51 protein-coding genes and 1 pseudogene (2 of these 52 only partly in view) are annotated in these 55,367 nt (G+C 72.7%); 28 read left to right on the top strand and 24 right to left on the bottom strand.

Features of this window, described 5'->3' with window-relative positions; translation table 11 throughout:
• Positions 1–401, bottom strand: the beginning of a protein-coding gene (locus RFN52_RS05315) for an NAD(P)/FAD-dependent oxidoreductase (RefSeq protein ID WP_184843038.1). The gene continues 541 nt to the left of window position 1, outside the view; 401 of the gene's 942 nt are visible here — the first part of the coding sequence; it begins with the start codon at positions 399–401; its stop codon lies beyond the left edge, outside the window.
• Positions 402–478: 77 nt separating this feature from the next.
• Between RFN52_RS05315 and RFN52_RS05310 the strand changes: the two genes are divergently transcribed.
• The 6 genes from RFN52_RS05310 (at position 479) to RFN52_RS05285 (ending at position 5,796) form a co-directional block, all read left to right on the top strand.
• On the top strand, positions 479–1,051 hold the full coding sequence (locus RFN52_RS05310; RefSeq protein ID WP_184843035.1) for a helix-turn-helix domain-containing protein: 573 nt from the start codon (positions 479–481) through the stop codon (positions 1,049–1,051).
• A gap of 150 nt (positions 1,052–1,201) precedes the next feature.
• Entirely contained in the window at positions 1,202–2,167 is a 966-nt protein-coding gene (locus tag RFN52_RS05305; RefSeq protein ID WP_184843032.1) for an NADPH:quinone oxidoreductase family protein, read from the top strand.
• Entirely contained in the window at positions 2,164–3,345 is a 1,182-nt protein-coding gene (locus RFN52_RS05300) for an acyl-CoA dehydrogenase family protein (RefSeq protein ID WP_184843029.1), read from the top strand. Before RFN52_RS05305 ends, RFN52_RS05300 begins: the two co-directional genes overlap by 4 nt.
• Entirely contained in the window at positions 3,342–4,415 is a 1,074-nt protein-coding gene (locus tag RFN52_RS05295; protein WP_184843026.1) for an acyl-CoA dehydrogenase family protein, read from the top strand. Before RFN52_RS05300 ends, RFN52_RS05295 begins: the two co-directional genes overlap by 4 nt.
• Before the next feature lie 199 nt (positions 4,416–4,614).
• Positions 4,615–5,478, top strand: coding sequence for a phosphatidylinositol-specific phospholipase C/glycerophosphodiester phosphodiesterase family protein (locus RFN52_RS05290; protein WP_184843023.1), 864 nt, complete (start codon positions 4,615–4,617; stop codon positions 5,476–5,478).
• 123 nt (positions 5,479–5,601) lie between these two features.
• Entirely contained in the window at positions 5,602–5,796 is a 195-nt protein-coding gene (locus RFN52_RS05285) for a hypothetical protein (RefSeq protein WP_184843020.1), read from the top strand.
• 2 nt (positions 5,797–5,798) lie between these two features.
• Here the strand turns inward: RFN52_RS05285 and RFN52_RS05280 are convergent, their stop codons facing one another.
• From RFN52_RS05280 to xylB, 6 genes are all read right to left on the bottom strand, one after another.
• Positions 5,799–7,034, bottom strand: a complete 1,236-nt coding sequence (locus tag RFN52_RS05280; protein ID WP_184843017.1) for a phosphodiester glycosidase family protein — start codon at positions 7,032–7,034, stop codon at positions 5,799–5,801.
• Between the two features lie 127 nt (positions 7,035–7,161).
• Entirely contained in the window at positions 7,162–8,334 is a 1,173-nt protein-coding gene (locus tag RFN52_RS05275; RefSeq protein ID WP_184843014.1) for a bifunctional class I SAM-dependent methyltransferase/NUDIX hydrolase, read from the bottom strand.
• Between the two features lie 3 nt (positions 8,335–8,337).
• The gene (locus RFN52_RS05270; RefSeq protein ID WP_184843012.1) at positions 8,338–8,736 is read right to left on the bottom strand and encodes a luciferase domain-containing protein; all 399 of its coding nucleotides are present in this window, start codon (positions 8,734–8,736) and stop codon (positions 8,338–8,340) included.
• Positions 8,737–8,830: 94 nt separating this feature from the next.
• Positions 8,831–9,430, bottom strand: a complete 600-nt coding sequence (locus RFN52_RS05265; RefSeq protein ID WP_184843009.1) for an N-acetylmuramoyl-L-alanine amidase — start codon at positions 9,428–9,430, stop codon at positions 8,831–8,833.
• 232 nt (positions 9,431–9,662) lie between these two features.
• Positions 9,663–10,871, bottom strand: coding sequence for an ROK family transcriptional regulator (locus RFN52_RS05260; RefSeq protein WP_184843006.1), 1,209 nt, complete (start codon positions 10,869–10,871; stop codon positions 9,663–9,665).
• A 15-nt stretch (positions 10,872–10,886) separates the two neighbouring features.
• Entirely contained in the window at positions 10,887–12,332 is a 1,446-nt protein-coding gene (gene xylB / locus RFN52_RS05255; RefSeq protein WP_184843003.1) for a xylulokinase, read from the bottom strand.
• 130 nt (positions 12,333–12,462) lie between these two features.
• On the opposite strand from xylB, the gene xylA reads away from it, so the two are divergent.
• Complete coding sequence (xylA, locus tag RFN52_RS05250; RefSeq protein ID WP_184843000.1) at positions 12,463–13,629, top strand: xylose isomerase; 1,167 nt, start codon at positions 12,463–12,465, stop codon at positions 13,627–13,629.
• Positions 13,630–13,820: 191 nt separating this feature from the next.
• On the top strand, positions 13,821–14,171 hold the full coding sequence (locus tag RFN52_RS05245; RefSeq protein ID WP_184842997.1) for a hypothetical protein: 351 nt from the start codon (positions 13,821–13,823) through the stop codon (positions 14,169–14,171).
• 91 nt (positions 14,172–14,262) lie between these two features.
• Here RFN52_RS05245 and RFN52_RS05240 read toward each other — a convergent pair whose 3' ends face one another.
• From RFN52_RS05240 to RFN52_RS05230, 3 genes are read right to left on the bottom strand one after another with little or no spacing between them, the layout of a single operon-like run.
• Positions 14,263–14,808 carry a GNAT family N-acetyltransferase gene (locus tag RFN52_RS05240; RefSeq protein ID WP_311240899.1) on the bottom strand — a complete coding sequence of 182 codons (546 nt, stop codon included), beginning with the start codon at positions 14,806–14,808 and terminating at the stop codon, positions 14,263–14,265.
• A complete protein-coding gene (locus RFN52_RS05235; protein ID WP_184842994.1) occupies positions 14,805–16,079 on the bottom strand; it encodes an SWIM zinc finger family protein in 1,275 nt (424 codons plus the stop codon). Before RFN52_RS05235 ends, RFN52_RS05240 begins: the two co-directional genes overlap by 4 nt.
• Positions 16,076–19,006: an SCO1167/SCO6262 family helicase gene (locus RFN52_RS05230; RefSeq protein WP_311240898.1), complete on the bottom strand. Its 2,931-nt coding sequence runs from the start codon at positions 19,004–19,006 to the stop codon at positions 16,076–16,078. The genes RFN52_RS05235 and RFN52_RS05230 overlap by 4 nt, the downstream gene beginning before the upstream one ends.
• Before the next feature lie 158 nt (positions 19,007–19,164).
• Between RFN52_RS05230 and RFN52_RS05225 the strand changes: the two genes are divergently transcribed.
• On the top strand, positions 19,165–19,347 hold the full coding sequence (locus RFN52_RS05225; RefSeq protein WP_010040978.1) for a tail-anchor membrane protein: 183 nt from the start codon (positions 19,165–19,167) through the stop codon (positions 19,345–19,347).
• A gap of 131 nt (positions 19,348–19,478) precedes the next feature.
• On the opposite strand, the gene RFN52_RS05220 is transcribed toward RFN52_RS05225, so the two are convergent.
• The gene (locus RFN52_RS05220) at positions 19,479–20,342 is read right to left on the bottom strand and encodes a hypothetical protein (protein ID WP_184842991.1); all 864 of its coding nucleotides are present in this window, start codon (positions 20,340–20,342) and stop codon (positions 19,479–19,481) included.
• A 135-nt stretch (positions 20,343–20,477) separates the two neighbouring features.
• Positions 20,478–20,774, bottom strand: a complete 297-nt coding sequence (locus RFN52_RS05215; protein ID WP_184853798.1) for a hypothetical protein — start codon at positions 20,772–20,774, stop codon at positions 20,478–20,480.
• 99 nt (positions 20,775–20,873) lie between these two features.
• Between RFN52_RS05215 and RFN52_RS05210 the strand changes: the two genes are divergently transcribed.
• Positions 20,874–21,773, top strand: a complete 900-nt coding sequence (locus RFN52_RS05210) for an oxygenase MpaB family protein (RefSeq protein WP_184842988.1) — start codon at positions 20,874–20,876, stop codon at positions 21,771–21,773.
• Between the two features lie 9 nt (positions 21,774–21,782).
• Here the strand turns inward: RFN52_RS05210 and RFN52_RS05205 are convergent, their stop codons facing one another.
• Positions 21,783–22,382: a class I SAM-dependent methyltransferase gene (locus tag RFN52_RS05205; protein ID WP_184842985.1), complete on the bottom strand. Its 600-nt coding sequence runs from the start codon at positions 22,380–22,382 to the stop codon at positions 21,783–21,785.
• A gap of 252 nt (positions 22,383–22,634) precedes the next feature.
• Between RFN52_RS05205 and RFN52_RS05200 the strand changes: the two genes are divergently transcribed.
• The 5 genes from RFN52_RS05200 to RFN52_RS05180 all read left to right on the top strand — a co-directional run bounded on the left by RFN52_RS05200 (position 22,635) and on the right by RFN52_RS05180 (position 27,998).
• Positions 22,635–23,408: an MHYT domain-containing protein gene (locus tag RFN52_RS05200; RefSeq protein WP_184842982.1), complete on the top strand. Its 774-nt coding sequence runs from the start codon at positions 22,635–22,637 to the stop codon at positions 23,406–23,408.
• 361 nt (positions 23,409–23,769) lie between these two features.
• On the top strand, positions 23,770–26,400 hold the full coding sequence (locus RFN52_RS05195) for a sensor histidine kinase (RefSeq protein ID WP_184842979.1): 2,631 nt from the start codon (positions 23,770–23,772) through the stop codon (positions 26,398–26,400).
• Entirely contained in the window at positions 26,397–26,834 is a 438-nt protein-coding gene (locus RFN52_RS05190) for a roadblock/LC7 domain-containing protein (protein ID WP_062925506.1), read from the top strand. The genes RFN52_RS05195 and RFN52_RS05190 overlap by 4 nt, the downstream gene beginning before the upstream one ends.
• Before the next feature lie 22 nt (positions 26,835–26,856).
• Positions 26,857–27,267, top strand: a complete 411-nt coding sequence (locus RFN52_RS05185; RefSeq protein ID WP_184842976.1) for a DUF742 domain-containing protein — start codon at positions 26,857–26,859, stop codon at positions 27,265–27,267.
• Positions 27,268–27,392: 125 nt separating this feature from the next.
• Complete coding sequence (locus tag RFN52_RS05180; protein ID WP_184842973.1) at positions 27,393–27,998, top strand: GTP-binding protein; 606 nt, start codon at positions 27,393–27,395, stop codon at positions 27,996–27,998.
• A gap of 25 nt (positions 27,999–28,023) precedes the next feature.
• Here the strand turns inward: RFN52_RS05180 and RFN52_RS05175 are convergent, their stop codons facing one another.
• On the bottom strand, positions 28,024–28,452 hold the full coding sequence (locus RFN52_RS05175) for a PPOX class F420-dependent oxidoreductase (protein WP_184842969.1): 429 nt from the start codon (positions 28,450–28,452) through the stop codon (positions 28,024–28,026).
• A gap of 104 nt (positions 28,453–28,556) precedes the next feature.
• Between RFN52_RS05175 and RFN52_RS05170 the strand changes: the two genes are divergently transcribed.
• The 4 genes from RFN52_RS05170 to RFN52_RS05155 all read left to right on the top strand — a co-directional run bounded on the left by RFN52_RS05170 (position 28,557) and on the right by RFN52_RS05155 (position 31,404).
• Positions 28,557–28,970 (top strand): roadblock/LC7 domain-containing protein, encoded by a 414-nt coding sequence (locus RFN52_RS05170; protein ID WP_031107031.1) that lies wholly within the window; start codon positions 28,557–28,559, stop codon positions 28,968–28,970.
• Positions 28,971–29,156: 186 nt separating this feature from the next.
• Positions 29,157–30,137, top strand: a complete 981-nt coding sequence (locus tag RFN52_RS05165; protein WP_184842966.1) for a DUF6397 family protein — start codon at positions 29,157–29,159, stop codon at positions 30,135–30,137.
• A gap of 99 nt (positions 30,138–30,236) precedes the next feature.
• A complete protein-coding gene (locus RFN52_RS05160; protein WP_184842963.1) occupies positions 30,237–30,608 on the top strand; it encodes a VOC family protein in 372 nt (123 codons plus the stop codon).
• Between the two features lie 10 nt (positions 30,609–30,618).
• Positions 30,619–31,404: an Fpg/Nei family DNA glycosylase gene (locus RFN52_RS05155; protein ID WP_184842960.1), complete on the top strand. Its 786-nt coding sequence runs from the start codon at positions 30,619–30,621 to the stop codon at positions 31,402–31,404.
• 278 nt (positions 31,405–31,682) lie between these two features.
• Here RFN52_RS05155 and RFN52_RS40045 read toward each other — a convergent pair.
• The 4 genes and pseudogenes from RFN52_RS40045 to RFN52_RS05135 form a co-directional block, all read right to left on the bottom strand.
• Positions 31,683–31,805 (bottom strand): annotated as a pseudogene (locus RFN52_RS40045) (SDR family NAD(P)-dependent oxidoreductase); the annotation flags it as partial.
• 16 nt (positions 31,806–31,821) lie between these two features.
• Entirely contained in the window at positions 31,822–32,718 is an 897-nt protein-coding gene (locus RFN52_RS05145; RefSeq protein ID WP_184853797.1) for a DMT family transporter, read from the bottom strand.
• 199 nt (positions 32,719–32,917) lie between these two features.
• Positions 32,918–33,790 (bottom strand): acyl-CoA thioesterase, encoded by an 873-nt coding sequence (locus RFN52_RS05140; protein ID WP_033307195.1) that lies wholly within the window; start codon positions 33,788–33,790, stop codon positions 32,918–32,920.
• A 37-nt stretch (positions 33,791–33,827) separates the two neighbouring features.
• Entirely contained in the window at positions 33,828–36,341 is a 2,514-nt protein-coding gene (locus RFN52_RS05135; RefSeq protein ID WP_184842957.1) for a DEAD/DEAH box helicase, read from the bottom strand.
• Positions 36,342–36,486: 145 nt separating this feature from the next.
• On the opposite strand from RFN52_RS05135, the gene RFN52_RS05130 reads away from it, so the two are divergent.
• Positions 36,487–37,281 carry a metal-dependent hydrolase gene (locus RFN52_RS05130; RefSeq protein ID WP_184842954.1) on the top strand — a complete coding sequence of 265 codons (795 nt, stop codon included), beginning with the start codon at positions 36,487–36,489 and terminating at the stop codon, positions 37,279–37,281.
• A gap of 24 nt (positions 37,282–37,305) precedes the next feature.
• Here RFN52_RS05130 and RFN52_RS05125 read toward each other — a convergent pair whose 3' ends face one another.
• From RFN52_RS05125 to RFN52_RS05110, 4 genes are all read right to left on the bottom strand, one after another.
• Positions 37,306–37,551 (bottom strand): type B 50S ribosomal protein L31, encoded by a 246-nt coding sequence (locus RFN52_RS05125; protein ID WP_062925494.1) that lies wholly within the window; start codon positions 37,549–37,551, stop codon positions 37,306–37,308.
• A 35-nt stretch (positions 37,552–37,586) separates the two neighbouring features.
• The gene (locus RFN52_RS05120) at positions 37,587–38,057 is read right to left on the bottom strand and encodes a DUF5709 domain-containing protein (protein WP_184842951.1); all 471 of its coding nucleotides are present in this window, start codon (positions 38,055–38,057) and stop codon (positions 37,587–37,589) included.
• A gap of 212 nt (positions 38,058–38,269) precedes the next feature.
• The gene (locus tag RFN52_RS05115) at positions 38,270–40,051 is read right to left on the bottom strand and encodes an ABC transporter ATP-binding protein (RefSeq protein ID WP_184842948.1); all 1,782 of its coding nucleotides are present in this window, start codon (positions 40,049–40,051) and stop codon (positions 38,270–38,272) included.
• Positions 40,048–41,853: an ABC transporter ATP-binding protein gene (locus tag RFN52_RS05110; protein ID WP_184842945.1), complete on the bottom strand. Its 1,806-nt coding sequence runs from the start codon at positions 41,851–41,853 to the stop codon at positions 40,048–40,050. Before RFN52_RS05110 ends, RFN52_RS05115 begins: the two co-directional genes overlap by 4 nt.
• Positions 41,854–42,064: 211 nt before the next feature.
• On the opposite strand from RFN52_RS05110, the gene RFN52_RS05105 reads away from it, so the two are divergent.
• From RFN52_RS05105 to RFN52_RS05095, 3 genes are all read left to right on the top strand, one after another.
• Positions 42,065–42,811 carry a L,D-transpeptidase family protein gene (locus tag RFN52_RS05105; protein WP_184842942.1) on the top strand — a complete coding sequence of 249 codons (747 nt, stop codon included), beginning with the start codon at positions 42,065–42,067 and terminating at the stop codon, positions 42,809–42,811.
• A 42-nt stretch (positions 42,812–42,853) separates the two neighbouring features.
• Positions 42,854–44,458 (top strand): peptide-N4-asparagine amidase, encoded by a 1,605-nt coding sequence (locus RFN52_RS05100; protein ID WP_184842939.1) that lies wholly within the window; start codon positions 42,854–42,856, stop codon positions 44,456–44,458.
• A gap of 175 nt (positions 44,459–44,633) precedes the next feature.
• Positions 44,634–46,100, top strand: a complete 1,467-nt coding sequence (locus RFN52_RS05095; RefSeq protein ID WP_184842937.1) for a cation:dicarboxylate symporter family transporter — start codon at positions 44,634–44,636, stop codon at positions 46,098–46,100.
• A gap of 76 nt (positions 46,101–46,176) precedes the next feature.
• Here RFN52_RS05095 and RFN52_RS05090 read toward each other — a convergent pair whose 3' ends face one another.
• Positions 46,177–46,626, bottom strand: a complete 450-nt coding sequence (locus RFN52_RS05090) for a MarR family winged helix-turn-helix transcriptional regulator (RefSeq protein ID WP_184842934.1) — start codon at positions 46,624–46,626, stop codon at positions 46,177–46,179.
• 86 nt (positions 46,627–46,712) lie between these two features.
• On the opposite strand from RFN52_RS05090, the gene RFN52_RS05085 reads away from it, so the two are divergent.
• Both RFN52_RS05085 and mltG read left to right on the top strand, forming a co-directional pair.
• Entirely contained in the window at positions 46,713–48,515 is a 1,803-nt protein-coding gene (locus RFN52_RS05085; protein WP_184842931.1) for an ABC transporter ATP-binding protein, read from the top strand.
• Positions 48,516–48,558: 43 nt separating this feature from the next.
• Entirely contained in the window at positions 48,559–49,404 is an 846-nt protein-coding gene (gene mltG, locus RFN52_RS05080; protein WP_184842928.1) for an endolytic transglycosylase MltG, read from the top strand.
• Between the two features lie 160 nt (positions 49,405–49,564).
• On the opposite strand, the gene RFN52_RS05075 is transcribed toward mltG, so the two are convergent.
• On the bottom strand, positions 49,565–50,641 hold the full coding sequence (locus tag RFN52_RS05075) for an NAD(P)-binding domain-containing protein (protein WP_184842924.1): 1,077 nt from the start codon (positions 50,639–50,641) through the stop codon (positions 49,565–49,567).
• 160 nt (positions 50,642–50,801) lie between these two features.
• On the opposite strand from RFN52_RS05075, the gene RFN52_RS05070 reads away from it, so the two are divergent.
• From RFN52_RS05070 to RFN52_RS05060, 3 genes are all read left to right on the top strand, one after another.
• Complete coding sequence (locus tag RFN52_RS05070; RefSeq protein WP_184842921.1) at positions 50,802–52,004, top strand: serine hydrolase domain-containing protein; 1,203 nt, start codon at positions 50,802–50,804, stop codon at positions 52,002–52,004.
• Positions 52,005–52,145: 141 nt separating this feature from the next.
• Positions 52,146–52,568 (top strand): YjbQ family protein, encoded by a 423-nt coding sequence (locus RFN52_RS05065; protein ID WP_062925484.1) that lies wholly within the window; start codon positions 52,146–52,148, stop codon positions 52,566–52,568.
• Between the two features lie 145 nt (positions 52,569–52,713).
• Positions 52,714–55,367, top strand: the 5' portion of a protein-coding gene (locus RFN52_RS05060; protein WP_184842918.1) for a SpoIIE family protein phosphatase. It continues 409 nt past the right edge of the window; only the first 2,654 of its 3,063 coding nucleotides appear in the window; it begins with the start codon at positions 52,714–52,716; its stop codon lies off the right edge, out of view.

Below are 55,367 nucleotides of genomic sequence, written 5' to 3'. Positions count from 1 at the left end.
CAGAAGGGGCAGTGCAGCACGTCCCGGCCGAACCGCTCGGCGACCCCGGGCACCGCGGGCAGCTCGTCCTTCAGCCCGGTGGCGACGACCAGCCGCCGGGCCCGCACACTCCGGCCGCCGGCCGACACCACGGTGAAGTCCTCGCCCTTCTCCACCCGCACCACCCGGTCCCGCACGAGCTCCACGCCGTAGCGCGCGATCTCCTCCCGGCCGACGGCCAGGAACTCCGCGGGCGGCATGCCGTCCCGCGACAGGTAGCCCTGCATGTGCGCGGCGGGCGCGTTGCGCGGCTCACCCGCGTCGATCACCAGCGTGCGGTGCCGGGCCCGCCCCAGCACCAGCGCGGCGGACAGACCCGCCGCGCCCCCGCCGACGACGACCACTGCGTACTTCTCGGTCATGTGACCACCTCCGCTGCCGAGCGTCGCCCCGGCCCTGCGGGATTGACAAACAACGTTGCCGAAACTGCAATACGGCCATGACGACGGACGAGGTACTCGCGGGCGTGGGCCCCCGGCTGCGGCAGATGCGCAAGGACCGGGAGGTGACCCTGGCGGCGCTCTCCGAGACCACCGGCATCTCCGTCAGCACCCTCTCGCGGCTGGAGTCCGGCCTGCGTAAACCCAGTCTGGAACTGCTGCTGCCGATCGCGCGCGCCCACCGGGTGGCGCTGGACGAGCTGGTCGGCGCCCCGCCGGCCGGTGATCCGCGCGTACGGTCCAAGCCGATCGTGATGGGCGGCCGCACCCACTGGCCGCTCACCCGCCAGCCCGGCGGCCTGCAGGCCTACAAGGTCCTCGAACCGAAGCGCAGGCAGGAGCCGGATCCCCGGACGCACGAGGGCTACGAGTGGCTGTACGTGCTGTCCGGGAAGCTGCGCCTGGTGCTGGGCGAGCACGACGTGGTGCTCACGGCGGGGGAGGCCGCCGAGTTCGACACCCGGGTACCGCACTGGTTCGGGTCGACGGGGGAGGGGCCGGTGGAGTTCCTCAGCCTGTTCGGGCCGCAGGGCGAGCGGATGCATGTGCGGGCGCGGCCGAAGGGCGCGTGACGCACGGGCAACCCTCCGGACGGAAGAAGAACACGTGGCCCGAGCACTCCGTGCGGGATTTGCCCGGCAACTGTTCCCTCATGGGCAAGCGACCGCTTAGTATGCGAACCGACCCCGGTCAGACACAGCAGTCCCCCGTGGAGGCCCCGCATGCAGGCATGGCAAGTGCACGAGAACGGCGAGCCGGGCGAGGTGATGCGGCTGCAGGACGTGGAACCGCCCACCCCCGGTGACGGCCAGGTCCTGCTGAAGGTGCGCGCGGCCAACATCAACTTCCCGGACGCCCTGCTCTGCCGCGGCCAGTACCAGGTCAGGCCGCCGCTGCCGTTCACCCCGGGCGTGGAGATCTGCGGCGAGACCGAGGACGGCCGCCGGGTGATCGCCAACCCGGCGCTGCCCCACGGCGGCTTCGCCCAATACGCCGTCGCGGACGCCGCCGCGCTCCTGCCCGCGCCGGACGCCCTCGACGACGCCGAGGCCGCGGCCCTGCACATCGGCTATCAGACCGGCTGGTTCGGTCTGCACCGCCGGGCCGGTCTGGAGGCCGGCGAGACCCTGCTCGTCCACGCTGCCGCTGGAGGGGTCGGCAGCGCGGCCGTGCAGCTCGGGAAGGCCGCCGGCGCCACCGTCATCGGTGTCGTCGGCGGCTCCGGGAAGGCGGCCGTCGCCCGCGAGCTGGGCTGTGACGTCGTGATCGACCGGCGCTCCGAGGACGTCGTCGCCGCCGTCAAGGAGGCCACCGGCGGCCGGGGCGCCGACGTGATCTACGACCCGGTCGGCGGCGAGGCCTACACCCAGTCCGCCAAGGCCGTCGCCTTCGAGGGGCGCATCGTGGTCGTCGGCTTCGCCAGCGGCACGATCCCCAGCCCCGGCCTGAACCACGCCCTGGTGAAGAACTACTCGGTCCTCGGCCTGCACTGGGGCCTGTACAACACCAAGAACCCCAAGCTGGTCCAGCACTGCCACGAGCAGCTCACGGAGCTGGCCGCCCGGGGCGCGATCAAGCCGCTGGTGAGCGAGCGCGTGCCGCTCGGCGGCGCGGCCGCCGCCGTGCAGAAGGTGGCGGACGGCCTGACCACCGGCCGCATCGCGGTCGTCATGGAGGAGGCGGCATGACCGACGCCGAAGAACTGCGCAACCGCACCCGGGAGTTGCTGGCCGCCCATCCGCCGGCCTCCACCGACCGCCTGGACTTCCTGCGGGCCCGCTTCGACGCCGGACTCGCCTGGGTGCACTACCCGCAGGGCCTCGGCGGACTCGGTGCCCCCCGCTCCCTCCAGGCCGTCGTGGACGCCGAGCTGGAGGCCGCCGGAGCGCCCGACAACGACCCGCGGCGCATCGGCATCGGCCTCGGCATGGCCGCGCCGACGATCCTCCAGTACGGCACCGAGGAGCAGAAGCGGCGCTTCCTCCGGCCGTTGTGGACGGGGGAGGAGGTCTGGTGCCAGCTGTTCAGCGAGCCTGGCGCCGGATCCGACCTCGCCGCCCTGGGCACCCGGGCCGTGCGCGAGGGCGAGGACTGGGTCGTCAACGGGCAGAAGGTGTGGACGTCCAGCGCCCATGTGGCCCGCTGGGCGATCCTCATCGCCCGCACCGACCCGGACGTGCCCAAGCACCGGGGCATCACGTACTTCGTGTGCGACATGACCGATCCGGGCGTCGAGGTGCGTCCGCTGCGGCAGGTCACCGGCGAGGCCGAGTTCAACGAGGTGTTCCTCACCGGCGTCCGCATCCCCGACGCGCGCCGCCTCGGCGAGATCGGCGACGGCTGGAAGGTCGCCCAGACTACGCTCAACAACGAGCGCGTGGCCATCGGCGGCATGCGGCTGCCCCGCGAGGGCGGCATGATCGGCCCGATCTCGAAGACCTGGCGCGAGCGGCCCGAGCTGCGCACCCACGACCTGCACCAGCGCCTGCTGAAGCTCTGGGTGGAGTCCGAGGTCTCCCGCCTCACCGCCGAGCGGCTGCGCCAGCAGCTCGTCGCGGGACAGCCCGGCCCCGAGGGTGCCGGCATGAAGCTGGCCTTCGCCCGCCTCAACCAGGAGATCAGCGGCCTGGAAGTGGAACTCCTCGGCGAGGAGGGCCTGCTGTACGACGACTGGACCATGCGGCGCCCGGAGCTGGTCGACTTCACCGGCCGCGAAGCGGGCTACCGCTACCTGCGCTCCAAGGGCAACAGCATCGAGGGCGGGACCAGCGAGGTCCTGCTGAACATCGTCGCCGAGCGCGTCCTGGGCCTGCCCCCCGAGCCGCGCACCGACAAGGACGTCGCCTGGAAGGACCTCGCCCGATGAGTGACCTGCTGTACTCGGAAGAGGAAGAGGCGCTGCGCTCCGCCGTCCGCGACCTGCTCACCGACCACTGCGACGCCCCCGGCGTCATCGCCCGCACCGAGTCGGGCACCCCGCACCACCTGGCCCTGTGGAAGGCGCTCACCGACGGCATGGGTCTCGCCGGCCTGCTCGTCCCCGAGGAACTCGACGGCCAGGGCGCCACGCACCGCGAAGTCGCCGTCGTGATGGAGGAACTGGGACGCGCGGTCGCGCCCGTGCCGTACCTGACGAGCGCGGTCGTCGCCACCGAGGCCCTGCTCGCCTGCGGCACCGACGACCTCCTGCGCGACCTCGCGACCGGCACGACGATCGGCGCGCTCGCGGTCGCCCTCAACGTCGCGCCGGGCGCCGCCTACCGGGTCGTCCGGCACGAGGACGGGCTGCTGCACGGCGAACTGACCGGCATCGCCGACGCCGCCGTCGCCGACGTGCTGCTCGTCCCCGCCGACGACGGCGGTCTGTACGCCGTCGACGCCACCACCGCGACCGTCACGCCCCAGACCTCCCTGGACCTGACCCGGCCGCTCGCGACCGTCACCCTCGCCGGGGTGCAGGGCCGGCTGCTGGGCGACGCCGAACCCGCCGTGCGCCGAGCACTGCGCGCCGGTGCCGGGCTGCTCGCCTCCGAGCAGTTCGGGCTCGCCGAGTGGACGCTGACGGAGACCGTCCGCTACCTGAGGGAACGCAAGCAGTTCAACCGGCCCGTGGGCGGCTTCCAGTCGATCAAGCACCGGCTGGCCCAGCTGTGGCTGGAGGTCGTCAACACCCGTGCGGCCGCCCGCAACGCCGCCGACGCCCTGGCGAACGGCGACGACGTGGACATGGCCGTCACCGTCGCCCAGGCCTACGCGGCACCCGTGGCCGTGCACGCCGCCGAGGAAGCCCTGCAACTGCACGGCGGCATCGGCATGACGTGGGAGCACCCCGTGCATCTGTACCTCAAGCGCGCCAAGGCCGACTCGATCGCCTACGGCACGCCGGGCGCCCACCGGGAGGCACTGGCCGCACTGGCCGACCTCCAGGCCCCCTGACGTCCATCGGTCGACGCCGTCGAACGGCCGGACTCACGGAAAGGCCCGTCCCACCAGGGGCGGGCCTTTCGCTGTGCCCGGTCCGGTGAAGTGAACGCGTGGCGGCGGTCCGGCCAACTCCGTTCCCAGGCCTGCTCCTTGAGCTGCCGGGACCCCATACTCGCAGGGTCCCCGTACGGCATCTCCAGGGAGGCAGAGCATGGCCCTCACCACCCGTCGCACGGCCCTCACCACCCTCGGCGCGGCCCTCGCGGGCTCGATCGCCCTCCCCGCCGCCCCCGCAGGGGCAGGCGAACGCACGTACCGGCCCCGCCCGCTGTGGCGCGCCCACGCCCACAACGACTACGAGCACCGGCGCCCCCTGTTCGACGCCCTCGACCACCGCTTCGGCAGCGTCGAGGCGGACATCCACCTCGTGGGTGACCAGCTCCTCGTCGCCCACGACCCGGAGGACCTCGACCCCTCCCGCACCCTGGAGTCCCTCTACCTCGACCCGCTCGCCGCCCGTGTCCGCGCCAACCGCGGCACGGTGTACCGGGGTCACCGCGGCTCGCTGCACCTGCTCATCGACATCAAGACCGAGGGCTCCTCGACATACCGCGAACTCGACCGCCATCTCCGGCGCCACCGGCACCTGTTCACCACGTACGCCCACGGCCGTGTCCACCGCGGCCCGGTCACCGCCGTGGTCTCCGGCGACCGCGCGGCCCGCGCGCCCATGGAGGCCCAGACCGTCCGGCGCGCCTTCTACGACGGCCGCCTCGCCGACCTCGGCGGCCCGGCACCGGCCTCCTTCATCCCTCTGATCAGCGACAACTGGACGCTCAACTTCACCTGGCGGGGAATCGGCGCCTTCCCGGACGCCGAGCGGCAGAAGCTGCGGGGCATCGTCAGGACCGCACACCAGCGGGGGCAGAAGGTGCGGTTCTGGGCGACCCCGGACCTGGCCGGCCCCGCCCGCGACGCACTCTGGGGCGAACTGCTCGCCGCCGGCGTCGACCACCTCAACACCGACGACCTCGCTGGACTGGAGGCGTTCCTCGACGCCCGGCGGGCGGTCTAGGAGCGGCGGCAGAACACCACACGTTCGGCGGACAGCTCAGCCGCCCGGACGAACCCTCTGCTACGCCACACTTGCGGCCGAACGCCGTGAACCGGACATGGCGGCGTGGCGGAGGAGTTGACGATGGCCATTTCCATCTCTGTGGTGCTGCTGCTCGCGATCCTTGCGGTGATCTTCCTGCGCAACGGCGGACTGAAGATCTCCCACGCGCTGGTCTGCCTGCTGCTCGGCTTCTCACTGGCCAGCACCAGCGTCGCCCCCACCATCCACAGCGGCCTCATCGCGACGGCCGAGATCGTCAGCGGCCTGCGGCCCTGACATCACCCCGAGAACACACCGATACCGTTCGGGACCGGGCGTTCGGCGCCGCCGCTGGGATGGTTGCGCACGGAGACCGTGCTCGCGCCGGGCTTGCGCGCGACCAGCGTCGACGACCCGCCACCGTCCAGGCTGAAGCCGTCCTCCGCGCCCAGCTTCCGCAGGGTGCCGGCGACTTCGGCGATCGTCAGGCCGCTGCGGTAGGCGGCCGCGCCGTCCAGCGCGAGCAGCAGCACGCGCCGCCCGCCCTTGGCGATCCCCACGGCGGTGCGGACGGCCGACGTCGTGTCGTCGAGCCCCGGCAGCGGCTGCCCGCCGGAGAGCACCGGGTAACCGCCGATAGCGAGCCGGTAGGCGATGCCGTCCCCGGCCGCCACGAGGCCGTGCTCGACCTCGACCGATTCACCGGTGGAGAACTTGCGCAGCTGCTGGGCGCCCGACTCCCGGCCGACCAGCACGGTGGTCCCCGCGGCGATGGGACCGGTGCCCGGGGTGTCGGCGGCCGAGACCACCCGGCCGTGGCGGACCGTCACCTCGTAGGTGTCCGTGCTGCACGGAGCGGCACGGTCGGTGTCCGTGCCACAGGTGGCGCGCACCCGGGAGACGCTGCCCCACTCGGAGGTGAACGCACCGACCGAACCCACCGGCAGCGCGTACTGGTTGAGTCCGCCGAGAGGCAGCTGCGCGTCGGCCGTACTCACCGACCCCTTCAGCGTCAGCCGGTCCAGCCGCGCCCGCCCGTCGGTGCCGACGCCGAACACGTCCTCGGTGGTCGTGCCGGGCGGCAGCGCCGGCCCGAACCGCTGGCCGTTCGGCACGGCCGCCTTGAGGGTCCGCCCGGCCGCGATCGCCGGACCCACACTCGCGCCGGTCGCCTCGACACCCGGATGCTGCGTCTCGGTGATGTTGAAGAAGTCGCCGTTGACACCGGCCACCGCGCCCTGGCTGTCCGCCATCGCCGAGACCCGCCCCCGTGCGGCCACCGCCCCCGGGTACAGCAGACCGACCCGTACCCGCGGATTGCCCAGGTCGACCCTCAGTACATGTGCGTGCGTCACCCCCTTGGCCGCCCTGATGTCGAACTCCTCGTACCTCACGCCCGGTGCGACCCATACGCCCTTCTGGACGGCGCCGGCCGGAGCTGCCCCCACCAGGGCCGCACCGGTCAGCGCGCCGAACGCCGTGAGGAACGCCAGTACCGCTCTGCCTGCACCCCGTCGCCTGCGACGACCTGCCATCGTGCCCCCTGATGCCTCGTCAACTGTCGGGACCCTCAGGGGCAGTGCACCAGACCACGGGGGCCGGCAGGGCGGCCGAGCGCCTGCTACGCGGGAACGGCTGAAAAAACACACCCCTCTGGGTGCTTCAGCTGTCGCCCGTTCCGGTGGCATACGGCGTGTAGTGCGCGGGCGTGTGGTCGATCGGCAGACCGGGGCGCCAGGCGGTGAGGGCCTGCGCGCTGCACACGAACAACTGCTCCGGCAGCCGGTCCAGGGCGAACCAGCGCCAGCGGCCCACGCTCTCCCCGGGCTGGTCCGACGGCTCCCCCCGCCAGCCGGTGACCAGGGCGGGCACGGTCACGCGGACGACACCGCCCGCGTCGTCCAGGAGCGTCCCGAGCAGCCGGACGTCCTCGGGCCGTGCCGCGAGGCCCGTCTCCTCGCCGAGCTCCCGCACGACCGTCTCCTGCAACGACTCGCCGGGCTCCACCGTCCCTCCCGGCAGCTCCCACGTCCCGCGCCGGTGCCGGCCCAGAAGCAGTCCGCGCGGACCGTACAGGACCGCCCCCACCCCGATGGCGGCGTGCGCCGGCGGCGCCTTGTCGACGCGCGGCCGGGAGGAGACCCTGACGGGCCGGGTCACCCGGAAGAGCCGGTAGGAGGCCCGGTTGCCCTCCTCCGGCGTGTCGAGGACGTCGATCCCCTCCACGCGGAGCCCGTACTCGGTGAGCAGCGCCGTCCAGAGCTCCGGCGTGAGCACCCACATCCGGACGGTGGCCTCGCCGCCACCCGCCAGCCGCAGCACCTCGGGCCGGGCGGCGACGCGGTCCGACGGCCCGTCACCCCGGCTGTTGCAGTGGAGCACCGTGAAACAGAGCCTGCCACCCGGCCTCAGCGCCCCGGCGAGTGCGGGCAGCAACCGGTGCGGATCGACGTACGGGACGGCGTTGACGGAGTAGACGACGTCGTACGGCTCCGCTGCACGCAGATGCTCCACGGCGTCGCCGAGGACCAGCCGCAGCCCGGGCAATGAGCCGTAGCGGCCCCGGGCCCGCTCGTACTGCCCGGCCGAGGCGTCGACCGCGTCCACCAGCGCGCCGTGGGCCCGGACCAGGTGGGCGGCGTGCCGGGCCGTACCGCACCCGAGGTCCAGCACCCGCCGGCCCGTCAGCTCCCCGAGCACCTCGCTCCCCGGCCCGCCGCCCTCGAACCCCCAGTCGATGTCCGCCACTTCGGGCAGGACAGTGCCCCGTCGCAGATGGTGCGCCCCGTACGCGTCCCAGGCCTCGGCGTTGACCGCCTCCGGTTCGTCCGCCAAGGTTCAGCCGCCCGCCACGGCGTCACGCGGAAGCACCGTGACCCGGCGGAAGTTGCACCCGCCGAGCCGCCGCCCGTCGTCATCGGCGGGGGGCGCCTGGTGCGCCTTGAGGGCGATGCTCACCAGGCTCAGCAGCAGGTCGACGTCCGCCTCGCAGTCGAGGTGGATCGTCACCCAGCCCGATCCGGGCAGCAGGTGGATCGCGCTCGAACCGGCGAGGTCGGAATGGATGCGCTGGATGGCCCGGCGAGTGAGGTGGAGGTCCACGTCCCGTGAGGAGTGGAAGTGAACGATCTCGTCACGGACGGAACGGAGCGCCTTTCCGGTACCGCAACTCGCCGGGCCCGCCATGAGGTCGGGCCAGGCCTGCAGGCGCTCCATGGCGCGCTGGGCCAGAGTCATGGCCCCATCGTCGCCTGCTTACCGGTCCGCAACCAGGGGTTGAGCGATTTGTAACCGGGACGTGAGGTGGAGCGCAGGGCTTCCCACCTGGTTCTCAGGCGGATGTGACGAGTCTGAGGTAGCGCTTCCAGTCCCAGTGCCGGCCCGGGTCGGTGTGGTCGCTGCCCGGTACCTCGTGATGGCCGATGATGTGCGCCCGGTTCTTCGGGATGTCGTACCTCTCGCAGATCGCCGCGGTGAGCCGGGCCGACCGCTCGTACATGACGTCGGTGAAGTACCCGGGCCGGTCCACCCAGCCTTCGTGCTCGATGCCGATGCTGCGGGTGTTGTAGTCCCAGTTCCCCGCGTGCCAGGCGATGTCGGAATCGCGCACGCACTGCGCGACACGCCCGTCGGAGGAGCGCACCACGTAGTGTGCGGACACCTTCGTCCTGGGGTTCCGGAAGACGGACAGGGTGCCGGAGTAGGTCGTCTGCGCCACGTGGATGATCACGTAACGCAGTGGGTGGGCGCGCGGGCGGTTCGACGGCGTGTAGTTCCTGCGGCTCGCGGGGTGCCACGCCGCTCCGGGGTGGTCGACGGCCCGGGGCCGGGCATCGGCCCGGGTGCCGGAGAGCAGGACGGCGGGGACAGCGGTGAGGGCGGCGCCCGCGAGGATGCCTCGCCTGCTGGGGAGGGACGTGGTCCGTTGCATGGGTGTGTGCCTTCCGGGCTCGACGGGAGGGGGACTCTTGCTCAACTGCGCGGAGCTGCGGCCGCTGCGGTCGCGGCCCGCCGTGATCAAGTTACGGCCCCTGCCGGTCGGTCGGGAGGATGCGGTGCGAATCGGTGGACGGGCCCTCGAATGTGGACAACTCCCTCACCCGGTCGGGTGATTGGAAGAGTTCGGACAGGTCGGCCGACGTGGGGGGCGGCGATGACCCGTCTCAGGCCTGCCCGGCGACCGCCGCCGGATCGTCCAGCACCGCCCGGACCACCGAGTGCGCGGCTCCCAGCAGCGGGCCTTCAGGTCCCAGCCCGGACACGGACACGGGGCAGACCGGACCTGCCGTACGCCGCGCCAGCTCGTCCCGCAGCGAGGGCAGCAGCCACGGCGCAAGACCGGACAGTTCCCCGCCCAGGACCACGCTCTCCGGGTCGAGCAGGTTGACCGCCCCGGTCAGAGCCACACCGAGCGCCGTGCCCGCGTCGCACAGGGCGCGGCGCACGTTCTCGTCGCCCTGCGCGGCACGCCCCGCGAGCAGTCCGACCCGGTCCTCGCCGGGTTCCAGGCCGGCCGCACGCAGCACGGCCTCCTCACCCGCGTACTGCTCCAGGCAGCCCCGGCCGCCGCAGGCGCACTCCGGCCCGTCCGGCCGGACCGGCACGTGACCCAACTCGCCCGCGAAACCGCGGGTTCCGCGCAGCAGCCCGCCGTCCACCACGACCGCCGCACCGATACCGATCTCCGCCGAGACGTGCAGGAAGTCGCGGGGCGTGTCCTCACCCAGCCAGAGTTCGGCGAGGGCACCGAAGTTGGCCTCGTTGTCCACGGTCAGCGGGATTCCGGCCGGCAGCAGTGTGCCGAGGTCCGTGTCGTGCCAGCCGAGGTTCGGGGCGCGCACGACCCTCCGGCCGTCGCGCGCCACCAGGCCCGGCACGGCCACGGCGAGTCCGGCCGGCCACAGACCCTCGCCCTCCGCCTCGGCGACGACCTGCCGGATCAGCTCGGTGAGTTCCGCGAGCACGGGCTCGGGGGAGCGGCCGCGGTTCGCCCCCTGCCGTATCGCCCGCGCCCGGGTCGTGCCGCGCAGGTCGACGGCGCAGACCGCGAGATGGTCGACACCGACCTCCGCGCCGATGCCTGCCGGGCCGCGTCCGCTGACGGCGAGCGCGGAACCGGGCCGTCCCACCCGGCCGGGCCGCTCCGGCCCCAGCTCTTCGAGAAGTCCCGACCGGATGAGCTCGTCGACGAGCGTCGAGACCGCCGCCCGGGTCAGTCCGATCCGTGAGGCGACGGCGGCCCGGGACAGCGGCCCCTCGGCGCGGAGAGTGTGCAGGACGCGGGCGAGGTTGCGGCGGCGCATGCCCTGCTGGGTGTCGGGCAGCGCGCGTCCCGGTCCGGAGGGACGGGCCTCGTGCAGCGGTGCGGTCATGCCTGACGCCAGTCCTCAGTGGGTGTCCGTGGGCCGCTCCAGCAGCGGAGCCGCGTCGGAGAGTACCCCGGCGATCCTGGCCAGCGTCTCCTCGTCCCGCTCGACGGCGTCGAGCACCGGCCCGGCCGCCGTGTCCCAGCGCCGAGCGACAGCCGCCGGATCCTCTCCGGTCAGCAGCCCGGCCGCCTGTGCCGCGGCGCCGAGCGCGACCAGTTCCCGGGCCTCGGGCACCTGCACGGGACGCCCCGACAGCCGCCGCACGGTCTGCTGCCAGGCGGTGCCCCGGGCGCCGCCGCCGATCAGCACCAGGGGTTCCGAACGGTCCGCGTCGTCGTCGAGTACCAGGTCGAGAGCGCCGAGCAAGGAGTGCACGGCACCGTCATAGGCGGCCTGGAGCACCTGGCCGGCGGTTGTGTCGTGGCGCAGGCCGTGCAGCAGGCCGGAGGCGTTGGGCAGGTTCGGGGTGCGTTCGCCGTCCAGGTAGGGCAGGAGCGTCACGGCCGTGCCGGGCTCCACGGCTTCGCGGTCAAGGCCCAGCAGCGCCGCGACACGGTCGACGGCGAGCGTGCAGTTCAGGGTGCAGGCCAGCGGCAGCCAGTCGCCGCGGGCGTCGGCGAAGCCCGCCACCGTCCCGGTCGGATCGGCGGGCCGGTGCCGCGACACGGCGTACACCGTGCCCGAGGTGCCGAGGCTCATCACCGGCACGCCCGGCCGCACTCCGAGGCCCAGCGCGGCGGCGGCGTTGTCGCCCGTGCCGGGCGCGACCAGGGTGCCCCGGGAGAACGGCAGGTCGTGGCCGTCACGCACGGTACCCGCCACCTCGCCGGGCCGGACCACCCGCGGCAGCAGGGCAGGGTCGAGCCCCACGTGCGCGAGGATCTCCTCGTCGTACGCCTCCGTCCCGGAGGCCCACCAGCCCGTCCCGGAGACGTCGCCGCGGTCGGTCGTGCCCTGCCCGGTGAGCCGCTCGGTGAGGTAGTCGTGGGGGAGGCGCACGGCCTTCGTGGCACGCACCGCCTCCGGCTCGTGCTCGGCCAGCCACGCCCATTTCGTGACCGTGAACGAGGCCGCGGGCACGCTTCCGGTGCGGTCGGCCCAGAACTTCGCGCCGCCCAGTTCCTCGGTCAGCCGGCGGGCCTGCGGCGCCGAACGCACGTCGTTCCACAGCAGGGCCGGCCGTACCGGCTCACCCCGCCCGTCCAGGGCGACCAGGCCGTGCTGCTGCCCGCCGACCGACACGGCGGCGGCCTCGTGCGCCGCGTCACCGCACTGGCGCAGCGCCTCGCACAGGGCGTCCCACCACTGGCGCGGATCGGTCTCGCGCCCCGCCCCCGAGGAGACCGTGTGCGGCGCCTGGCCGCTCGCCACCACCCGGCCGGTGGACGCGTCGACCACCAGGGCCTTGGTGGACTGGGTGGACGAGTCCACTCCGACGACGAGCGGACCCTCGGCTGCTGACATCGGGCTTCTCCCTACTGCGCGCGGCACGTGTCTCCGTTCGGAGGCACCTTGTCTCTTCCCAGAGAGGTGCCCGCATACTAATTTGTAAATCGGCATGACGAAATAGCCTCAGCGAGCAAGGAGCCGCGGCATGAGCTACCAGCCCACCCCCGAGGACAGGTTCACCTTCGGCCTGTGGACCGTCGGCTGGCAGGGACGGGACCCCTTCGGCGACGCCACGCGGCGTGCCCTCGACCCGGTCGAGACGGTGCAGCGGCTGGCTGAGCTGGGCGCCCACGGTGTGACCTTCCACGACGACGACCTGATTCCGTTCGGCTCCGGCGACACCGAGCGCGAGGCACACATCAAGCGCTTCCGTCAGGCGCTGGACGCCACGGGCATGAAGGTCCCGATGGCCACCACCAACCTCTTCACGCACCCGGTCTTCAAGGACGGCGCGTTCACCGCCAACGACCGCGACGTGCGCCGGTACGCGCTGCGCAAGACCATCCGCAACATCGACCTCGCCGCCGAGCTCGGCGCCCAGGTGTACGTGGCGTGGGGCGGCCGTGAGGGTGCCGAGTCCGGTGCCGCCAAGGACGTCCGCGCGGCCCTGGACCGGATGAAGGAGGCCTTCGACCTGCTCGGCGAGTACGTCACCTCCCAGGGCTACGACCTGCGCTTCGCGATCGAGCCCAAGCCGAACGAGCCGCGCGGCGACATCCTCCTGCCGACCGTCGGCCACGCCCTGGCGTTCATCGAGCGCCTGGAGCGGCCGGAACTGTACGGCGTCAACCCCGAGGTCGGGCACGAGCAGATGGCCGGGCTGAACTTCCCGCACGGCATCGCGCAGGCGCTGTGGGCGGGCAAGCTGTTCCACATCGACCTCAACGGCCAGTCCGGCATCAAGTACGACCAGGATCTGCGCTTCGGCGCCGGTGACCTGCGCGCCGCGTTCTGGCTGGTCGACCTGCTGGAGTCGGCCGGTTACAGCGGTCCGCGCCACTTCGACTTCAAGCCGCCGCGCACCGAGGACCTCGACGGCGTGTGGGCCTCGGCGGCCGGCTGCATGCGCAACTACCTCATCCTCAAGGAGCGCGCCGCCGCCTTCCGCGCCGACCCGGAGGTCCAGGAGGCCCTGCGCGCGGCCCGTCTCGACGAGCTGGCCCAGCCCACCGCCGCGGACGGCCTCCAGGCGCTGCTCGCCGACCGGTCGGCGTTCGAGGCGTTCGACGTGGAGGCGGCCGCCGCACGCGGCATGGCCTTCGAGCACCTGGACCAGCTGGCGATGGACCACCTGCTGGGGGCACGTGGCTGAGTCCGCGCGCGCGTGCGGGCCCGGCGTCCTGCCGGGCCCGCCGACCGGCCGGGCCCACGCTGGCCGGCCGGGTCGGGCCGGGTCGGCCACAGGGTCCGTCATGCCGCGGAATCATGCGATCCACGCCATGAGTCCGTATCAGCTTCCGTGCGCCCCTCCCGGCCGGAGCGGTGCGCGGCGACTCTGTCGGTATGGCCCTGCCGCCCGTACCGCCGCATCCGCCCCGGCCTCCCAGGCGCCGGAACCCGCTGCTGATCCTGCTCGCCGTGCTCGCGGCCGTCGCAGCCGTGTCCATCGTGGTGCTGATGGCCTCGGGCAGGGACGACTCGCCGGACGCTGATCCGTCCGGCGGGAGCACGAGCCGCTCTCCGGAACCGTCCTTCGGGATCCCCACGGAGTTGCCGAGCGGGTTGCCGAGCGGGCTGCCGACCCGGCTGCCGTCGGGCTTCCCGACTCGGCTCCCGAGCGATCTGCCCAGCGATCTGCCGAGCGGCTTCGAGTCGCTTCTGCCGTCCCTGGACGCGGGTGAGTTGGTGCCTTGACGCCTGGGTGCCGCCGAGCTGGTGTCCTGACGCTGGGTGCCGCCGAGCCGGTGCCCTGCGCCTGCCCTCCCCGCAATGGGAGGTGTCGCCGTCAGGTCGGCCCGGGGGCGACGAAGACCACCATGTCCGTCTCCTCACCCGGCAGGGGGTCGGGCTCCTGCCATCCGGCCCGGCGGTAGAAGGCCAGTGCGTCCGGGGCACCGTTCCAGGTCATCAACCAGGCCCGGCCATCGGGTGCGCCGGAGCTGAGAGCGGACAGGAGCCGCCGCCCCAGGCCCGTGCCGCGGGCCCGGGAGCACACGCCCAGTTCGTCGATCTCTAGGCGGCCCACGAGCAGCTCGTTCACCCGCTCGGCCCCGAGCCGCCGGGTCACCTTTCCGTAGGCGCGGTCGGTTCGGAAGGGCGCCTGGGTGGTCCATCCCGTGGCGAAACCGTCCACCCGGCCGTCCTCCGACAGCACCAGCACCGCCCGGAAACCCGGACGGCGCACGTCCGTCTCCAGCCGCTCACGGAACTCCACCCGGGTCTCCTCGGCATCCCGGGGCTCCCACGGCGGTGCCGTGAAGACCTCGGCGTACGCCTCGGTGAGCTCGTCGGCGACGGTGAGGATGTCCGGGCCGTACCAGGTGAGTGTCACAGGGAGTTCCCTTCTGCGGGGGTGAGTTCCGCCGACGGCGGGCCCGTCACGGAGGCCAGAGCCGTCGCCGGGTCCTGGGCGGGGCCTGCCGCGGGCAGCCAGCGGCCGCGCTCCTTGCGGTAGGGCCACCAGCGGCCGTCCCGGTCGAGGCGCAGCTGGACCGGCGCGCCGGCGACCGTCCACCGGTTGCCCCGTGGCCGCAGCTCCGGCCGTTCGGCGGCGTCCCAGGCCGACTCCAGGGCGGCACGCGCGCGTGCGAGCGTCTCGCCCTCCACACGCCACTCGTCGTCGAGGACGGAGAGTGCGGCCGTCCCGCCGTGACGCCAGGCGCGCACGGCCGTCGCCAGGCCCTCCCGTCCGCGTCCCGACCCGTCGGCGAGCCGGTCGCTCATCTCCCGGCCGGGGTCACCCGCGGCCAGCCGCACCGCGTCCTGCGCGACCGTCAACTCCTCGTGGGCGGTGCCCCGGAGCGCCTCCGCGAGCAGGCGGTGCGCCTCCACGGCCGTCCGCGCGGCCAGGAACGCCAGCGCCGCCGGGGCGATGCCGGGGGCGGGGGGTGTCTCGGTGTCCAGGGACGGCGGAAGACCGGGTTCCCCGGGGAGTCCGGGCACGTCCGGGAGCGGCGGCAGGATGTCACCGGCGGCGTACGCCTCGGCCGCGTCCACGCCTTCCGGCCCGGAGGAACTCGCCGCCGAAGCCCCGCTGCGCGCCTGCAGGTCCTCCAGCAGGGCGGTTTCGTCGCGTCCGCGCATCAGCATCAGTACGAAGGGGTCCTGGTCCAGCAGCCGTGCCACCTGGTAGCAGAGGGCCGCCGTGTGCCCGCAGTGGTCCCAGGCCTCACAGTCGCACTCCGGCTCCAGGTCGCCCAGACCCGGCAGCAGTTCGACGCCCGCGTCGGCCGCGTCCTCGACCAGGTGCGGCGGCATCTCCCGGTCCAGCAGCGCCGCCACATGACCGGCCCGCTCCGCCGTCATGTCCAGGAAGTGGTCCCACTGCCCGGGCGAGAGCTCCTCCAGGAGCACGTCGGCCCGGTGCGCCGAACCGTCGGGGTCCTGGACTACGGCTGTCAGCCGCCCCGGACGCACCGACACCGCCCCGACAGCGCCCGCGCGGGCAAGCCGGCGGCCCGTCTTGAGCTGCGTCGAGTCCAGCGCCGTGCCCTCCAGGGCCTTCAGCCAGGCCTGGCCCCACCAGGTCTCGGCGAAGCCCCGTCCGTGTGCGGGCGGCAGCGCGGCGAAGGTGCGTTCCATGTCGCCATCGTGCCGAGTCATCGCAGGTCCCCTCGCAGTTCGACCAGATCCGCCAGTTCCGCGTCCGTCAGCTCCGTGAGTGCCGCCTCGCCGGCGCCCAGGACCGCGTCCGCCAGTTCCCGCTTGCGCAGCAGCAGTTCGGCGATGCGGTCCTCGATCGTTCCCTCCGCGACGATCCGGTGCACCTGCACGGGCCGGGTCTGGCCGATGCGGTACGCGCGGTCGGTCGCCTGCGCCTCGACGGCCGGGTTCCACCAGCGGTCGTAGTGCACGACGTGCTCGGCCCGGGTGAGGTTCAGCCCGGTGCCCGCCGCCTTCAACGACAGCAGGAACACCGGCACTTCGCCGTCCTGGAAGCGCCGCACCATGGCCTCGCGCTCGGCGACGGGCGTCCCCCCGTGCAGGAACTGCGAGGGCGTGCCGCGGGCGGCGAGGTGCCGTTCGAGGAGACGGGCCATCTGCACGTACTGCGTGAACACCAGCACACCCGCCCGCTCGGCGAGGATCGTGCCGAGCAGCTCGTCCAGCAGCTCCAGTTTCCCGGAGCGCCCGGAGATCACGGGCCGCTCCTCCTTGAGGTACTGCGCCGGATGGTTGCAGATCTGCTTGAGACCGGTCAGCAGCTTCACGATCAGGCCCCGCCGGGCCATGCTGCCGGTGCCGGAGATCTCCGCGAGCGCCTCACGCACCACGGCCTCGTACAGCGCCGCCTGCTCCTGGGTGAGCGACACGGCGTGATCGGTCTCCGTCTTCGGAGGCAGCTCGGGCGCGATCCCAGGATCCGACTTGCGGCGGCGCAGCAGGAACGGCCGTACGAGCCGGGCCAGCCGGTCGGCCGCGGCCGGGTCCTGACCGCCCTCGACGGCTTCCGCGTACCGCCTGCGGAAGGTGCCGAGCCGGCCCAGCAGCCCCGGGGTCGTCCAGTCGAGGATCGCCCACAGCTCCGACAGGTTGTTCTCCACCGGGGTGCCGGTGAGTGCCACGCGCGCGCGTGCGCCGATGGAACGCAGCTCCCGCGCGGTCGAGGAGTACGGGTTCTTCACGTGCTGGGCCTCGTCCGCCACGAGCATGCCCCACGGCGCCCCGGCGAGCCGGGGCGCGTCCAGGCGCATCGTGCCGTACGTGGTGAGTACGAACTCCCCGTCCGCCAGGCCGTCCAGGCCGCGCCGCGCCCCGTGGAAGCGCCGCACGGGTGTGCCGGGCGCGAACCGTTCGATCTCCCGCTGCCAGTTGCCCATCAGGGACGTCGGGCAGACCACCAGGGTCGGTCCGGCGGACCCGGCGTCGGTCTGCCGGTGCAGGTGCAGGGCGATCAGGGTGATCGTCTTGCCGAGCCCCATGTCGTCGGCGAGACAGCAGCCCAGGCCGAGCGAGGTCATACCGGCGAGCCAGTTCAGACCCCGCCGCTGGTAGTCCCGCAGGGTGGCGGCGAGGGCGGGCGGCTGCTCCACGGGCTGCTGCGCCTCCGGATCGGCGAGCCGCTCCCGGAGGGCCGCCAGCCACCCGGTGGGCCGCACCTCGACCCGGCGGCCGTCGACCTCCGCCCAGCCCGTCAGGGCCGCGCCCAGGGCGTCCACCGGAGTCACCTTGCGGTCCTGCCGGGAGCGGGCCAGGCGCGCCTCCTGAGGGTCGATCAGGACCCACTGGTCGCGCAGTCGTACCACCGGGCGCTTCGCCTCGGCCAGGCGGTCCAGCTCTTCACGGTCCAGCCGCCTGCCACCCAGGGCGAACGACCACGTGAAGGCGAGCAGTGCGTCGGCGGACAGGAACGACGGCATGGCCGCGACGGTCGCGCCGGATTCCGGCTCGTCGTCGGAAGGTCCCACGTCCGCGCGCGTGCTGAGCTCACGGGACAGCCCCTTCGGCCAGTGCACCTCGACCCCGGCCGCGCTCAGTGCGAGGGCACCCGCCCCGAGCAGCTCGGTGACCTCCTCGTCGGCCAGTTCGGCCGCGTCCGGCACGGTCGCCGACAGCAGGGGGGTGAGCGGGGCCCAGGCCCGGGCCGCCCGGCGCAGGGCGAGCAGTGCGTCCATCCGCGCCCGTGGACCGAAGGCCTCGCCCCCGGCACCGGCCCAGACATCCGCGGCGTCCGCGACGAGCGCGGGATCGCTGACGCTGTGCACCTGCAGCACGGCCCGGAACGCCACGTCCGTGCCGTCGTCCGCAGCGTCCGTCAAGCCGTCCGCCTCGATCCGCAGCGACAGCCGTACGCCCGCGTCGTGGCCCGCCGCGACATCGGCGGCCCAGGCGCGCTGCTCGGGCAGTCGCACCGGCTCCGGCGACGCGTAGGCGGGGCCGCCCGTGACCAGCGGAGCGGCGGGGGAGCGGGGCAGAGAGTCGGCGACCGCGTCGACGAAGGCGCGCAGGAGCTGCTCCGGGCCGGGCAGCCGCAGCGGCCCCGCGCCTGCCAGGGGCGCGGCGTGCGCCTCGGGCGGCATCGCGGCGGCGAGGCGGCGCAGATCCTCGATGTCCTGGGCGCTCAGCGGGCCCGCGCGCCAGGCGTCGTGGTCGCCCTGGGACAGTCCCGGCAGCAGCAGTCCGCGCGCCGCGAGGCGCAGGGCGTGCAACGCCGCAGCGCCCCAGAAGACGGTGGAGCGGTGACCCTGCCGGCCGGCCCGCGCGCGCGTGAGGACGGGCAGGGCCGTGCGCACCGGCACCAGGACGGCCGGCACGGTGGCTGACCCGATCCCGCCGTCATGCGGCACGACGACCTTCAGGTCCGCGGCGGACGAGGAGGCCACCATCGGAGGGGCGGCCCCGTCGGGCCGCCAGAAGGCGACACTCCCGGTGCGTGCGGGGTCGCCGGGCAGGAACACGGAGTGGCAGAAGGGCAGTTCGGAGATGTCGGAGGAGGGCGCCGGGGGAGTCGGATGCTCGGCTATGGCTGATTCCTCAAATTTGACTAGTGAGAGCGGAGTCGCCGAGAGTACAGCACTTCCGGCGCGCATGGGTATGGCTGGGCTGTGAGCTGGGTCACCATGGAGGTCTCAGGGGTGCGTCAGGGGTGCACCTCAGGGATGTCTCAGGGTCGCGGTCCGGAACCGCCGTGAACGCGGGTCCGTTTTCGAGACAGAGAGCGGCACTGGCCGCGAAGGAGGCGACAGTCATGTCGAAGAACGCCAAGATCGCCGCAGGCGGTGTGGCGGTCGGGCTCATCCTGCTGATCTGGTTGCCCTGGTGGGCATCGCTCCTGATCATCCTGGGAGTCCCGGCCGCCGCGTACCTCACGCTGGACCCATCGCAGCGGCGCAGGCTGCGCCGCGCCACCCGCAAGGAGCTCGGCCGCTGAGGCGCTGACCCGGCCGGTGCTGCCCGGCCCGCAGCGAACTGGACCGGTCCGCACTGCCGCGGCTGGGCCTGGCCCGTCCCGGTTCGCACCGCAGCAGCAAGGCCGAACCGGCTCAGTCCGTCCGAACCGGCTCAGTTCGGCCGTACGGCCATCTTGTCCAGTGCTTCGAGGAGACCCGGCAGTTCCGGCCCCCGGCCCACCGGCAGGACCTCGCCGGGTTCCTCGTCGAGCAGCACGAAAGCGATGTCGTCGGTCCTGGCGACGAGCGACCAGCCCGGACCGTCGGCCCGCAGGGTCCGGGCGTCGCCCGGCGCGAAGGACGACCGGACCCGGCCCAGCGGCGGCGGCGAGTCGATATAGGTGCGTACCTCCGCCAGCACGCGCCGGATGCCGCTGTGGCCACCCTTCTGCCCGCTCTCCCCAGGTCCGTCCGGGCCGTCGGCCGTATCGTCCTGCTTGCCGGAGGCCGTCCCCGCGGCCGCCCCCGTCGGGAACTCGGCATCGTCGATCTGCTCCCGCCACGTCGCCCACTGCAGCGCGATCTCGTCGGCGCCCAGGCGCCGCTGGGCCGGGCCCCACACGGTGGTGTCCGGCGGAGCCAGCGGGGGCCGGTCGTCCGCCTCCGGGTCCGGATCGTGCGGCGCCGGCACCCCGGGGGCCGCGACGGCGACCGCGAGGGGCCAGCCGGGCAGGGCCGCGACGACCGTGCGCTCGTCGGGCGACAGCTCGTACTCCATGCCGCAGTCCCAGGAGGCGATCGCGACGGCCACCAGCGAGACGTCGTCGATGGCCACCGTCCACCGTGCGCCCTCGCCGTCCTGGCCGAGTACCAGGCCGTACCCGTCGGCGAGGGGTGCGAGACCGAGCGCCGCGCATGCCTCGGGGTAGTCGTCGCCCAGCACGCTCGGGAACTTCGCCGGCGTCAGCAGCACCGCCGTCAGCACATAGAGCGCATCGTCCTCGGCGGCGACGGCTTCCTCGTCCGTCCCGGCCATCCCAGCCTCCCCATCGGTTCGTCCACCGGCGCGCACCCTAGTGCGCCCGCAAGCCCCTTGTCACGGCCTCGCCTGCGCGCGCGGACCTGCAGTTTTCCGGCGGACGGGGCGAATCGGCCCTCCGCGCGGTGCGCATCAGGCGGCCGGCAGCCCCAGCAAGTCGCGGGCCACGCTCTCCGGCGGCTCGCCGCGTTCCCGGGCGAGCGCGATCACGGCGCGGCAGGCCAGCTCGTTCACGCCGAACGACAGGGCCTCCGGCGACACCCAGCCCGCCGCCTCGTCGGCCCGCGCCTGGTCGTCGTCCGCGCAGGCCGTGACATAGGTCGCCGCGGCCTCGAAAAGATTGTGCGGACGCTTGCCCTCACCGGCCTTCTGCTCCGTTCGCAAGACATCAGCGACTCTTCCCCCGGCTTTGCGGAACCTGCCCCACACGCTGACCACCTTCCCCCTGCGTACCTGCCGTGCCCGGTCGTTCATCTCCTCGCTTCCAACGTAAAGTTGGAGAACCTGTGGCAGAAGGGGGACGGCAGGATGAAGCGCTTCTCACGCCTCGAACAGATCCGTCGGATGGACCCGTACGAGGAGGCCACCGAGATCTACCGCCTCAGCGTGGCGTACGAGTTTCCCTGGGACTTCACACGCGCCCTGGAGCTGGCCCTGTACCGTACCTACGCCGTCCCGGGCATCGGACGGCTGCTGGCGCGCACGGCGGAGCTCACGGACCGGACGCAGAAGCGCTACGACGACACCTCGCTGCTCCTGGACGCCATCGTCGAGCACGGATTCGGCAGCGACGAGGGCAGGACGGCGATCCGCCGTATCAACCAGATGCACCGCAGCTACGACATCAGCGACGACGACATGCGCTACGTGCTGTGCACCTTCGTCGTGATGCCCAAACGGTGGATCGACGCCTACGGCTGGCGCAGGATGTCACGCCACGAGACCGTCGCGAGTGCCGTCCACTACCGCACCCTGGGCCGGCACATGGGGATCAAGGACATCCCCGAGACCTACGAGGAGTTCGAGAACTGCCTCGACGCCTACGAGGCCGCCCACTTCGCCTGGGACGAGGACGCCCGGCGCGTCTCGGACGCCACACTCGACCTGATGGCCTCCTGGTACCCCGGCCCGCTCGCGCCCCTGCTGCGCACCACGACCCTCGCCCTGCTCGACGACTCGCTGCTGCGCACCTTCCGCTACACCCCGCCGAACGCCGCCACGCGCGCGTGGGTGCGTCGAGCGGTGCGGCTGCGGGGCCGCGCCGTCCGCCTGCTGCCGCCCCGGCGCGCCCCGCACTTCGCCCGGCAGAACTGGGAGATCAAGGGCTACCCGTACGGCTACCGGATCGCCGACCTGGGCACCCGCCCGGTCCCGGGCGTCCGGGGCTGTCCCGTGCGGCGCGCGGCCGCGGACGCCGAGGCCGGGTGACGCGGTGCCTCAGTCCTCGCGCAGGGCGAGCACCAGGAAACGGGCGTCCTCGTCGACGTAGGACGTCAGGCGCCAACCGGAACCTGCCAGCAGCGGACGGAGGTTGGACTCGGCGCGCAGGTCGTCCGGGGTGATCGAGCGGCCGTGGCGTGCCGCGAGAGCCGCCCTGCCGATCGGGTGGAACAGCGCCAGCACACCACCCGGACGTACCACGCGCGCCAGCTCCCGAAGGTTCTCGGCCGGGTTCTCGAGGTGCGAGATGAGGCCCGCCCCGAACACGGCATCCAGCGAGTGCGAGCGCAGGGGCAGCGCGGCCACATCCGTGAGCAGCAAGTGCCCGTCACGGTCCCGGCCGGCCCGTACGGCCTCCCGCAGCATGGCGGGCGTGAGATCGGCCCCCAGGACCATCCCCGAGGTCCCTACGGCGGCGCGCAGCGGCGGCAGGGCGCGGCCGGTGCCGCACCCCGCGTCGAGGACCCGGTCACCCGCCCGCAGTCCGAGTTCGGCGACGGCGGCGGCATAGGCCGGACCGTCATCGGGGAACCGGCTGTCCCAGTCGGCGGCGCGGGCGGTGAAGAACTCCTGGACACGCGTCTGCTCGTCGCTCATGTCCCGCATGATTCCGCACCGGCACCTCTGACGCCCCACCGGCAGCAAGAAGGCTTCAGCGGCACGGATCATGTCGCGCCGCTACGGGCCACGTCTCACTGGTACAGATCACATCTCACCGGTACGGACGACGCCTCAGCGCACACGTTCGAGCGTGACCCGATCGTTCCGGTGCACCCTTGAGTCATATTCCAACACCTTTCGAAATGCGCCCCGTTCGCGCGCCCCTGCCGGGTCTAGCGTCCCGGGGCCATGGGACACCTGGACCACGCAGCCCTGGGGTGGCTGACCCCCGCACTGTCGTACGTGATGGCCTGCATAGGCGCCGCGCTCGGTCTGCGCTGCACCGTCCGTGCGCTCGCCACCACCGGGCGCTCGCGCCGCAACTGGCTCGTCACCGCCGCCTCGGCGATCGGCACCGGCATCTGGACCATGCACTTCGTGGCGATGCTCGGCTTCGGCGTCGCCGGTACCGACATCCGCTACGACGTGCCGCTCACCCTGCTGAGCCTGCTCGTCGCCATGGTCGTCGTCTGCGCCGGCGTCTTCGCCGTCGGCTACGGCAGGGACCGCGGCCGGGCCCTGCTCGTCGGCGGGCTCACCACCGGCCTCGGTGTCGCCAGCATGCACTACCTGGGCATGGCGGCCGTCCGGCTGCACGGCGACGTGACCTACGACCCGCTGCTCGTCGGACTCTCCGTGCTGATCGCCGTCGTCGCGGCGACGGCGGCCCTGTGGGCGGCCCTCAACATCAAGTCGCCCGTGGCGGTCACCATCGCCTCCCTGATCATGGGCGCGGCCGTCAGCAGCATGCACTACACCGGGATGTTCGCGGTGGGCGTGCGCGTCACGCCCTCCGCGGTGGCCCTGCCCGGGGCAACGGCGATGCAGTTCATCTTCCCCCTCGCCGTCGGCCTCGGCTCCTATCTCTTCCTGACCTCGGCCTTCGTCGCACTGTCGCCGACGGCGGGAGAACGCGCGGCGTCCGCCTCGGCCCAGCGGCCGGTGCAGAGCGCCGCCCCCTAGCCGCGCAGCTGAACACCGGCCGCGGTGACGGCTCACGGCGGTGCGGGGCACGGGGTTCGCGTGCACCTCGCGGTCAGGGGGCGGTGCGCCAGGCCTTCAGGAGAGCCGGCGGTCGTGCGGGCCCGGCCCTCAGGGCCAGTGGTCAGCAGGGCGGGGTCTGGCATGGCGATGGTCCGGGCCGGCCCAGCGGCCCGGTTGCGCGCCCAGGTCACCGCCTGAACGGCCATCCCCGGCCGGCCCGCTCTGAGCCCGACGGTGTGCTCTGCGCCCGACGTCGCTCCCGAGGCGCCTCGTCCGACAGTGCGCCGCTCCACCCAGCCGCCGGCCCCCAACGCCCCGACCCACTCCGAGCGAGGAGTCCATGCGAACACCCCGTAGGACCCCCACAGCCGGCGCCGAGGCGCCGTCCCCTCCCGTGCGCGGTCGCCGTGCGCATGCCGGACCACCGGCCGAGGAGGGCCCCGACACGCCCTCGGGCGGCACGCCGGAAGCGGCACCCCCGCGCGCGGAGCGCTGGCACATACGCCCCCGCACCGTCCGCGCCAAGATCGTGTGCCTGCTGATGGTGCCGGTCGTCTCCCTCCTGGCCCTGTGGGCCTACGCCACCGTCACCACGGCCCAGGACGTCTCCCGGCTACGGCAGGTACAACGCGTCGACGCCACCGTCCGCGCCCCCGTCTCCGCCGCCGTCGCCGCCCTCCAGGCCGAACGCGCGGCCGCCGTACGCCACGCCACCGACCCGTCCGCCGTCCGGACCGGCGAACTGGACGAACTCGCCCGGCGCACCGACCGGGCCGTCGCGAAACTAAGGCTCGGCAAGAACACCACCGTCGCCGACAGCGGGGAACTGCCCTCCGGAGTCGCCCAGCGGCTGGAGGCCTTCGTCGCCGGTGCCGAGGAACTGCCGCCACTGCGCACCGCGGTCCAGGACAGGCGCGCGGGCTGGGCCGAGACGTACGACCGCTACACCCGGACCATCTCGGCCGCCTTCGGCGTCGGCGGCGCCCTCACCGGCATCCGGGACGCCGACCTCGGCTCCGACGCGCGTGTGCTGCTCGAATTCGCCCGCGCGGGCGAGGCACTGGCCCAGGAGGACGCGGTGCTGGCGAGTGCCCGCCTGGACGGCACCCTGACGGGGGAGCGGCTACGGCTCTTCACCGGCGCCGTCGCCCTGCGCCGCACGCTCACCGAGTCGGCCGTCGCGGACCTGAGCGGCACCGAGCGCTCCGCATGGGACACCCTCGCCGACAGCAGTGCCTACACCGGCCTGCGCGACGCGGAGAACAGGGTCCTCGCCGGCGGGCCGGGCTCCAAGGCGGTCGACGCGGCACCCGAGAGCACCTGGAACACGTCCCACGCGCGCGTGCAGAACGGCATGCGCGTCATCGAGGACGACGCGGCACGCGGGGTCGCGGAACGGGCCGACCCGTTCACCCGGGGACTGCTCACCCCGGCCGGCGCAGCCGTGCTGCTCGGCCTCGCCGCCGTCGCCGCCTCGCTCGTCATCTCCGTACGCATCGGACGCGGCCTCGTGGTCGAACTGGTTAGCCTGCGCAACAGCGCCCTGGAGATCGCCCGGCGCAAACTCCCCGACGCCATGCGGAAACTGCGCGCGGGCGAGGAGATCGACATCCGCGCCGAGGCCCCGCCGGGAACGCCCGCCGAGGACGAGACCGGGCAGGTCGCCGAGGCCCTCGGCACCGTGCACCGCGCCGCGCTGCGGGCCGCAGTGGAACGCGCCGAACTCGCCAGCGGCATCTCCGGCGTCTTCGTCAACCTCGCCCGCCGCAGCCAGATCCTCGTCCACCGGCAGCTGGCCCTCCTCGACAGCATGGAACGCCGCTCCGACGACCCGAACGAGTTGAGCGACCTCTTCCGCCTCGACCACCTCACCACCCGCATGCGGCGCCACGCGGAGAGCCTGATCATCCTCTCCGGAGCCGCCCCCGGCCGGGCCTGGCGCATGCCGGTCTCCCTCACCAACGTGGTCCGCGCGGCCGTCTCCGAAGTGGAGGACTACGCGCGCGTGGAGGTGCGGCAACTCCCCGAGGCGGCCGTGGCCGGCGCGGCCGTCGCCGACCTCACGCACCTGCTGGCCGAGATCATCGAGAACGCCGCCCAGTTCTCCCCGCCCCACACGCGCGTGCGCGTCACCGGAGAACCCGTCGGCAACGGCTACGCCGTCGAGGTCGAGGACCGCGGCCTCGGCATGGGCAAGGAGACCCTCGCCGAAGCCAACCGCCGCATCGCCCAGTCCGAGGCGCTCGACCTGTTCGACAGCGACCGGCTCGGCCTGTTCGTGGTCAGCAGGCTCGCCGCCCGGCACGACGTCAAGGTCCACCTGAGGACCTCCCCGTACGGCGGCACCACCGCGGTCGTCCTGCTGCCCACCGCCCTGCTCCACACCGCCGTGGCGGAAGAGGCCCCCGAAGCGGCGGAACCCGCGCGACAGCCGGGGGAACGCGCCTTCGCGCGCGTGCCCGACGACACCCTCCTCCAGGACGCCGTCCCGGCCCAGGCCGACCGGCGCGCCCTCGTGGCCCCCGTACCGGCCCCCGCGGAGCCCGGGACCCTGCGCCACGCGGACAGCTCGTATCCCGCGGACAACTCAGGTCCCGCGGACAACTCAGGTCACGTGAACAACTCACGTCACGCGGACGTTCCGCGTCACCAGGAGACCCCGAGCCAGACCCCACCCCCAGGAGTCGCCACCTTGCGACTGCACCGCCCGCCGCAGCAGCCCGAAGACTCCGACGATCTCCCGCGCCGCGTACGGCAGGCCAGCCTCGCTCCCCAGCTGCGCGACAAGCGTCCCGAGGAGCAGCCGTCGGGGTCCCCTGGCCGGGACGACGAGCGCACCCCCGAACTCGTACGGGACCGCATGGCGGCCTACCGCTCCGGATGGGCGCGCGGCGGCGGCAGGCAACCCGGCCGCGGTACCACCCCCGGCCCCGTGACGGGCAGCGACAGCAGCGAAGGAGACCCCGCATGATCCAGGATCCGAGCACACAGTCCGCCCGGCACTCCGGCGAACTCGACTGGCTGCTGGACGATCTGGTGCTCCGCGTGAGCGACATCCGGCACGCCGTGGTGCTGTCCAACGACGGCCTCGCCGTGGGCGCCTCGACCGGCCTGCGCCGCGAGGACGCCGAGCACCTCGCCGCCGTCGCCTCGGGCTTCCACAGCCTCGCCAAGGGCGCGGGACGGCACTTCGGCGCCGGCGGGGTCCGCCAGACCATGGTGGAAATGGACGAGGGCTTCCTGTTCGTGGCCGCCGCGGGCGACGGATCCTGCCTCGCCCTCCTCACCGCCGTCACCGCCGACATCGGCCTCGTGGCCTACGAGATGGCCCGCCTGGTCAAACGCGTCGGCGAGCACCTCGGCACGGCGCCCCGCATGGCCGCGCAGCCCCCCGCCGCAGGATGAACCGGGAGAACGGTCCGCGCAGATGACCGAGGACATGACGGGCTCCCCGCGCGAGCAGGGCAGCCAGTGGTACGACAACGAGGCCGGCCCGCTCGTCCGCCCCTACGCCATGACGGGCGGACGCACCCGGCCCGGCCCCACCGGCGTTCGGTTCGACCTGATCGCCCTGGTCACGCTGGACCCGGGCGCACCCGGAGTGGACGATGCCCCGCTCGGCCCGGAACACCGCAACCTCATCGACCTGTGCCGTCCGGAAACCCAGTCGGTCGCCGAACTCGCCGCCGGCGCGGACCTGCCCGTCGGTGTGGTCAGGGTGCTCCTCGGCGATCTCCTGGAACTCGGCTGCGTCACCGTCAGCCGTCCCGTACCACCGGCGCAGCTGCCCGACGAACGGATCCTGCGCGAGGTGATTGAGGGCCTGAGAGCGCTGTAGCCCCAACGTCCCACGCCGCGACGCCCCAACGCCCCGACGCCCCACATTCCCACCCGACCACACCACCCAGAGCACCCACAGCACTCACGCACTCAACACACCGGCACTCCTGAGAGAAGTGATCAATGGTCTCCGAGCACTCCGACGCCCCGGGCGGCGAGAGCGGCGCACTGGCGCTGAAGATTCTGGTCGCCGGCGGATTCGGCGTGGGCAAGACCACCCTGGTGGGCGCCGTCAGCGAGATCCGGCCACTGCGCACCGAGGAACTCCTCAGCGAAGCAGGGCAGTCGGTGGACGACACCGACGGCGTGGACCACAAGACCACCACGACCGTCGCCATGGACTTCGGACGCATCACCATCCGGTCCGGCCTGTCCCTCTACCTGTTCGGCACCCCGGGCCAGGACCGGTTCTGGTTCCTGTGGGACGAGTTGTCGCAAGGGGCGCTCGGCGCGGTCGTCCTCGCGGACACCCGTCGCCTGGAGGACTGCTTCCCCGCGGTCGACTACTTCGAGCACCGGCGCATCCCCTTCGTCGTCGCGGTCAACTGCTTCGCGGGCGCCCGGCGGCACGGCGCCCCGGACGTCTCGCGCGCCCTCGACCTGGACAGGGGCACACCCGTGGTGCTGTGCGACGCCCGAGACCGCGACTCGGGGAAGGAGGTGCTGATCCGGCTCGTCGAGTACGCCGGGCGGATGCACACCGCCCGGCTGCTCGATTCGGTCGGCTGACCGCGGACCAGGGGCCTTCCCTCGGTCAGTTCGCGACGTCCCGCTCCGCCAGCACCCTGTCGACGGTGACACGGACGAGGAGTTCACCGGGCACGCCGTTGCGCGCGCCGAACTCCTCGGCGCGCTCCTCGCCCATGTACCGGGCACCGATCCGGGTGGCCCAGTGCCGAATCTCGTCGAGGTCGTCCGAGACACGGGCACGGCCCCGCAACACCACGAACGAGTACGGCGGCCGGTCGTCGTCCACGCACAGGGCGATCCGGCCGTCCCGGAGGATGTTGCGCCCCTTCACGCTGTCCTTGCCGGTGTTGAACACCACCTCGTCCCCGTCCAGCAGGAACCAGATCGGGGTCACGTGCGGGCTGCCGTCCGCCCGGACCGTGGACAGCTTCGCGGTGCGGGTGCCGTGGGAAATGAACTCCCGCCATTGCGCGTCGGTCATCTTCTCTGCCATGGCTCCCATCCTCCTTGCCCCGGCCGCGGTCGTGGGGAAGGCTGAGATGGAGATCCTCCGGCCAGGAGGGGAATCACACGGGGAGAAAACGGGGAGACCGGAAGATGGCGCAGAACCAGGGACTCGACTGGCTGCTGGACGACCTGACCGAGCGCGTCCACGAGGTGCGGCACGCACTCGTCCTGTCCAACGACGGCCTGGTGACCGGCGCGAGCACCGGACTGCGCCGCGAGGACGCCGAGCACCTCGCGGCCGTGTCGTCCGGGCTGCACAGCCTGGCAAAGGGCTCCGGACGGCACTTCGGCGCGGGCAGCGTCCGCCAGACGATGATCGAGTTCGACGACGCGGTGCTCTTCGTCACCGCGGCCGGCACGGGCAGCTGTCTGTGCGTACTCAGCGGCGCGGAGGCCGACATCGGCCAGATCGCCTACGAGATGACACTGCTGGTCAACCGGGTCGGCGAGCACCTCGACGTGGACGCACGCCAGCCCGAACCGAAACCGATCACGGACCTCTGACCTGCACGTTCGTCATCCCCGTGGAGTTATCCACAGGCTCGCCACGCGATGCGCCGAACCGGCTACGGTCTTTTCACGGCGATCGCAGACGGCGAAGTGCAGACGGGCGATCGCGTACGGCGGCCGCACACGGCGATCGCACGCGGCAGTGAGCCGCTGACTCTGACTCCACGGGGGAGACCGACCATGTCACGCACCGGCACGACACCCGACCGCCCCACCTGCGCCCCCAGCCGGGCCGCCCGGGAACTGGACCTGAAGCGGGGAGAGTTCGAGCTCGCAGTGAACCTGGGGCTCATCCGGACCGTTCCCGACGAAGGAGGCGGGGGCCGGCGCGTCGCCCGGGCCGAGATCGACCGGCTGCGCTCCGGGGAGGGGTTTCCGGACATCCTGCGCGAGCGCGTCGCGACCGTCGGCACCACCGAGGGAGCCCGGCTCATGGAGGTGGCACCCACCAGGTTCACGAGCCTCGCGCGCTATGGCCTGCTCGTCCCGGTGACCTTCTACCTCAACCGCTACCGGACCGTCGTCTGGTTGTATCTGGCCGAAGAGCTGAGGCAGTTCGCGGCCGAGAGGAGCAACGCCGGGTTGCTGACCGCCCGTCGCACCCCCGTTGAGATCAGGGAAGGGCTGAAGGCCGGAATGGACCGGCGGCCGCGCAACTGGCGGGGGCGTCACGTCGGATTCCTGACCCGGGAGGCGGGGGGCGATCCCTGGGCCCGCGCGGCAGCGGTCGCCTGCCTCCTCGACCCGGCCGACGTGGCGGACATCGTCCCGGACCCCCGGGAGCGTGCGCTCCTGGCCGACCGCCGACCTCGGCTCCCGGCGCACGGCGCACCGGGTTCGGCCGCCGCCGAGCTGGCGGAGGAGCTGATGACGGCGAGCGAGCCGGACGAGGTTTCCTGGTTCCGCGCGGACCTGGCCCACACGCTGGAGGAGGCCCGACGCCGGCACCCCGTGGCGGAAGGGCTCCTCCCGACACCTCCGCCCGGACCTCGTCCGCTCACGCCGACCGCGACCGCGACCCCGACCGCGACCGCGACCCCGGCCTCGACCCCGACCCCGGCCCCGGCTCCGGTGGCGGAACGGCCCGCACCTCCCGAGCCCACCCCTCCCCACGGCCTGCTGAGCTGGCTCCGCCGCAGAGGCCGTCGTCCGGCCGGGTGACTCCCGCGGTACGGCATCACCGCTGGTCGGCCCGCTGACCGATGAGTTTCCGGATGCGCCCGGGTCCTCCCCTGAGGAGACTGTCCCCGGGAGGCGATCATGTTCGGTACGACGAAGGCGTTCAGTGGGTTCTCGGTGAACGACATCGAGGCGGCCAGGGCGTTCTACGCAGACACGCTCGGGCTTCGCGTGTCGGAGGAGAACGGGATGCTGATCCTGCACCTCGCGGGTGACCGGGACACCCTGGTCTATCCCAAGCCGGACCACACCCCGGCCACGTTCACCATCCTCAACTTCCCGGTCGACGACATCGAGGCCGCGGTCGACGAGCTGGCCGGGAAAGGGGTGCGCTTCGAGCGCTACGACCACCTCAAGACGGACGACAAGGGCATCTTCCGCGGCGGCGGCCCGCTGATCGCCTGGTTCACCGACCCCGCGGGGAACGTGCTGTCCGTCCTCCAGGAAACCTGACCCACCGGCCGTGCCCGAGCTCCCCGACGTCGAGGGCTTCCGGCAGGTGCTCCAGTCCTGCGCGAAGGGACGCGTCATCCGGCGCGTCGAGGTGCGGGACCCGGGCGTCCTGCACGGGGTCGACGCCGGGGGACTGCGGGAGGCGCTGGAGGGACGGCGTTTCGGCGCGCCGCAGCGGCACGGCAAGTGGTTGCTGGCCCGCACCGGCGGCCCCACCCTCGTACTGCACTTCGGCATGACGGGGCGGCTGGTGTGCGGTCAGGCCGATGATCCCGTCGAAGCGCATGACCGAGTCCTGTTCACCCTGGGAGGCGGCCGTCAGCTGCGCTTCCGTGACCAGCGCAAACTGCAGGGGCTCTGGCTGGCCCACGACGAGTCCGACGTGGAGCGGCTGCTGCGGCGGCAGGGGCCCGACGCCCTGGCGGTGGACCGTACGGAGTTCGAGGAGGTGCTCTCATCGCGCCGCGGGCATCTCAAGACGGCCCTCACCGACCAGTCCGTCCTTGCCGGCCTCGGCAATCTGCTCGCCGACGAGATCCTGTGGCGGGCCCGGCTGCGCCCGGACCTGGGGGCGCGTGACCTGACCCAGGAGGACCGCCGTCGTCTCTTCAGCGAAATGCGGCGCACCCTGCGCTCCTCCGTCACCGCCGGTTGCGTACCCCCGCGTGACACTTGGCTCACCGGCCACCGGGGCGACCGGGACCCGACGTGCCCGCGCTGCGGCACCGGCCTGCGCAGGTCCCGTATGGCCGGGCGGGGCACGGTGTGGTGCCCCCGGTGCCAGCCGGACGGGTGACCGGGGCGGCCCGGTCGGACAACGAGGCCACCCGCCGCGGGCGACACGGCGGCTCGGTCGGACAACCAGGCCACCCACCGGTCGCCGGCCGTCCCGGTCGCAGGGCGTCCCGGCGGCTCATTGGTCCGGAGTCAGGACGGCCGGGGCCCCGGCCAGGATGCCGCCGTCCACGATGAACTCACTGCCCGTCGAGAAGGTCGCGTCGATGACGATGAAGAGGACCATGCGGGCGACCTCCTCGGGCTCCCCGAGGAGGTCGCCCCCAGTCGATGACGCCCGGGGTCCCGGACGTCGGCGATCACGACGGAGGCACCCTCGGCCGCCAGGGCCCGTGCCACCGCGCTGCCGATGTCTCCGGCTCCTCCGGTGACGATCGCCACCCGCTCGCCGAGACGTCCCATGGTGGACCTCCTTCGCTCAGGGTGCCGCCGCGGTCTCGCGTTCCTCGTCCGGAGCCACCAACGACTGCGTGAACGGAATCCGCGCCAGTGCGAGAACCCCTGCGGCGATCAGCGCGACGCCGAACAGCTGGGGCAGGAGCCACCACCCGGAGCGGATGGTCTCCTCGTAGAGGGTGATGCCGAGGGCCAGGCTCACCAGAGCGTCGCCGAGGGTGAGCGCGGGCTGCGAGGCGACCAGCGGACCGGCCTGCATGGCGTTCTCCAGCAGGAACAGGGCGCACACGCCGGTGGCGGCGAAGGCGTAGGTCTGCCAGGCGGTGAGAAAGCCCACCAGACCCTGGTCGTCGAGGATGTGCATGGCGGCCTTCATCAGTGCGGCGGTCACCGCGTAGCTGATCGCCGTCGCGGCCCCCAGGCAGGCGGCCCGGGCCCGGCCCTCCGGGCGCCGGAGTGCGGCGAGAGCCAGGGCGACGACCGCACCCGCACACACGGCGAGCGCGGGAACCCAGCGGTCGAGCGCCACATGCGTACGGTTCCCGGCGGGGGCGGCAGCGGCGAGCGCGACCGCCAGACCCGCCACCACCACGGCCACGGCCAGCCAGCCCATGCCCGGCAGGTGCCGGTGCATCAGCAGCGACGCCACGATGAGGGTGAGCGGCAGCTCCAGCACGAACAACGGCTGCACGATCGTCAGCGGCCCGGTGGCCAGCGCCAGCGCCTGGCAGACGGCGGCGCCGATCACGGCGAGGATGCCCGCCAGCCAGACGGGGCGGCGCAGCAGATCGACGATCAGACCGGCCCGCAGCCCCTGGGACGCGGGCACGGTGAGCGCCGCCTTGCGCTGCAGCACGGTCGCCACGGCATTGCTGAAGGCCGCGCAGATCGCGAACACGACGGGGAGCACGGTGTGCAGCGTGGCCACCTCCCGGATCGGCGGGCGTGCGACGTCGGCAGTGCCTGCTCCTGCCATGGTCGCCGGATCCGGTCGGGGGCGCGATCGGAGCCCCGCGCTCTGGCCCCCGCGCACCGCACACCGCCCCCGGCGCACCGGACCCCGCGCACCGGACTCCGATCGCCGCCCCGATCACCACCCCGATCGTCGGACAGCCAGGTCAGCCCAGCTTCCGGAAGAGCCCCTCCTGCACCACGGACACGACCAGTCGGCCCTCACGGTCGTAGATCCGGCCCCGTGCCAGACCCCGGCCGCCGACCGCGATCGGCGACTCCTGGTCGTAGAGGAGCCAGTCGTCCGCGCGGAAGGGACGGTGGAACCACATCGCGTGGTCGAGCGACGCCATGTCGAAGCCGCGCGGGCCCCACAGCGGCTCGACGGGGATGCGGACGGCGTCCAGGAGGGTCATGTCGCTGGCGTAGGTGAGGGCGCAGGTGTGCACGAGCGGGTCGTCGCCCAGCGGCCCGACCGCGCGCATCCACACGGCGCTGCGCGGCTCGGCGTCCCGGGCCTCCTCGGCGGTCCAGCGCAGGCGGTCCACGTAGCGGATGTCGAAGGGCTGGCGGCGGGCCATCCGCTCCAGCTGCTCGGGCAGCGCGCCCAGGTGCTCGCGGATCTCGTCCGTGACGGTGGGCAGGGACTCCGGGTCCGGGACCTTGCGGGCGGGCGGCAGCTGGTGCTCGAAGCTGCCCTCCTCCGGCTTGTGGAAGGAGGCGGTGAGATTGAAGATCGTGCGGCCCTGCTGCACGGCCGTGACCCGGCGGGTGGTGAAGGACCGCCCGTCGCGCACATGTTCGACCTGGTACACGATCGGCACCCCCGGCCGGCCGGGGCGCAGGAAGTACGCGTGCAGCGAGTGCACGGGACGGTCGCCCTCCGTGGTGCGGCCGGCGGCGACCAGCGCCTGCCCGGCCACCTGCCCGCCGAAGACCCGCTGCAGGGACTCTTGCGGGCTGCGGCCGCGGAAGATGTTGACCTCGATCTGCTCCAGGTCGAGCAGGTCGACGAGCCTCTCGGCCGGGTTCGTCGTCATGGGTGGGATTCTCCTGTGCTCGCTGCTGCCCGGCCCGTCACAGCTGGCCGACGTCGGTGACGCGGACGATCGCGCGGCCCTCCGCGTCCGAGGCCGTGAGATCGACCTCCGCGCTGATACCCCAGTCGTGGTCGCCGTTCGGGTCGTGGAAGATCTGCCGGACCCGCCACAGGGCGTTCTCCGGCTCCTCCTCGATGAGCAGCAGCTTGGGGCCGCGGGCGTCGGGCCCGGTGCCGAGATCCTCGTACTCGTCCCAGTACTTGTCCATCGCCTCGCCCCACGCGTCGGCGTCCCAGCCGGACTCCCCGTCCATCTCGCCCAGTTCGCCGACCTGGTCGAGGGCGGCCAGTTCCACGCGGCGGAACATGGCGTTGCGGACCAGGACGCGGAAGGCGCGGGCGTTGGCGGTGACCGGCTTGACCTCGTCGGCCTTCTCCTGGGCCTCCTCGGCGGTCATCTCCGCCGGGTTGGCCAGCTGCTCCCACTCGTCCAGCAGGCTGGAGTCGACCTGGCGCACCATCTCGCCCAGCCAGGCGATCAGATCCTGGAGGTCCTCGGACTTGAGGTCGTCGGGCACGGTGTGGTCGAGGGCCTTGTAGGCGCTGGCGAGATAGCGCAGCACGATGCCCTCGGTGCGGGCCAGCTCGTAGTGGGAGACCAACTCGGTGAAGGACAAGGCCCGTTCGTACATGTCGCGGATGACCGACTTCGGCGACAGCGGATGGTCGCCGACCCAGGGGTGGCTCTTGCGGTACGTGTTGTACGCGTGGAAGAGCAGCTCCTCCAGCGGCTTGGGATACGTGATGTCCTGGAGGCGCTCCATGCGCTCCTCGTACTCGACCCCGTCCGCCTTCATCTGGGCCACGGCCTCACCGCGCGCCTTGTTCTGCTGGGCGGCGAGGATCTGCCGGGGGTCGTCGAGCGTGGACTCCACGACGGACACCATGTCGAGCGCGTACGACGGCGACTCGGGGTCGAGCAGTTCGAAGGCGGCGAGCGCGAAGGTGGACAGCGGCTGGTTGAGCGCGAAGTCCTGCTGCAGATCCACGGTGAGGCGGACGATGCGGCCGGTGGCGTCCGGCTCGTCGAGCTTCTCGACGATGCCGCCGTCCAGCAGGGACCGGTAGATCGCGATGGCCCGGCGGATGTGCCGCAACTGCTGCTTGCGCGGCTCGTGGTTGTCCTCCAGCAGCTGGCGCATCGCCTCGAAGGCGTTGCCGGGGCGGGCGATCACCGACAGCAGCATCGTGTGCGTCACCCGGAACCGGGACGTCAGCGGCTCCGGCTCGGAGCCGATGAGCTTCTCGAAGGTCTGCTCCGACCAGGCGACGAAGCCCTCCGGGGCCTTCTTGCGGACGACCTTGCGGCGCTTCTTCGGGTCGTCACCTGCCTTGGCGAGGGCCTTCTCGTTCTCGACGACGTGCTCGGGCGCCTGCGCGACGACGAAGCCCTCCGTGTCGTAACCGGCCCGTCCGGCCCGGCCCGCGATCTGGTGGAACTCCCGGGCGCGCAGGGTGCGTACACGGGTGCCGTCGTACTTGGTGAGGGCGGTGAACAGCACGGTGCGGATGGGGACGTTGACGCCCACGCCGAGTGTGTCAGTGCCGCAGATGACCTTCAGCAGACCGGCCTGCGCGAGCTTCTCCACCAGGCGGCGGTACTTGGGCAGCATGCCGGCGTGGTGCACGCCGATGCCGTGCCGGACGTAACGGGAGAGGTTGCGGCCGAACTTGGTGGTGAAGCGGAAGTTGCCGATCAGATCGGCGATCTGCTCCTTCTCCTCCTTGGAGCACATGTTGATGCTCATCAGCGCCTGCGCCCGCTCCACGGCCTGCGCCTGTGTGAAGTGCACGATGTAGACGGGCGCCTGCCGGGCGGAGAGCAGATCGGTGAGCGTCTCGGTGAGCGGGGTGTAGCGGTACTCGTAGGAGAGTGGCACCGGCCGGGTCGCCGAGCGGACCACCGCGGTCGGGCGGTTCGTGCGGCGGGCGAGGTCCTTCTCGAAGAAGGAGACGTCGCCGAGCGTCGCCGACATCAGCACGAACTGCGCCTGCGGCAGTTCCAGGATCGGGATCTGCCAAGCCCAGCCGCGGTCGCCCTCCGCGTAGAAGTGGAACTCGTCCATCACGACCTGGCCGACGTCCGCGTCCTTGCCGTCGCGCAGCGCGATCGACGCGAGTACCTCGGCGGTGCAGCAGATGACGGGGGCGTCGGCGTTGACGGAGGCGTCGCCGGTGAGCATGCCGACGTTCTCGGTGCCGAAGATCTTGCACAGCTCGAAGAACTTCTCCGACACCAGCGCCTTGATCGGGGCGGTGTAGAAGGTGACCTCGTCCCGGGCCAGGGCCGCGAAGTGCGCGCCCGCCGCGATCATGCTCTTGCCGGAGCCGGTGGGCGTCGACACGATCACGTTCGCGCCGGAGACCACCTCGATCAGCGCCTCCTCCTGGTGGGGGTAGAGCGTGAGACCCCGCTCGCCGGCCCACGACTCGAAGGCTTCGTACAAGGCATCGGGGTCGGGGGTCCGCGGCAGCTGATCGATGAGGGTCACGCCCCCATCTTGCCTGGCCCGGTGCCCGATGCGGGAATCGGCTGCGGGCCCGAAGATCACGAACGCTACGCTGGGGCGCCGACGGGACGTCAGCGCGCCCGGTGAACTGGACAGCGGCACAGGACGAATGGGGCGGGCAGCGGCCATGATGGGACCAGCACACTCACTGTCGGGAGCCGCGGCCTGGCTCGGCGTCGGTGCGGCCGCCGCGGCGGCCGGGCACCCGATGCCCTGGCCGGTCCTGCTCGTCGGCGCCCTGGTCTGCGCCGGGGCCGCCCTCGCCCCGGACCTCGACCACAAGGCGGCCACCATCTCCCGGTCCTTCGGACCGGTGTCGCGCTGGCTGTGCGAGATCGTCGACAAGCTGTCGTACGCCGTCTACAAGGCGACCAAGAAGCAGGGCGACCCGCGCCGCTCCGGCGGGCACCGCACCCTCACGCACACCTGGCTGTGGGCGGTGCTGATCGGGGCCGGCACCTCGGTGGTGGCGATCACCAGCGACCGCTGGGGCGTGCTGGCGATCCTCTTCGTGCACATGGTCCTGGCCATCGAGGGCCTGCTGTGGCGGGCGACGCGCGGCTCCAGCAGCGAGGTTCTGGTGTGGCTGCTGGCCGCGACCACCGCGTGGATTCTCGCGGGCGTGCTGGACAAGCCCGGCAACGGCGCGGACTGGCTGTTCACGGCGCCGGGCCAGGAGTACCTGTGGCTCGGACTGCCGGTGGTGCTGGGCGCGATCGTGCACGACATCGGGGACGCGCTCACGGTGTCCGGCTGCCCGATCCTGTGGCCCATCCCGGTCGGGCGCAAGCGCTGGTACCCGATCGGCCCGCCCAAGGCCATGCGGTTCCGGGCGGGCAGCTGGGTCGAGCTCAAGGTGCTGATGCCGGTGTTCATGCTGCTCGGCGGGGTGGGCTGCGCGGCCGCGCTCAACGTCATCTGAGCGCAGCCGGTCCCGGGGAATCCCTCAGCCGCCGCCGTAGCGCCGCTCGAAGGCGGCGACCCGGCCCTCGGAGTCCACCGTGCGGGCCCTGCCCGTGTAGAAGGGGTGGCTCTCCGAGGAGATCTCCACGTCCACGACCGGGTAGGTCTCGCCGTCGTCCCACTCGATGGTCTGGTCGCTGGTCGCGGTGGACCGGGTGAGGAACGCGTATCCGGCGGCGCGGTCGCGGAAGACGACGGGCTGGTAGTCGGGGTGCTTGTCCTGCTGCATGGATGCTCCTCGAACGGCTCGGGCCGGGCTGGCGATCAGCCGGACAGGGTGTCCTCGTCCACGATGTGCACGGCGGCCTCCTCGGCCGATGCCGCGGCGCCGTCGATGCCCACGTCCATGGCGACCAGTGCCTCCTCCTCGTCCTCGTGGGCGCCCTCGTCGGGTGCCACGAGCCGGCCGGAGCGCGCGGCGCCGACCTCGTTGTCCAGGAGTTCCCCGTCGGAGCCGGTGCAGTCCCCGAGGCCGTCACCGTCCGGAGCGGCGGCCTCCGGCAGTTCCTCGGAGAGCCGCTGGTCCAGCGTCTCGCCCCGCTGTCGCTCGGCCGCAGTCACGCCGAGGTGTTCGACGGCCCAGGGCCGCTCCGGAGGGGACCAGCCCCGGTCCAGGGGATCGTCGACGCCGTCGTTCTCCAGGGTGTCCTCGGCGTCGAGCAGCCCCGTGTCCTCCCTCTGCTCGTCTTGGTCCGGCTGATAGACGTCGTCTCCCCAGCCGTCGGAGCTGTTCACGGGTACCTCCAGGGGGTGGGGACGGGCCCGTATCCACGGGGCCCGTGCCGGGCCGCCGCCGCGGAGCACTGACGCCGCCCGTACCTCTGGTTCCCGGGCGTCCCCCGAGCCGGTGCCTGATTCCAGCCTTCCACCCAGGCTCGTGACCGCGCAACGCCAAGGACACGACCGCCCCCCTGAGAGGCGGGCGGCCGTGTCGCACGACGAGGTGCTCAGCCGTGCCACGACCTCCACAGCGCCGCATACGCCCCGTCCGCGGCGACCAGCTCGTCGTGGCTGCCCAGCTCGCTGATCCTGCCGTTCTCGACGACGGCGATGACGTCCGCGTCGTGGGCGGTGTGCAGCCGGTGGGCGATGGCGACGACGGTGCGGCCGTCGAGGACCCGGGCCAGGGAGCGCTCCAGGTTGCGGGCCGCGCGCGGGTCGAGCAGCGACGTCGCCTCGTCCAGGACCAGCGTGTGCGGGTCGGCCAGCACCAGGCGGGCCAGCGCGATCTGCTGGGCCTGGGCCGGGGTGAGCGCCAGACCACCCGAGCCGACCTCGGTGTCGAGGCCCTCGTCGAGCGCACGGGCCCAGCCGTCCGCGTCGACCGCGCCCAGCGCCGCCCACAGCTCGGCGTCGACGGCACCGGTCCGCGCGAGCCGGAGGTTGTCGCGCAGGGAGCCCACGAAGACGTGGTGCTCCTGGTTGACCAGGGCCACGTGGGAGCGGACGCGCTCGGCGGGCATCCGGGACAGCTCGGCGCTGCCCAGGGTGATCCGGCCGTCCCGGGGCGCGTAGATCCCGGCGAGCAGCCGCCCCAGTGTGGACTTGCCCGCACCCGAGGGGCCGACCAGGGCCAGCCGGGTGCCGGGCGCGACCTCCAGGGACACCTTGCGCAGGACGTCCACGCCCTCCAGGTACCCGAAGTGCACCCGGTCGGCGTGTACATGGCGTCCTTCGGGTTCCACGGCGGGATCCCCGGCTTCCGGCTCGATGTCCCGGACCCCGACGAGCCGGGCCAGCGACACCTGGGCCACCTGCAGCTCGTCGTACCAGCGCAGGATCATGCCCACCGGGTCGACCAGCATCTGGGCGATCAGCGCGCCGGTCGTCAGCTGGCCGACGTCGATCCACCCGTGCAGTGCGAACACGCCGCCGATCATCAGGACGGAGGCGAGCACGGTCACGTGAGTGGTGTTGATGACCGGGAAGAGCACCGACCGCAGCCAGAGCGTGTACCGCTCCCAGGCCGTCCACTCACGGATGCGGCGTTCCGACAGCGCGACACGGCGCTCGCCGAGGCGGTGGGCCTCGACGGTGCGCCCTGCGTCCACGGTCTCGGCGAGCGCGGCGGCCACGGCGGCGTACCCGGCGGCCTCGGAACGGTAGGCCGAGGGCGCCCGCCGGAAATACCAGCGGCAGCCGACGATCAGCAGCGGCAGGGCGAGCAGGACGGCGAGGGCCAGCGGCGGCGCCGTGATCACCAGCCCGCCCATCAGCAGGAACACCCACACCACGCCGATCGACAGCTGAGGCACGGCCTCACGCATCGCGTTGCCGAGGCGGTCGATGTCGGTCGTGATGCGCGACAGCAGGTCACCGGTCCCGGCCCGTTCCAGCACCCCGGGCGGCAGCCCGACCGACCGGACGAGGAAGTCCTCGCGCAGGTCGGCCAGCATCCGCTCGCCCAGCATCGCGCCGCGCAGCCGTACCTGACGGACGAACACGGCCTGGACGGCCAGCGCGGCCACGAAGAGCCCGGCCGTGAGTTCCAGCCGCAGGTCCCGCGCCCCGTCGGACACCCGCTCCACCAGTCCGCCCAGCAGCCAGGGACCGGCCATCGAGGCGATCACGGCGGCCGTGTTGACGGCGACCAGCAGCAGGAACGCCCGCCGGTGCCGGCGCAACAGCTCTGCCACGTAGGCGCGCACGGTCTCGTGGGCGCCGACCGGCAGGGTGTTCGCCGTCGTCGGGGCCGCCGGGTCGTACGCCGGTGGCGCGACGCCGATCATGCCTTCTCCTCGATCTCTTCCAGTTCCTGCAGTACGTCGTCCAGGGCGACGGAGCCGTTCAGGGCGGCCTCGTCGTCCGTCTCGCGGGTGACCACCGCCCGGTAGCGGGGGTCGGTCCGCACCAGCTCGCGATGCGCGCCCACCGCCACGGCCTCGCCGTCGTGCAGGAACACGACCCGGTCGGCGCGGTCCAGGAGCAGCGGGGAGGAGGTGAACACCACGGTCGTGCGCCCGTCGCGCAACTCCCGCACGCCCTGCGCGATCCGGGCCTCGGTGTGCGAGTCGACGGCCGAGGTCGGCTCGTCCAGGACGAGCGCCTCCGGGTCCGTGATCAGCGACCGGGCGAGTGCGAGCCGCTGGCGCTGGCCGCCGGACAGGGACCGGCCGCGCTCGGTGATCCGGGCGTCCATCGGGTCACCCGCGTCCAGCGAGCCCTGCACCAGCGCCGCCAGCACGTCGTCGCACTGCGCGGCCGCCAGCGCCTCCCGCGGCTGGACGGCGCCCGACGCGGGTACGTCGAGCAGCTCGCGCAGCGTGCCGGACAGCAGCACCGGGTCCTTGTCCTGGACGAGGACGGCGGTACGGGCGCTGTCCAGCGGGAGTTCGTCGAGCGGTACCCCGCCCAGCAGCACCGAGGTGCCCTCCTGGGAGGGGTGTCCGCCCAGCCGTTCCGCCAGCAGGCCCGCCGCGTCCGGGTCGCCGCACACCACGGCCGTGAGCCGTCCGGCGGGCGCGAGCAGCCCGGTGTCCGGGTCGTACAGGTCGCCTGACGGAACCTCGGCCGCGCGCGATCCCGCGGTGTCCGTGGGCCGTTGCAGCGACAGCACCCCCGCGGCCCGTTTGGCGGAGGGGCGGGAGAAGGAGTACGCCATGGCGATCTCCTCGAAGTGCCGCAGCGGGTAGGTGAGGACCATCACCGAGCTGTAGACGGTGACCAGTTCGCCGACGGTGATCCGGCCCTCGCGCGCCAGCCCCACGCCGTACCAGACGACGGCGACGAGCAGCAGCCCGGGCAGCAGGACCTGGATCGCGGAGATCAGGGCCCACATCCGGGCGCTGCGCACGGCCGCGTGGCGGACCTCCTGGGAGGCGCTGCGGTAGCGGTCGAGGAACAGCTCCTCGCCGCCGATGCCGCGCAGCACGCGCAGGCCGGCGACGGTGTCCGAGGCGAGTTCGGTGGCGCGTCCGGCCTTCTCGCGCTGGGTGTCGGCGCGCCGGGTGGCGCGGGGGAGCAGCGGCAGCACGGCGAGCGCCAGTGCGGGCAGCCCCACGGCGACGACCACGCCGAGCGCCGGCTGGTAGACCAGCAGGCCGACGCAGACCAGCACGATGGTGACCAGGGCCGCGGTGAAGCGGGACAGGGCCTCGACGAACCAGCCGATCTTCTCGACGTCACCCGTGGAAACCGCGACCACCTCACCTGCCGCGACGCGCCGGGTCAGCGCCGAGCCCAGATGGGCGGCCTTGCGGGCGAGCAGTTGCTGGACGCGGGCGGCCGCCGTGATCCAGTTGGTGATCGCGGTGCGGTGCAGGAAGGTGTCGCCGACCGCGTTGCCGACGCAGGCCAGCGCCAGTAACCCGCCCGCCAGGGCGAGCTCGGTGCCGGAGCGGTCGACGACGGCCTGCACGGCGACTCCGACACAGAACGGCAGGGCGGCGACGGAGGCGAAGTGCAGCAGCCCCCAGGACAGCGACTTCAGCTGACCGCCCAGCTGATTGCGGAAGAGCCACCACAGGAATCGGGGACCCGAACGCGCGTCCGGCACGCCTGGGTCGGGGTACGGAAGGTCTTGAATCTGCATGACGTCCCAGTGGCTCGTGTCAGGGGGCGAACGGGTGGGGAGGCGGGTCGGCGGGGGAGCGGGGGCGGCCGCCTGCGAGGGCAGCAAACCGTGACAGGTTCGCTCTGTCGCGAGGTGGCGGGCAACAGGTTTTCCGCCCACCGAACGGAACCGGCCGTGCGCCGTGCGCCACCGACTCTCCGGGCCTCGGCCCGCCGTCGCCCGGATCGCGGTGCGACCATGGAGCGATGCACAGTGGTGGCGTACGACGAGCCGTGACCGCGACGGCGGTCCTCGCCTCCTTCCTGACAGCTCGTCCGCCTGCGGCGGCGCGGGGAATGGTGGGGCGGGACAAGCCGCGGGCCGGGCGGCCCGCACCCAGGCGGCCACGGCCGCCCCGACGCGCGTCCCGGGCGTCGGAGACCGGCTCCAGCGGCGGATCCCGTCCGCCTCCCGCCAGGTCGTCGCGGTCTACGGCGACGGGAAGGACTCCGCCGACTCCACGGTCGTCCTGTACACGAAGCACGGCTCGACCTGGCAGCGGGAGCGCGGCTGGACCGGGCACAACGGCAAGAAGGGCTGGACCACCGACCATCGCGAGGACGACGACCGCAGTCCCGTGGGCGTGTTCACCCTCAGCGACGCGGGCGGCGTGCTGCCGGACCCGGGCTCCCGGCTGCCGTACACCCGCTCCGCGGGCTTCGCCGCCCCGCGCTGGTGGGCCGAGTCGCACTGGCACGACTTCGACTACGTCATCGCCATCGACTACAACCGCGTCAAGGGCACCCCGCCGAACGACCAGACCCGCCCCGAGGGCGAGGAGAAGGGTGGCGGGATCTGGCTGCACATGGACCACGGCAGCGGCACGTCGGCCTGTGTCAGCGTGCCCGAGCGGGCGATGAGGTACCTCCTGCGCACACTCGACCCGCGACAGCGTCCCGTGGTGGTGATGGGGGACAGGGCGGACCTGGCTGCTTAGTCCTCATTGCGCGGGTGGCCGACTCCCCGTAGAACACCGCCCATGAAGAGACGGATCGTCATGTCCATGCTTGCCGGAGCGACCCTCCTGGCGGGCACCCTCCTCGGCACCGGACCCGCCGGGGCGGCGGACGTCCCCGCCCCGGCGGCCGGCGTCCCCGCCGAGTTCGGCACCGACTGGCACGACCCGGTCACGGCCGCACCGCCGGTGGAGAGGCCCTCCGGAAAGACGTGCGAAGTCACCCTCGCCCAGGCGCAGTTCCGTGACTTCACCCCGTATCGCGGCACGTACACCCCGCCCGACGGCTGCGGTGACCGGTGGAGCAAGGTGGTGCTCCAACTCGACGGCAAGGTCAAGGGCCGCCAGTACGACCGGCTCGGCTACCTCCACGTCGGCGGGGTCGAGATCTTCCGCACGTCGACGCCGCAGCCCTCCCCGGACGGCATCGAGTGGTCCGTGGAGAAGGACGTCACGCGCTACAGCGACACCTTCCGCACGGGCCGGGACGTCGAGATGCTCATCGGGAACGTCGTCGACGACACCTACACGGGCGTCCTCGACGTCAAGGTCACGCTGACGTTCTACCAGGGCCGCCCCGACGGGAAGAGCCCCGACCGGGTCCTCACGCTCGACGGCGACTCGGCCCTCACCACCCCTCGCAACAGCGAACGGATCGTCGCCGAGGTGTACGCGACCGGCTCCGGCGGCGGCTGCGAGGAGTACTGGTACCTGACCGTGCCCGAGCCGGCTCCGTACTCCTGCAAGGCCGGTGCGGGTCCTTACCGGGAGGTGCAGATCAGCGTGGACGGGCGGCTCGCCGGGATCGCCGCACCGTTCCCGACCGTGTGGACCGGAGGCTGGTCCAACCCGTTCCTCTGGTACGTGATCCCGGGCCCGCGCGCCTTCGACATCAAGCCGATCACCTACGACCTCACCCCCTTCGCCGGGATCCTCAACGACGGCCGCCCGCACCGCGTGGAGGTCTCGGTCGTCGGCGTGCCCGAGGGGCAGACCGGCTGGAGCACGCCCGTGAACGTCCTGGTCTGGCAGGACGAGCAGCGCGCGCGGGTCACCGGGAAGCTCACCGTGCACAAGGAGGGTGACCTCGCCAACTCGTCTGTTCACAGGCCTGGTTCGGAGCACCGGGTCGACACCGAAGGCGCCCACCGGCTGACCGTCGGCGGCTACGTCGACACGTCGCACGGCCGCGTCACGACCACCGTCAGCCGCTCGCTCGCCAACACGTCCACGCACCGCTGGACCGACGGCGAGACGCGTGACGCTCTCGAAGCCGCCTGGAGGGACGACGAGTCGGTGACCGTCGGCGGGCGTATGACGCGGACTCACCGCCGCTACACGATGGACGGCACGACCACCCTCGGTGCGGGCGACCGCTTGCGCACCGTGCTGACCCTCGGCGACCGCGCCACGGTCGTCGGCACGCACGGCGGACGACGCACCACGTGGTCGCGGCTCGACAACTCCTATACGGGCGACGCGACGTACACGGCGAACGTGCCGCGCGACCAGCGCCACGCGGTCGGCACCACGAGCGAGCGCTACCGGCTGTACGGGTCACGCGGTTGCTACGACCGGACTCTGACCGCAGTGCAGGGGGTGCTCACGGAGGACCGCAACCGGTGCTGAGGTGAGCGATGGGGCGCGTGTGATGCGTGTCACTTATGACGCTTTTACTTGGCTGAAACGTTGCGGTCTTGTGCGCGATCAAGACAGCCTCCAGAGTGTTCGGAAACGGAAGCCGCTTTCCGCATCACAGAAGTCCCCTCCGGCTTCTGTGCGTCCCGTCCCCCTAGGAGGCTTCGTGCCCCCGTCCGTACCGTCCCTCCCGCGACGCGTCGCACGCACTCTACGTACCTCGCTTTTCGCGCAGGTTACCTGCGCGCTCGTCCTCGGAATCGTCGTCGGAAAGCTGTGGCCGGACACGGCCACGGCTCTCCAGCCGCTCGGCGACGGTTTCACCCGGCTCATCAAGACCGTGATCTCGCCCCTGGTGTTCTGCGTGGTCGTCGTCGGCATCGCCAAGGCCGGTGACCTGAAGGCGTTCGGCCGGATCGGGGTCAAAGCCCTCATCTGGTTCGAGATCGCCTCGACGGCAGCCCTGGTCATCGGTCTCGTCACCGCCAACGTCGTCGGCCCGGGCAGGGGCATGAACGTCGACCCCTCCTCGCTCGACGCCGCGGCGGTGCAGGAGACGACGGGCGGGGGCCACCTGCCCACGACGACCGAGTTCGTCCTGAACGCGCTGCCGCAGAGTTTCATCGGCGCCTTCGCCGACAATGAGCTCCTCCAAGTCCTGATCCTCGCCTGCCTGGTGGGTGCCGCCCTGCTGCACCTCGGGCACACCAAGGTGCCGAAGATCCTGCCCGCGATCGAGCAGGCCCAGGAGATCATCTTCGCGGTCGTCGGCTTCATCATGCGGCTCGCCCCGATCGCGGTGTTCGGCGCGATGGCCCACCTGGTCGGCAACTACGGCCTGGGTGTGATGCGGACGTACGCCAAGCTCATCGTGCTCTGTTACGTGGCGGCGGCGCTCTTCATCGCGCTGCTGGCCGTCGCCCTGAAGGCCGTGACCGGCCTCAGCCTGTGGAAGTTCCTGCGCTACATCCGCGAGGAGATGCTGCTCGCCCTCGGTACCGCGTCCACCGAGTCGGTCATGCCGCGCGTGATGCAGAAGCTGCGCCGGGCCGGTGCACGTGACGACGCCGTGGGGCTGGTGCTCCCCACCGGCTACTCCTTCAACCTCGACGGCGCGTCGCTCTACCTGTCCATCGGCACGCTGTTCATCGCCCAGGCCGTGGGTGTGGATCTGAGCCTCGGTCAGCAGGTCACCGTCGTCCTGGTGCTGATGCTGACCAGCAAGGGCATGGCGGGGATCCCCGGGTCGGCGTTCCTCGCCCTGTCCGCGACCGCCTCCTCCCTGGGGGCGATCCCCGCCGGGGCCGTCGCGCTGCTGCTGGGCGTGGACCGCATCATGGACTCGATGCGCGTCGTCACCAACCTGCTCGGCAACTGCGTCGCCGTCTTCGCGGTGTCCCGCTGGGAGGGGGCCCTGGACACCGACCGGGCGAAGAGGGTCCTCGACGGGGAGGACACCTCCACGCCGGGCGACGACGAGACGGGCGTCGGCGCCGAGAAGGCCCTCGGCGGCGAGAAAGACCCCGGCAGTGAGAAGGACCCCGGCGGTGAGACCGGCGCCGAGGCGCTGGCGCCGGGCATCCCGGCCCAGAAGCCCAAGGAGCTCAAGGAGCCCGCTCCCGAGGCCGGTTGACCGGAACCCAGTGGGCCGCGGCCTCCGCTCCGGCAGGACGAGCGGAGGCCGCGGCCCACTGTCGTGTCCCGTTCCCTCAGCAAGTCCCCGCCGGCGTCCCGTCGATCAGCGTGTCCAGCAACCCCCCGAGCGCCTCCCGCTGATCCCCCGTCAGCGGCGCGAGGATCTCCTCCGCGGCCGACCTGCGCGCCGCCCGCAGCTCGCGCAACGCGCCCCGGCCGTCGTCCGTGAGCTCGATGCGGATCACCCGCCGGTTCGCCGGGTCCGGGACCCGCCGCACCTTGCCGCTCGCCTCCAGACCGTCGACCAGCGTCGTGACGGCCCGCGGCACCACCTCAAGGCGCTCGGCCAGGTCGGCCATGCGCGGCGGCGAGCCCCAGTGCGCCAGCGTGCGCAACAGCCGGGACTGGGCCGGAGTGATGCCGAGGTCGCGGTGCTCCAGATGGCGTTTCTGGATGCGGTGCACCCGGCGGGTGAGCCGCAGCAACTGCTCGGCGAGCAGGCCGTCGGCGTCGGGCGTGGTCATGCGGGAACAATATCAGGATGCAGTTCATTGTGAGCATAGGTAACAATGAGCTGTGATCCGATCCGCCGCATCCCTCGTAGGAGCCCATGCATCCCGACCGTGAAGCCCCCTGGACCCCGCCGGCCGACTCCAAGGAGCAGCCCCGGCAGGTCCGCCGCATCCTCGGCCTCTTCCGCCCCTACCGGGGCCGTCTCGCGATCGTCGGGCTGCTGGTCGCCGCCGCCTCGCTGGTCTCGGTCGCCACGCCCTTCCTGCTGAAGGAGATCCTCGACGTAGCGATCCCCCAGGGGCGCACGGGCCTGCTCAGCCTGCTCGCCCTGGGGATGATCCTCAGCGCCGTCCTGACCAGCGTCTTCGGCGTCCTCCAGACCCTGATCTCCACGACGGTCGGCCAGCGCGTCATGCACGATCTGCGCACCGCCGTCTACGGCCGGCTCCAGCGCATGTCCCTCGCCTTCTTCACCCGTACGCGCACGGGCGAGGTGCAGTCCCGCATCGCCAACGACATCGGCGGCATGCAGGCCACCGTCACCTCCACCGCGACCTCCCTGGTCTCCAACGTCACCAGCGTGGTCGCCACGATCGTCGCGATGCTGGCCCTCGACTGGCGCCTGACGGTCGTCTCCCTGCTGTTGCTGCCGGTGTTCGTGTGGATCAGCCGCCGCGTCGGCAACGAACGCCGGAGGATCACCACCCAGCGCCAGAAGCAGATGGCCGCCATGGCCGCCACGGTCACCGAGTCGCTCTCCGTCAGCGGCATCCTGCTCGGCCGCACGATGGGCCGCTCCGACTCGCTGACCAAGTCCTTCTCCGACGAGTCCGAGGAGCTCGTCGACCTGGAGGTCCGGTCGAACATGGCCGGGCGCTGGCGCATGGCCGTCATCACGATCGTCATGGCCGCCCTGCCCGCCGTCATCTACTGGACCGCCGGCATGGCCCTCCAGCTCGGCGGCCCCGCGGTCTCCATCGGCACGATCGTCGCCTTCGTCTCGCTCCAGCAGGGCCTGTTCCGCCCGGCCGTGAGCCTGCTGTCGACCGGTGTGCAGATCCAGAGCTCCCTCGCCCTCTTCCAGCGCATCTTCGAGTACCTCGACCTGCCGGTCGACATCACCGAACGCCCCGACCCGGTCCGCCTCGACCAGATCAAGGGCGAGGTCCGCTTCGAGAACGTCTCCTTCGGCTACGACGGCAAGGACGGCCCGGTCCTCGACGGCATCGACCTCACCGTCCCGGCCGGCGGCAGCCTCGCGATCGTCGGCCCCACCGGCGCCGGCAAGTCCACCCTCGGCTATCTGGTGCCCCGGCTCTACGACGTGACCGGCGGCAGCGTCACCCTCGACGGGGTCGACGTCCGCGACCTCGACTTCGACACCCTGGCCCGTGCGGTCGGCGTCGTCTCGCAGGAGACGTACCTCTTCCACGCCTCCGTCGCCGACAACCTGCGCTTCGCCAAGCCCGACGCCACCGACGAGGAACTCCACCAGGCGGCCCGGGCGGCCCAGATCCACGACCACATCGCCGCCCTGCCCGACGGCTACGACACCGTCGTCGGCGAGCGCGGCCACCGCTTCTCCGGCGGTGAGAAGCAGCGCCTGGCCATCGCCCGCACCATCCTGCGCGACCCGCCGGTTCTCATCCTCGACGAGGCCACCAGCGCGCTGGACACCCGGACCGAAGCCGCCGTCCAGGACGCCATCGACGCCCTGTCGGCGAACCGCACCACTCTCACCATCGCCCACCGGCTGTCCACCGTGCGCGGCGCCGACCAGATCGTGGTCCTCGACTCGGGCCACGCGGTCGAACGCGGTACGCACGAGGAACTCCTGGAGGAGGGCGGCCGGTACGCGGCGCTCGTACGCCGGGACGCCCAACTGGAACCGACAAGATGAAAATATGCCGGGTTTGTGACGTTATGCGGGTTACCGTGCCCGCATGCAGAAGAACACTCCGCCACGGAGCACGATTCGACTGACGCGCCGGGGCCGCATCGCCCTCGTCGTGACCGGAGCCGTCGTGGTCGGTACCGCCGTGGCGGTGCCGCTGCTGACCCTGGGGGCCGAGGAGGAGAGCCGGCCCGCGACCCTGGCCGTCCCCGAGGGCTGGCGTGCGAGCCAGGTCTACGCGGCCGTCGACAAGGCCCTCGCCCTGCCCGCCGGCAGCACCAGGAAGTCCCTGGACAAGGCCGCGCTGAAACTGCCCAACGACGCCGAGGGCAACCCGGAGGGCTACCTCTTCCCGGCCACCTATCGGCTCCAGGAGAACACCACGCCGGACAAGCTCCTCGCGCTGATGGTCGACACCGCCAACGACCGGTTCAACCGTGCGCCCATCGCCGCCGGGGCGCAGCGCAACGCCATGAACGTGTACCAGGCCGTCACCATCGCGAGCATCGTCCAGGCGGAGGCGGCGACCAAGGCCGACATGGGCAAGGTCGCCCGGGTCATCTTCAACCGCCTTGAACGCGGCATGCCGTTGCAGATGGACTCCACCATCAACTACGCCCTGAACCGCTCCACCCTGCGTACGACGGAGAACGACACCCGGATCGACAGTCCCTACAACTCGTACCAGCGCATGGGCCTACCGCCCACGCCCATCGACAACCCGGGCGACGAGGCGATGCGCGCGGCCATCAACCCGACCCCGGGCAACTGGCTGTACTTCGTCACGGTCCGGCCGGGAGACACCCGCTTCACCGCCGACTACCAGGAACACCAGCGCAACGTCGCGGAGTTCAACGCGCAGAGGAAGAAGAGCGGGGCGCAGGCGGCCAGGTGAGGACGCGCGCGGGCCGGGGGACCCCGTCCCGCGTCACGCCGCGTCCCGGGGTTGACCCGGTGGACCCCGTCCCGCGTCACGCCGCGTCCCGGCGATGACCCGGTGAGCTCCGCCCCCTTCACGCGGCGTCCCGGCGATGGCCTGCTGGGCCCCGCCCCCGTCACGCCGCCGCCGGCTCCCGCTCCAGCAGCCGCCTGATGTCCCGTACGGCCGCGCGGCCGGCCCGGTTGGCTCCGATCGTGCTGGCCGACGGGCCGTAGCCGACGAGATGGATGCGGGGGTCCGCGGCCGCGTGCGTGCCCTCCATGCGGATGCCGCCGCCGGGGGAGCGCAGCCGGAGCGGGGCGAGGTGGTCGATGGCGGCGCGGAAGCCGGTGGCCCAGAGGATGACGTCGGCGTCGGCATGGCGACCGTCGTTCCAGTCCACTCCCGTGGGCGAGATGCGGTCGAACATCGGCTGCCGGTCGAGCACTCCGTCCTCGATGCCCTGCCGGATCGCGTCGTTGAGCGGCAGCCCGGTGACGGACACGACACTGCGGGGCGGCAGCCCCTGCCGGACCCGTTCCTCGACGAGCGCGACCGCGGCGCGGCCCGCGCCCTCGTCGAAGGGACCCTCGCGGAAGACGGGCGGGCGCCGCGTCACCCAGGTGGTGGCCGCCGCGTGCGAGGCGATCTCCAGCAGGTGCTGGGTGCCCGAGGCGCCGCCGCCCACCACCACGACCCGCTGTCCGGCGAACTCCTCGGGCCCGGGGTACTGCGCGGTGTGCAACTGCCGCCCCCGGAAGGTCTCCTGGCCCGGATAGCGGGGCCAGAACGGCCGGTCCCAGGTGCCGGTCGCGTTGATCAGCGCCCGCGCCGACCAGACGCCGTCCGAGGTCTCCACGAGCAGTCGTCCGCCGGGCCCCTCGCGCACGGCCCGTACGTCCACCGGGCGCCTGACCCGCAGGCCGAAGGTCCGCTCGTAGCGGTCGAAGTACGCGCCGATCACCTCGGCGGACGGCCGTGCCGGGTCCGCGTCCGTGAGCTCCATGCCCGGCAGGGCGTGCATCCCGTGCACCTTGCCGTACGTCAGCGACGGCCACCGGAACTGCCAGGCGCCGCCGGGAGCGGGGGAGTGGTCCAGCACGACGAAGTCGCGGTCCGGCTCGAAACCGGATCGCCGCAGGTGGTAGGCGCCGGCCAGCCCGGCCTGCCCCGCGCCGATGACGACTACCTCGACCTCGCGTGTGTTGTTCACGATTCTACCAACCGGGACGGGGCCGTGGATCTTCCCGGCGGGTGGCTCGCGCGGCTCCGAACGAGTGGACTCCTCCCCTCGCGGACCGCAAGGCGGTCTCCGCCACGGACGCGGATGGTGATGTCCTTGCGTCCCGCCCCGTCCGGAAGAGGCGCCCCCCATGAGACGTACTCCCTCCCGCCGTCTGCTCGCCGCGGCACTGCTCGTGGCGTCCGTGTCGGCCCCGATGGTGACGATGCCCGCCACCGCCGCCCCGGCCCCCGCCACCGCCCGGCACGACCACGACGACATCCCGCGGCGCGGTCTCGGGCCCGCCCTCACCGAACGGCTCGACCGGGCCGTCGCGGAAGTCCGCGAGCGGGCCGGTATCCCCGGTGTCGTCGTCGGGCTGTGGATGCCCGGCAGGGGCAGCTACGTCCGCGCCACCGGCGTGGCCGACATCGTCACCCGCATGCCGATGGCCGCCGACTCCTCCGTCCGGATCGGCAGCGAGACCAAGACCTTCACGGTCACCGCGCTGCTCCAGCTCGTGGACGACGGCCGGATCGGGCTGGACGACCCGATCGCGAAGTACGTCAGGGGCGTGCCGAACGGCCACCGGATCACGCTGCGCCAGCTCGCCGGGATGCGCAGCGGCCTGTTCCCGTACACCGCCGACGCCGCCTTCGTCCACGACCTGCTGAGCGACCCGGGGCGCTACTTCGACCCCCGCGAGGTGCTCACCTACGGCTTCCGGCACGCGAACACCTTCGGGCCGGGCGCGGACTTCCAGTACTCCAACTCCAACCTCGTCCTGCTCGGCCTGGTGATCGAGAAGGTCACCGGCTGCCAGCTCGCCGACGTCATCCACGAGCGGGTGCTCCGCCCGGCCGGCCTGCGCCACACCCTGTTCCCGCAGCACGACGAGTTCCCCGAGCCGCACCCGCGCGGCTACACCGACCAGACGCTCAGCGGCGAGGTCGAGGACGTCACCCCCTGGAACCCCAGCTGGGCCTGGGCGGCCGGGGCGATGATCTCCGACCTGCACGACCTGCGCCGCTGGGCGAAGGTCGTCGCCACCGGCGAACTGCTCAGCCCCGAGACCCAGGCGCAGCGGCTGCGGACGCTGCCCACCGGCTACCCCGGGACCGACTACGGCCTCGGCATCTTCGAGACCAACGGCTGGATCGGGCACAACGGTTCGATCCCGGGCTACGAGACCGTGACCGTCTACCTGCCCTCCCAGCACGCCTCCCTGGTCATCATGATCAACACTGACGTCGTGGTCGAGGGCCAGGAACCGTCGACGCTGCTCGCCCGGGCGATCACCGCGGTCGCGACCCCGGACAACGTCTACGACGGCTCGGTGGTCACCAGGCCGTGAAGCGCGGGTCCCCCGCCCCGGCGGGGGCCCTCACGGCCGCGGCGGGCAAACGGGCAACGGTGTCCCGGCGATGGGGCGCCCCTATCGCCGACCGGCCCGGCGGGGCCCGGGGAATTGCTGCGTGTGCGTCAGGATGGGGGCATGTCAGATGTCTTCACCACCCGAGTCCTGAACCTCAGCACCGGCGCCGCGGAGCGGGTCCTCGACATCACCGGCGACTGCGAGTCCTTCCTGCGCGAGGCGGCGGCCGGCCGCGACGGCCTCCTCAACGTCTTCGTCCCGCACGCGACGGCCGGTATCGCCGTCCTGGAGACCGGTGCCGGCAGCGACGACGACCTCCTGGCCGCGCTGCACACGCTGCTGCCCGCCGACGACCGCTGGCAGCACCGGCACGGCAGTCCCGGCCACGGCCGCGACCACGTTCTGCCCGCCCTGGTCCCGCCGCACGCGACCCTGCCGGTGCTGGGCGGCCGGCTGGAGCTCGGCACCTGGCAGTCGGTGTGCCTGGTGGACACCAACAAGGACAACCCGGAACGGAAGGTACGCCTGAGTTTCCTGGGGTGAGCGCGGTCCCACGGCCCCGGCCCGGCGGTCGTGGGACCCGCATGGCCCTGGCGTGCCGTGACGACCGCCCGTAATGCCCGTATCCTCATCAATGCCAGATTCTCTTCCGAGCAGCGGATTGTCGCGGGCGCAAGTGAGGCGAAGCGTGGTTCGGTCCGGCGAGGAACCCAGGCCGGCGGGGCGTGCGACGGACGGCACGGGACCTGCCAGCCTCCGCGAGCTGTTCCTCCAGGGTGAGCCGGTCGAGACGGGTGTGCGGACGTCCATCCTGGACTCGTGGCAGCGCTGCCGGTCCCTGGGCCTGTCGCCGGACGCGCTCGACCTGCCCTACCGGGAGGACTTCGACCCGGGCGGCCGTATCGTCCGGGCGGCCGTGCCCGTCCTCGACCGGCTGCAGGCCACGTTCGCCGGCAGCCAGGTCAACATCTCGGTCGCCGACGCGAACGGGACGGTGCTGCTGCGCCGCTTCGGGGATCCGTCGATGACCAGGAGCCTCCCCGACATCCAGGTCGTCCCGGGGTTCGTGTTCGCCGAGCAGGTGGCCGGCACCAACGGCATCGGGCTGGCCCTGGCGGAGCGGCAGCTCATCCGCGTCTACGGTGCCGAGCACTTCGCGGAGCGCGCCCAGCAGAACGCCTGCGTCGCGCTGCCCGTCCGTGACCCGCTCAGCGGACGCATCGAGGGTGTCCTGTGCCTCGGCTATCCGCGCGGCTTCGAGAGGCCCGCACTGGGCGTCGCGATCCGCAGGGCGGCCGAGGGCATCGAACGGCGCCTGCTGGGGCAGAGCTCCGCGCGTGAGCGCGCCCTGCTGCGGACGTACCTGGCCGCCGGGGCCGGGACCGCCGGTCTTCACCGCGGTGTGGCACTGGACGCGGTGGCGAACGAGTTCCCTCTCCGCGATCAGGCGATCCTGCGGGAGAAGGCGGCCGAGCTGATCTCCGGTGCGCAGCGGGGAGCCGTCGAGGTGACCCTGCCCGACGGGCGGCGTGTGACGCTCGTGAGCCGTCCGGTGACCAGCGGCTCCGGTGTGCAGGGCATCGCCATCGAGGCCGTGCTGCCCGGCCCTGCGGCGGGCGAGCCGCTCGTCATACCGCACCAGGCGGACGACCTGGCCGCCCTCACCGCCCCCGCCGTCCCGCTCTCCGCGGCCCGCCCGGCGATCACCCTGCCGTCCGGGCACCTCGCCGCACCCTCCGGGCCGCTCGTCACGACCGACGGAGACGGCGGAACGACGAGGCCCGGCGGGACGGCCGGCCCCGTCACGTCCGCCGAGCCCGCGACGCCCGCCGAGCCCTCGAAGTCCGCCGAGCCCGACTCGGCGCGCACCCCTGCCGGACCTGCCGTGGCGGCCGGCGAACGGACCACCACCCAGCCGACGACGACGGACAGCGACCGGAGCCCCTCCGGGCCCGCCCCCGCCGGCAGCGACCGGAGCCCCTCCGGGCCGGCCGCGGCCGACAGGGGCGGACGGGTTTCCGCCGGGGAGCACTCCGAGGCGGCGTTCCCGGCCCGGGGACTGGTGATGCTGGGGGAGCCGCAGGTCGGGGCCTACGCCCTGGCCGCGCGCCGCCGTCTGGAGCTGCTGTCCGAGGCCAGCACCCGCATCGGCACCACCCTGGACGTGCGCCGCACGGCCGAGGAGCTGGCCGAGACCGCGGCCCCCGGACTGGCCGACTTCGTCACCATCGACCTGCCCGACGCCGTGCTGCGCGGCGAGGAGTCCGCCGACCCCATCGCCGACCTGCGCCGCACGGTCGTCCACGGCATCCGTGGGGGTCTGCCCTTCACGCCCCCCGGCAAGCGCGTCGACTTCGGCCCGACCACGCCCCAGCTGCGCTGCCTCAGCAGCAGCGAGGCCGTGCTGGAGCCGGATCTCAACGCCGCCGCGGGCTGGCTCGCCCAGGACCCCGAGCACACCGAACGCCTGCTGGCCCACGTCCACTCCCTCATCGCGGTACCGCTGCTCGCCCGCGGTGTCGTCCTGGGCGTCGCCTCCTTCTACCGCGCGGGCAGCTCCTTCGGGGACGACGACCGCTCCCTGGCCCAGGAGCTAGCCTCCCGCGCCGCCCTGTCCATCGACAACGCCCGGCGCTACACCCATGAGCGCACCATGGTCCTGGCCCTCCAGCGCCGGCTCCTCCCGCACGGCCTGCCCGACCAGGACGCCGTCGAGGTAGCACATCGCTACCTGCCCGCCGAGTCCGACGTGGGCGGCGACTGGTACGACGTCATCCCGCTGTCCGGTGCCCGCGTCGGCCTCCTCGTCGGCGACGTCGTCGGCCACGGCATGCTCTCCGCGGCCACCATGGGCCGGCTGCGCACCGCCGCCCGCAGTTTCGCCGAGCTCGACTTCCCGCCCGACGAGGTCCTCACCCACCTGGACAACCTGGTGGGCCGTCTGGACCGGGAGGACCCCGACGGCAAGGGCGCCGGCGTCATCGGTGCGACCTGCCTCTACGCCGTCTACGACCCGACCGCGCAGCGGTGCCTGATGGCCCGCGCCGGACACCCGCCACCCGCCGTCGTCCGTCCCGACGGCACCGTGACCTACCCCGACCTGCCCGCCGGACCCCCGCTCGGCCTCGGCGGCCTGCCCTTCGACGCCGTCGAGGTCGGCCTGCCCGAGGGCAGCCAGCTGGTCCTGTACACCGACGGGCTCATCGAGGACCGGAACCGCGACGTCGACGCGGTCCTGGAGCAGTTGCGCGAGGCCCTGGCCCATCCCGAGCGCGCCCCCGAGGAGACCTGCCAGGCAATCCTGGACACCGTGGCGCCCACGCACCCGCACGACGACATCGC

The organism is Streptomyces collinus, assembly GCF_031348265.1.
In the GTDB taxonomy this organism is placed as follows: Bacteria; Actinomycetota; Actinomycetes; order Streptomycetales; family Streptomycetaceae; genus Streptomyces; species Streptomyces collinus.
The sequence above is the reverse complement of the archived record's forward strand: the minus strand, read 5'-3'. Positions and strand labels throughout refer to the sequence as shown.

What these genes read in the sequence shown, in the direction of transcription:
- RFN52_RS05310 (WP_184843035.1), top strand. Translation starts at nt 479, where the DNA reads ATGACGACGGACGAGGTACTCGCGGGCGTGGGCCCCCGGCTGCGGCAG.
- RFN52_RS05305 (WP_184843032.1), top strand. Translation starts at nt 1,202, where the DNA reads ATGCAGGCATGGCAAGTGCACGAGAACGGCGAGCCGGGCGAGGTGATG.
- RFN52_RS05300 (WP_184843029.1), top strand. Translation starts at nt 2,164, where the DNA reads ATGACCGACGCCGAAGAACTGCGCAACCGCACCCGGGAGTTGCTGGCC.
- RFN52_RS05295 (WP_184843026.1), top strand. Translation starts at nt 3,342, where the DNA reads ATGAGTGACCTGCTGTACTCGGAAGAGGAAGAGGCGCTGCGCTCCGCC.
- RFN52_RS05290 (WP_184843023.1), top strand. Translation starts at nt 4,615, where the DNA reads ATGGCCCTCACCACCCGTCGCACGGCCCTCACCACCCTCGGCGCGGCC.
- RFN52_RS05285 (WP_184843020.1), top strand. Translation starts at nt 5,602, where the DNA reads ATGGCCATTTCCATCTCTGTGGTGCTGCTGCTCGCGATCCTTGCGGTG.
- RFN52_RS05280 (WP_184843017.1), bottom strand. Translation starts at nt 7,034, where the DNA reads ATGGCAGGTCGTCGCAGGCGACGGGGTGCAGGCAGAGCGGTACTGGCG.
- RFN52_RS05270 (WP_184843012.1), bottom strand. Translation starts at nt 8,736, where the DNA reads ATGACTCTGGCCCAGCGCGCCATGGAGCGCCTGCAGGCCTGGCCCGAC.
- RFN52_RS05265 (WP_184843009.1), bottom strand. Translation starts at nt 9,430, where the DNA reads ATGCAACGGACCACGTCCCTCCCCAGCAGGCGAGGCATCCTCGCGGGC.
- RFN52_RS05260 (WP_184843006.1), bottom strand. Translation starts at nt 10,871, where the DNA reads ATGACCGCACCGCTGCACGAGGCCCGTCCCTCCGGACCGGGACGCGCG.
- xylB (WP_184843003.1), bottom strand. Translation starts at nt 12,332, where the DNA reads ATGTCAGCAGCCGAGGGTCCGCTCGTCGTCGGAGTGGACTCGTCCACC.
- xylA (WP_184843000.1), top strand. Translation starts at nt 12,463, where the DNA reads ATGAGCTACCAGCCCACCCCCGAGGACAGGTTCACCTTCGGCCTGTGG.
- RFN52_RS05245 (WP_184842997.1), top strand. Translation starts at nt 13,821, where the DNA reads ATGGCCCTGCCGCCCGTACCGCCGCATCCGCCCCGGCCTCCCAGGCGC.
- RFN52_RS05235 (WP_184842994.1), bottom strand. Translation starts at nt 16,079, where the DNA reads ATGACTCGGCACGATGGCGACATGGAACGCACCTTCGCCGCGCTGCCG.
- RFN52_RS05230 (WP_311240898.1), bottom strand. Translation starts at nt 19,006, where the DNA reads ATGCGCGCCGGAAGTGCTGTACTCTCGGCGACTCCGCTCTCACTAGTC.
- RFN52_RS05225 (WP_010040978.1), top strand. Translation starts at nt 19,165, where the DNA reads ATGTCGAAGAACGCCAAGATCGCCGCAGGCGGTGTGGCGGTCGGGCTC.
- RFN52_RS05220 (WP_184842991.1), bottom strand. Translation starts at nt 20,342, where the DNA reads ATGGCCGGGACGGACGAGGAAGCCGTCGCCGCCGAGGACGATGCGCTC.
- RFN52_RS05210 (WP_184842988.1), top strand. Translation starts at nt 20,874, where the DNA reads ATGAAGCGCTTCTCACGCCTCGAACAGATCCGTCGGATGGACCCGTAC.
- RFN52_RS05205 (WP_184842985.1), bottom strand. Translation starts at nt 22,382, where the DNA reads ATGAGCGACGAGCAGACGCGTGTCCAGGAGTTCTTCACCGCCCGCGCC.
- RFN52_RS05200 (WP_184842982.1), top strand. Translation starts at nt 22,635, where the DNA reads ATGGGACACCTGGACCACGCAGCCCTGGGGTGGCTGACCCCCGCACTG.
- RFN52_RS05195 (WP_184842979.1), top strand. Translation starts at nt 23,770, where the DNA reads ATGCGAACACCCCGTAGGACCCCCACAGCCGGCGCCGAGGCGCCGTCC.
- RFN52_RS05190 (WP_062925506.1), top strand. Translation starts at nt 26,397, where the DNA reads ATGATCCAGGATCCGAGCACACAGTCCGCCCGGCACTCCGGCGAACTC.
- RFN52_RS05185 (WP_184842976.1), top strand. Translation starts at nt 26,857, where the DNA reads ATGACCGAGGACATGACGGGCTCCCCGCGCGAGCAGGGCAGCCAGTGG.
- RFN52_RS05180 (WP_184842973.1), top strand. Translation starts at nt 27,393, where the DNA reads ATGGTCTCCGAGCACTCCGACGCCCCGGGCGGCGAGAGCGGCGCACTG.
- RFN52_RS05175 (WP_184842969.1), bottom strand. Translation starts at nt 28,452, where the DNA reads ATGGCAGAGAAGATGACCGACGCGCAATGGCGGGAGTTCATTTCCCAC.
- RFN52_RS05170 (WP_031107031.1), top strand. Translation starts at nt 28,557, where the DNA reads ATGGCGCAGAACCAGGGACTCGACTGGCTGCTGGACGACCTGACCGAG.
- RFN52_RS05165 (WP_184842966.1), top strand. Translation starts at nt 29,157, where the DNA reads ATGTCACGCACCGGCACGACACCCGACCGCCCCACCTGCGCCCCCAGC.
- RFN52_RS05160 (WP_184842963.1), top strand. Translation starts at nt 30,237, where the DNA reads ATGTTCGGTACGACGAAGGCGTTCAGTGGGTTCTCGGTGAACGACATC.
- RFN52_RS05140 (WP_033307195.1), bottom strand. Translation starts at nt 33,790, where the DNA reads ATGACGACGAACCCGGCCGAGAGGCTCGTCGACCTGCTCGACCTGGAG.
- RFN52_RS05130 (WP_184842954.1), top strand. Translation starts at nt 36,487, where the DNA reads ATGATGGGACCAGCACACTCACTGTCGGGAGCCGCGGCCTGGCTCGGC.
- RFN52_RS05125 (WP_062925494.1), bottom strand. Translation starts at nt 37,551, where the DNA reads ATGCAGCAGGACAAGCACCCCGACTACCAGCCCGTCGTCTTCCGCGAC.
- RFN52_RS05115 (WP_184842948.1), bottom strand. Translation starts at nt 40,051, where the DNA reads ATGATCGGCGTCGCGCCACCGGCGTACGACCCGGCGGCCCCGACGACG.
- RFN52_RS05110 (WP_184842945.1), bottom strand. Translation starts at nt 41,853, where the DNA reads ATGCAGATTCAAGACCTTCCGTACCCCGACCCAGGCGTGCCGGACGCG.
- RFN52_RS05100 (WP_184842939.1), top strand. Translation starts at nt 42,854, where the DNA reads ATGAAGAGACGGATCGTCATGTCCATGCTTGCCGGAGCGACCCTCCTG.
- RFN52_RS05090 (WP_184842934.1), bottom strand. Translation starts at nt 46,626, where the DNA reads ATGACCACGCCCGACGCCGACGGCCTGCTCGCCGAGCAGTTGCTGCGG.
- RFN52_RS05085 (WP_184842931.1), top strand. Translation starts at nt 46,713, where the DNA reads ATGCATCCCGACCGTGAAGCCCCCTGGACCCCGCCGGCCGACTCCAAG.
- mltG (WP_184842928.1), top strand. Translation starts at nt 48,559, where the DNA reads ATGCAGAAGAACACTCCGCCACGGAGCACGATTCGACTGACGCGCCGG.
- RFN52_RS05070 (WP_184842921.1), top strand. Translation starts at nt 50,802, where the DNA reads ATGAGACGTACTCCCTCCCGCCGTCTGCTCGCCGCGGCACTGCTCGTG.
- RFN52_RS05065 (WP_062925484.1), top strand. Translation starts at nt 52,146, where the DNA reads ATGTCAGATGTCTTCACCACCCGAGTCCTGAACCTCAGCACCGGCGCC.